Annotated in this window: 45 protein-coding genes and 1 pseudogene; 21 read left to right on the top strand and 25 right to left on the bottom strand. The window is 58.9% G+C overall.

The window, feature by feature from the left end; genetic code table 11:
* Positions 1–174: 174 nt before the first annotated feature.
* Complete coding sequence (gene fabG / locus NW807_RS05910) at positions 175–918, top strand: 3-oxoacyl-[acyl-carrier-protein] reductase (protein WP_414395568.1); 744 nt, start codon at positions 175–177, stop codon at positions 916–918.
* A gap of 44 nt (positions 919–962) precedes the next feature.
* Here the strand turns inward: fabG and NW807_RS05905 are convergent, their stop codons facing one another.
* The 7 genes from NW807_RS05905 to NW807_RS05875 form a co-directional block, all read right to left on the bottom strand.
* A complete protein-coding gene (locus NW807_RS05905; protein WP_414425548.1) occupies positions 963–1,661 on the bottom strand; it encodes an HAD family hydrolase in 699 nt (232 codons plus the stop codon).
* Positions 1,662–1,700: 39 nt separating this feature from the next.
* On the bottom strand, positions 1,701–2,363 hold the full coding sequence (locus NW807_RS05900; RefSeq protein ID WP_414425547.1) for a YqiA/YcfP family alpha/beta fold hydrolase: 663 nt from the start codon (positions 2,361–2,363) through the stop codon (positions 1,701–1,703).
* 5 nt (positions 2,364–2,368) lie between these two features.
* Positions 2,369–2,608, bottom strand: coding sequence for a preprotein translocase subunit SecG (gene secG, locus NW807_RS05895; protein WP_414395434.1), 240 nt, complete (start codon positions 2,606–2,608; stop codon positions 2,369–2,371).
* 78 nt (positions 2,609–2,686) lie between these two features.
* A complete protein-coding gene (locus tag NW807_RS05890; protein ID WP_414405120.1) occupies positions 2,687–2,995 on the bottom strand; it encodes a hypothetical protein in 309 nt (102 codons plus the stop codon).
* 154 nt (positions 2,996–3,149) lie between these two features.
* Complete coding sequence (locus NW807_RS05885; RefSeq protein ID WP_414425546.1) at positions 3,150–3,959, bottom strand: glycerophosphoryl diester phosphodiesterase membrane domain-containing protein; 810 nt, start codon at positions 3,957–3,959, stop codon at positions 3,150–3,152.
* Between the two features lie 110 nt (positions 3,960–4,069).
* Positions 4,070–4,783, bottom strand: a complete 714-nt coding sequence (locus tag NW807_RS05880) for a hypothetical protein (protein WP_414425545.1) — start codon at positions 4,781–4,783, stop codon at positions 4,070–4,072.
* A gap of 45 nt (positions 4,784–4,828) precedes the next feature.
* Positions 4,829–6,154, bottom strand: a complete 1,326-nt coding sequence (locus tag NW807_RS05875; RefSeq protein ID WP_414425544.1) for an FAD-dependent oxidoreductase — start codon at positions 6,152–6,154, stop codon at positions 4,829–4,831.
* 146 nt (positions 6,155–6,300) lie between these two features.
* On the opposite strand from NW807_RS05875, the gene NW807_RS05870 reads away from it, so the two are divergent.
* Positions 6,301–6,654: a DUF6464 family protein gene (locus NW807_RS05870; RefSeq protein ID WP_414395426.1), complete on the top strand. Its 354-nt coding sequence runs from the start codon at positions 6,301–6,303 to the stop codon at positions 6,652–6,654.
* On the opposite strand, the gene NW807_RS05865 is transcribed toward NW807_RS05870, so the two are convergent.
* Complete coding sequence (locus tag NW807_RS05865) at positions 6,651–8,105, bottom strand: BCD family MFS transporter (protein WP_414425543.1); 1,455 nt, start codon at positions 8,103–8,105, stop codon at positions 6,651–6,653. The genes NW807_RS05870 and NW807_RS05865 overlap by 4 nt on opposite strands.
* On the opposite strand from NW807_RS05865, the gene NW807_RS05860 reads away from it, so the two are divergent.
* Both NW807_RS05860 and NW807_RS05855 read left to right on the top strand, forming a co-directional pair.
* Positions 8,104–8,451, top strand: a complete 348-nt coding sequence (locus NW807_RS05860; RefSeq protein ID WP_414425542.1) for a hypothetical protein — start codon at positions 8,104–8,106, stop codon at positions 8,449–8,451. The two genes, NW807_RS05865 and NW807_RS05860, sit on opposite strands and share 2 nt — an antisense overlap.
* Before the next feature lie 253 nt (positions 8,452–8,704).
* The gene (locus tag NW807_RS05855; protein ID WP_414425541.1) at positions 8,705–10,171 is read left to right on the top strand and encodes a hypothetical protein; all 1,467 of its coding nucleotides are present in this window, start codon (positions 8,705–8,707) and stop codon (positions 10,169–10,171) included.
* 96 nt (positions 10,172–10,267) lie between these two features.
* Here the strand turns inward: NW807_RS05855 and NW807_RS05850 are convergent, their stop codons facing one another.
* The 7 genes from NW807_RS05850 to NW807_RS05820 all read right to left on the bottom strand — a co-directional run bounded on the left by NW807_RS05850 (position 10,268) and on the right by NW807_RS05820 (position 16,247).
* Positions 10,268–10,906, bottom strand: a complete 639-nt coding sequence (locus NW807_RS05850) for a class I SAM-dependent methyltransferase (protein WP_414425540.1) — start codon at positions 10,904–10,906, stop codon at positions 10,268–10,270.
* 84 nt (positions 10,907–10,990) lie between these two features.
* A complete protein-coding gene (thyX, locus tag NW807_RS05845; protein WP_414423005.1) occupies positions 10,991–11,722 on the bottom strand; it encodes an FAD-dependent thymidylate synthase in 732 nt (243 codons plus the stop codon).
* A 31-nt stretch (positions 11,723–11,753) separates the two neighbouring features.
* Positions 11,754–12,467, bottom strand: coding sequence for a DUF4397 domain-containing protein (locus tag NW807_RS05840; protein ID WP_414425539.1), 714 nt, complete (start codon positions 12,465–12,467; stop codon positions 11,754–11,756).
* A 176-nt stretch (positions 12,468–12,643) separates the two neighbouring features.
* Positions 12,644–13,909, bottom strand: a complete 1,266-nt coding sequence (locus tag NW807_RS05835; RefSeq protein ID WP_414425538.1) for a bifunctional sterol desaturase/short chain dehydrogenase — start codon at positions 13,907–13,909, stop codon at positions 12,644–12,646.
* A gap of 124 nt (positions 13,910–14,033) precedes the next feature.
* Positions 14,034–14,603, bottom strand: a complete 570-nt coding sequence (locus tag NW807_RS05830; RefSeq protein ID WP_414425537.1) for a DUF192 domain-containing protein — start codon at positions 14,601–14,603, stop codon at positions 14,034–14,036.
* Positions 14,604–14,976: 373 nt separating this feature from the next.
* The gene (locus tag NW807_RS05825) at positions 14,977–15,327 is read right to left on the bottom strand and encodes an FHA domain-containing protein (protein WP_414425536.1); all 351 of its coding nucleotides are present in this window, start codon (positions 15,325–15,327) and stop codon (positions 14,977–14,979) included.
* Between the two features lie 101 nt (positions 15,328–15,428).
* Complete coding sequence (locus tag NW807_RS05820) at positions 15,429–16,247, bottom strand: SDR family oxidoreductase (protein ID WP_414395402.1); 819 nt, start codon at positions 16,245–16,247, stop codon at positions 15,429–15,431.
* A gap of 119 nt (positions 16,248–16,366) precedes the next feature.
* Between NW807_RS05820 and NW807_RS05815 the strand changes: the two genes are divergently transcribed.
* Positions 16,367–16,858, top strand: coding sequence for a YajQ family cyclic di-GMP-binding protein (locus tag NW807_RS05815; RefSeq protein WP_414395400.1), 492 nt, complete (start codon positions 16,367–16,369; stop codon positions 16,856–16,858).
* 133 nt (positions 16,859–16,991) lie between these two features.
* Positions 16,992–17,672 (top strand): DUF3318 domain-containing protein, encoded by a 681-nt coding sequence (locus tag NW807_RS05810; RefSeq protein ID WP_414425535.1) that lies wholly within the window; start codon positions 16,992–16,994, stop codon positions 17,670–17,672.
* A 33-nt stretch (positions 17,673–17,705) separates the two neighbouring features.
* On the opposite strand, the gene NW807_RS05805 is transcribed toward NW807_RS05810, so the two are convergent.
* From NW807_RS05805 to NW807_RS05785, 5 genes and pseudogenes are all read right to left on the bottom strand, one after another.
* Positions 17,706–18,590, bottom strand: a complete 885-nt coding sequence (locus NW807_RS05805) for a hypothetical protein (protein WP_414425551.1) — start codon at positions 18,588–18,590, stop codon at positions 17,706–17,708.
* A gap of 87 nt (positions 18,591–18,677) precedes the next feature.
* A pseudogene (locus NW807_RS05800) lies at positions 18,678–18,941 on the bottom strand (BREX system ATP-binding domain-containing protein); the annotation flags it as partial.
* The gene (locus NW807_RS05795; protein ID WP_414425534.1) at positions 18,938–19,888 is read right to left on the bottom strand and encodes a hypothetical protein; all 951 of its coding nucleotides are present in this window, start codon (positions 19,886–19,888) and stop codon (positions 18,938–18,940) included. The pseudogene NW807_RS05800 and the gene NW807_RS05795, both read right to left, overlap by 4 nt.
* Positions 19,885–20,091, bottom strand: a complete 207-nt coding sequence (locus NW807_RS05790) for a hypothetical protein (RefSeq protein WP_414425533.1) — start codon at positions 20,089–20,091, stop codon at positions 19,885–19,887. The genes NW807_RS05795 and NW807_RS05790 overlap by 4 nt, the downstream gene beginning before the upstream one ends.
* Positions 20,092–20,729: 638 nt before the next feature.
* On the bottom strand, positions 20,730–21,683 hold the full coding sequence (locus tag NW807_RS05785; protein ID WP_414425550.1) for an asparaginase: 954 nt from the start codon (positions 21,681–21,683) through the stop codon (positions 20,730–20,732).
* A gap of 137 nt (positions 21,684–21,820) precedes the next feature.
* Between NW807_RS05785 and NW807_RS05780 the strand changes: the two genes are divergently transcribed.
* The 4 genes from NW807_RS05780 to NW807_RS05765 all read left to right on the top strand — a co-directional run bounded on the left by NW807_RS05780 (position 21,821) and on the right by NW807_RS05765 (position 24,979).
* Complete coding sequence (locus NW807_RS05780) at positions 21,821–22,579, top strand: sirohydrochlorin chelatase (protein ID WP_414425532.1); 759 nt, start codon at positions 21,821–21,823, stop codon at positions 22,577–22,579.
* A gap of 66 nt (positions 22,580–22,645) precedes the next feature.
* Entirely contained in the window at positions 22,646–23,410 is a 765-nt protein-coding gene (gene cobA, locus NW807_RS05775; RefSeq protein ID WP_414425531.1) for a uroporphyrinogen-III C-methyltransferase, read from the top strand.
* Complete coding sequence (locus tag NW807_RS05770; RefSeq protein ID WP_414425530.1) at positions 23,407–24,195, top strand: ABC transporter permease; 789 nt, start codon at positions 23,407–23,409, stop codon at positions 24,193–24,195. Before cobA ends, NW807_RS05770 begins: the two co-directional genes overlap by 4 nt.
* Before the next feature lie 85 nt (positions 24,196–24,280).
* Positions 24,281–24,979, top strand: a complete 699-nt coding sequence (locus NW807_RS05765) for a response regulator transcription factor (RefSeq protein ID WP_414395381.1) — start codon at positions 24,281–24,283, stop codon at positions 24,977–24,979.
* Here the strand turns inward: NW807_RS05765 and NW807_RS05760 are convergent.
* Positions 24,959–25,222, bottom strand: coding sequence for a sulfiredoxin (locus NW807_RS05760; protein ID WP_414395378.1), 264 nt, complete (start codon positions 25,220–25,222; stop codon positions 24,959–24,961). The genes NW807_RS05765 and NW807_RS05760 overlap by 21 nt on opposite strands.
* Before the next feature lie 212 nt (positions 25,223–25,434).
* On the opposite strand from NW807_RS05760, the gene NW807_RS05755 reads away from it, so the two are divergent.
* The 6 genes from NW807_RS05755 to NW807_RS05730 all read left to right on the top strand — a co-directional run bounded on the left by NW807_RS05755 (position 25,435) and on the right by NW807_RS05730 (position 29,921).
* Positions 25,435–25,776, top strand: coding sequence for a hypothetical protein (locus NW807_RS05755; protein ID WP_414425529.1), 342 nt, complete (start codon positions 25,435–25,437; stop codon positions 25,774–25,776).
* A 17-nt stretch (positions 25,777–25,793) separates the two neighbouring features.
* Positions 25,794–26,276, top strand: a complete 483-nt coding sequence (locus NW807_RS05750) for an ABA4-like family protein (RefSeq protein WP_414405100.1) — start codon at positions 25,794–25,796, stop codon at positions 26,274–26,276.
* Between the two features lie 107 nt (positions 26,277–26,383).
* Entirely contained in the window at positions 26,384–27,154 is a 771-nt protein-coding gene (locus tag NW807_RS05745; RefSeq protein WP_414425528.1) for a hypothetical protein, read from the top strand.
* Positions 27,155–27,220: 66 nt separating this feature from the next.
* Positions 27,221–27,643, top strand: a complete 423-nt coding sequence (locus NW807_RS05740; protein ID WP_414425527.1) for an archease — start codon at positions 27,221–27,223, stop codon at positions 27,641–27,643.
* Between the two features lie 13 nt (positions 27,644–27,656).
* The gene (locus tag NW807_RS05735) at positions 27,657–29,087 is read left to right on the top strand and encodes an RtcB family protein (protein WP_414425526.1); all 1,431 of its coding nucleotides are present in this window, start codon (positions 27,657–27,659) and stop codon (positions 29,085–29,087) included.
* Positions 29,088–29,291: 204 nt separating this feature from the next.
* Positions 29,292–29,921 carry a biotin transporter BioY gene (locus NW807_RS05730; RefSeq protein WP_414425525.1) on the top strand — a complete coding sequence of 210 codons (630 nt, stop codon included), beginning with the start codon at positions 29,292–29,294 and terminating at the stop codon, positions 29,919–29,921.
* A gap of 208 nt (positions 29,922–30,129) precedes the next feature.
* On the opposite strand, the gene gshB is transcribed toward NW807_RS05730, so the two are convergent.
* Entirely contained in the window at positions 30,130–31,077 is a 948-nt protein-coding gene (gene gshB, locus NW807_RS05725) for a glutathione synthase (RefSeq protein ID WP_414425524.1), read from the bottom strand.
* 173 nt (positions 31,078–31,250) lie between these two features.
* Between gshB and NW807_RS05720 the strand changes: the two genes are divergently transcribed.
* Positions 31,251–31,979: a pentapeptide repeat-containing protein gene (locus NW807_RS05720; RefSeq protein ID WP_414425523.1), complete on the top strand. Its 729-nt coding sequence runs from the start codon at positions 31,251–31,253 to the stop codon at positions 31,977–31,979.
* Positions 31,980–32,046: 67 nt separating this feature from the next.
* On the opposite strand, the gene rpmB is transcribed toward NW807_RS05720, so the two are convergent.
* Together rpmB and NW807_RS05710 are read right to left on the bottom strand one after the other, a co-directional pair.
* A complete protein-coding gene (gene rpmB / locus NW807_RS05715; protein WP_414395357.1) occupies positions 32,047–32,283 on the bottom strand; it encodes a 50S ribosomal protein L28 in 237 nt (78 codons plus the stop codon).
* A gap of 23 nt (positions 32,284–32,306) precedes the next feature.
* A complete protein-coding gene (locus NW807_RS05710) occupies positions 32,307–32,663 on the bottom strand; it encodes a hypothetical protein (RefSeq protein WP_414405094.1) in 357 nt (118 codons plus the stop codon).
* Positions 32,664–32,842: 179 nt separating this feature from the next.
* Between NW807_RS05710 and NW807_RS05705 the strand changes: the two genes are divergently transcribed.
* From NW807_RS05705 to cobN, 4 genes are all read left to right on the top strand, one after another.
* Complete coding sequence (locus tag NW807_RS05705) at positions 32,843–33,949, top strand: dockerin type I domain-containing protein (protein ID WP_414425522.1); 1,107 nt, start codon at positions 32,843–32,845, stop codon at positions 33,947–33,949.
* Between the two features lie 400 nt (positions 33,950–34,349).
* Positions 34,350–35,501: an SBBP repeat-containing protein gene (locus NW807_RS05700; protein ID WP_414425521.1), complete on the top strand. Its 1,152-nt coding sequence runs from the start codon at positions 34,350–34,352 to the stop codon at positions 35,499–35,501.
* A gap of 39 nt (positions 35,502–35,540) precedes the next feature.
* Positions 35,541–35,951: an SBBP repeat-containing protein gene (locus tag NW807_RS05695; protein ID WP_414425520.1), complete on the top strand. Its 411-nt coding sequence runs from the start codon at positions 35,541–35,543 to the stop codon at positions 35,949–35,951.
* Positions 35,952–36,002: 51 nt separating this feature from the next.
* Complete coding sequence (cobN, locus tag NW807_RS05690) at positions 36,003–38,207, top strand: cobaltochelatase subunit CobN (protein ID WP_414425519.1); 2,205 nt, start codon at positions 36,003–36,005, stop codon at positions 38,205–38,207.
* Between the two features lies 1 nt (position 38,208).
* Here the strand turns inward: cobN and NW807_RS05685 are convergent, their stop codons facing one another.
* On the bottom strand, positions 38,209–40,920 hold the full coding sequence (locus NW807_RS05685; RefSeq protein WP_414425549.1) for a valine--tRNA ligase: 2,712 nt from the start codon (positions 40,918–40,920) through the stop codon (positions 38,209–38,211).
* Positions 40,921–40,924: the final 4 nt, after the last annotated feature.

Here is a 40,924-nt window from a genome sequence, read left to right as displayed (position 1 = left end):
AGCGCTCCGCGCCGCTAGCGCGAACACCCTGGCGAGTAGAGGGCGGGGCTTCCCGGCGGGGCTAGCTAACGGGCCGTGGCCGACGGCAAGGCTCCAAAGGAAGCCAAAGCGTCCTATACTAGTGCGGCTATCGCCCTTGCATGGAGGCTGCTGCCTATGTCTGAACTCCTCCCCTTGCCCTCGCTCCACAACCAGGTGGCCGTGGTTACGGGAGCCAGCCGAGGCATTGGCCGGGCCATTGCCCTGCATCTAGGGGCCATTGGCGCCAAGGTAGTCGTCAACTACGCCCACTCCGCCGCTGAGGCCGAAGCGCTAGTGCAGGAGATTGCCGCCGTGGGAGGGGAGGGGATGGCCCTGGCTGCCGATGTCTCCCAGCCCCTAGAAGTGGAGCGGCTCTTTGAGCAGGTGATGGAGCGGTGGGGCCGGGTGGACGTGCTGGTTAACAATGCTGGCATTACCCGCGATGCCCTCCTGTTGCGCCTAAAGCCGGAAGACTGGCAGGCAGTGCTGGATCTCAACCTTACGGGAGTCTTCCTCTGCCTGAAAGCAGCCGCCAAGATCATGGTCAAGCAGCGGCAGGGACGCATCATCAACATCACCTCAGTGGTGGGCTTGGTGGGCAACGCCGGCCAGGCCAACTACAGCGCTGCCAAAGCGGGGGTAATTGGTCTAACCAAGACAGCAGCCCGCGAGCTGGCCAGCCGCAACATCACCGTCAACGCTGTCGCCCCTGGCTTTATCACTACCCAGATGACGGAAAAGCTGGATCCTGGCCCCATCCTGGCCCAAATTCCTCTGGGGCGACTGGGATCCCCGGCGGAAGTGGCGGGGCTAGTGCGCTTTTTGGCGGCTGACCCGGCGGCGGCCTACATCACCGGCCAAGTCTTTGCCATCGACGGCGGCATGACGATGGGCTAGAGCCTTCCGGTTCTGGAAGACTTGTCCTGACTCCACGATTCTTTCTACTCCAGCTCCAGAAGTTCTGCCAATTCGGCAAAGCTGTCCACCACAGCATCGGCGCCTGCCTGACGCAGCTCTGCTGGTGTAAAAGCAGTGGTGAGGCCCACCGCAAGGCAGCCTGCCCCCTTAGCCGCGCGGATCCCGTGGGCAGAGTCTTCAACCACCAAACACAAGCTAGGATCCAAGCCCACTTTGGCAGCTGTTCTCAAATAGGGCTCGGGGTCGGGCTTGGCTTGCTGGATGTCTTCAGCGGTAATCACGGCGTCAAACCAGCGGCCTAGGTCAAAGCGTTGGAAAATCTGCTCCTGATCCCGACGGGTAGCAGAGGTGGTGAGGGCAAGGGCTGAAAAGCGACGGCGGCTGAGCTCCAGAAACTCCAACACCCCCGGCACCAAGGGCACCTCTTCCAACAGCTCCCCAAAAGCCCTGGCCTTTTCCTCAATCAAGCGCTGCACCAGCAGGGGCCGCTCTGCAGGCGGGGTGTCCGTCAGGTGTTCCACGAGATACTCAAACATGTCCCGGTCAGTGCGCCCCTTAAACTGCAGGGAGACGGGAGCCAGATCTAGAGCAAGCCGGCAGCGCTCCAAGGCAATAGCGCCGGCACGGGCGTGGATTGGCTCCGAATCCACGATGACCCCGTCCATATCCAAAAAGAGGCCGGCAGTTGCCTCAGCGGCACGGAGCACTTTGGGGGGCAGCATGGGGCTGAAGGACGTTGGGGGGCCAAAACGGCAGATAGGCTAGGAGGGCGTTTCCGAAGGCAACTGGGACCAGCCACAGAAGCGGCTGACCACCTCCCAGAGGGTTTCTAGAACATCGGTGAGGGCATGGTCACTCTCCACAGCTACCAGTTGCGCCCAGGGGCGATGGGCGACGTAGTTGCGGCTGGCTTGGATGGGGATGACTTCGTCGCGGGTCCCATGCACAATCAGGGTGGGCACAGGCCGGCGCAGTGCCTCCTCGGGGTAGCGCTGGGCATCGGTAACAAAGCTATAGGCCAAGGGCAGCGGCCGCCCTTCTTGGTGGTGAAAGACCAGCATTTGCCCGCTGCGTTGCCAAGCTTCCACGGCTTCAGCCCCTAGCCGCGGCAGCCAATGTTGCAAGAAGCCAAAGGCCGGTGCCAGCAACACCAGCCGTTCCACGCAAGACTGCTGCTCAGCTACCCAGGCAGCCACTACACCTCCCAGGCTAGAGCCAATCAGGGTAACAGGAGGATGACTCATGGCAGCCAACTGTTCAGAAACTTGCCGGATCTGGCGAGAGAGAGTGAGCTGGGTAAAGTTGCCTTGGTTGAGATCCGGCACCTCCAGAGGGATCCCAAGCCGCTGCAGCCGCTGGCGGAAAAAGGCAGCCTTGGCTGATTGCGGCCCCGAGCCAAAGCCGTGCAAGTAGATGACTGCCACGCTACTTATTGCCCTGCGCCTGTGGAGAGCCAGCCTGCTCCCAGCACCACACTGATGGAGAGAAAAAGGGTAGCCACCGTCCAGGTGAGGCGGTTCAGATTTTGCTCAGCGCTCTTGGGGCTGGCAAACAACTGGGCTTGCCCGCTAATAGCCGCCAGGCCATCTCCCTTGGGGCTATGCAACAGCACCAAGATCACCAGCAAAATAGCCGAGGCAGACCAGAGAAACTCGAAAAAAGCTTCCATTGCAGAGGATCCCACTAGGGCACATTGCTGGAGTTATTATCACTCGGATTCCAACTCTAATGCACCCTGGGCCTTCCCCTAGCTAACTTTAGGGTTGTGCGCTCGACTCAGCTCACAAGGTTGGGGCTGAGCCTCCTCGACTTTGTCGGTCACTAGAGGGGCGCCAAAGCAACCCCTGGCTACTGGGTTGGGCAAGCTTGGCACTTGACGGATGGATCCCTGGCGCAAGCAGGAGTGCAGGCGACGCAGCAGGAAGAAATCCGCCTCGGAACAGCCATCTTGAAATAGCCTCAGGTTCAGCTCGTGTTCTTGAGCAGCGGTAAGCAGACCAGTCCTCATAGCTGCTTGGATGATCTGCTGGATGGCGGTTGCCCTAGCTTCGCTCATAGCAGAGGTGCTCCCGGGGGAGGTCTTTGTCTATTCTCGACAAGAGCTCCTGCTCTGGGCTCCGCTAAATGGCGGATTGAACGTCTGCACTTTGGGTCTGCCCTTGTAAACTCCAGGGTTACGCAAAGCCCCCGGCTTGAGCTGCGAGGCAAAGCTAGGCCGCCTGCCCCTTCAACTGCTGCAGGGATCGGAACAGGAGCACCGTGTAGACATTGAAGATAGGCGTGACTGCCGTGAAAGCGGCAAACCCGACCACAACTGCTAAGAGAGCTACCACAGGCGCCCAAACCAGAAGCGCAAGTCCTATGATGTCGGTATTACCCCCAGTTACAACTGCAGCTAGGGTAGCTCCCAAGATCGCCACAACAAAAGGCAAAAGCAGGATTGAGATGCCGAAGATCAAAACCACGACCAGGAATGCCCAAAACACCCCCCACCAACGGCCCCTGACCAGGTTCCAACTGTAGCCCAACCCTTCTGTGGCACCCTTGTCCTCCAGGGCAATTGCGCAGAGGGTGAAAGCTAGCCTTACCCGGCAATAGATGCCGGGAAACACAAACAGCTGCATCCCTAGTGAGGAAATCAGATTCACCAGGAGGCTGCCGAATATCAGAGGCACTGCCTTAGAGAAAGCCTGATCCAAGCTATTGCCCAGCAAGGGAGTTCGCTGCTTCAAGTGCTGATCCACCAGCCAAAAGGCTGCTCCTGTCAAGATGGGCGCGCCGACTAGGACATAGGCCAGGAGGAGCAAGGAGAGGATCATCCCGAGGGAAGGTGAGGTCAGACCTACAACGAAGAACGCGATATGGCTAGAAGAGGTCAGGATCAGCAGCGGCCAGTAGATGGGACCTACCAACTCAAACGACCGCCGCAAGAGCAGAATCGGGCTGAGGGTGGCGCTTTGCATGGCAGAGGGATCCTCGTGGGCAGCCCAGTCCACCCCCTTCATACCACGGGATCTCACCTAGGACATCTTGGGTTGAGCCGAAATCCCAAAAAGGGATCCCTTCTCATCTCAAAGCTAGGCACGGGGAGCACCCTTTTTGCTATCCCCAATGGGGGCAAAAGCGGAAACTAGGAGGCTGCTTGCCCCTTCAATCGTTGCAGGGATCGGAACAGGAGCACCACATAGACCCAGAAGATGGGCTGAACGGCTGTGGCAGCGGCAGCCGCAACCATCCTCACCCCAAAGTCGCCAACATCAGCCACAACTATGACAAATCCAACTATCAATCCACCCGCAAAACCAAGAATCAAGCCCAGGACCAGAAGGGCCCAAAACACGCCCCACCAACGACCTTTGACGAGATTCCAACTGTAGCGCAGCCCTCCTGTAGTTCCTTGATTTTCTAGAGCAATGGCACAAGGTGTGAGGGCCAGCTTAACCCCTACATAAATGCCTGGAATGATCAGAAAGATGGAGGCAAGGCAAGAGAGGAGTGCTGCTAAGAGGGTGCCCAGAACTAGAGGCACTGCCTTCGAGACAGCTCGGTTGAGGCTGTTGCCCAGCAGGGGAGCTTGCCGCTTCAGGTGCTGATCCACCAGCCACAAGGCTGCTCCGACTAGGATCGGTGCAACAATGCCATAGGCCAGTTGGAGGATCCCCCCGAGAAGTGGGGTCAGCTCCGTGACGATGGCCAGAATAAAGCCTGGAGAGGCCAGGATCAGCAGCGGCCCATAGATAGGGCCTACCAGTTCCAGCGAGCGCTGCAAAAGGGAGAAGGGGTTGAGGGTAACATTCTGCATAACAGAGGGATCCTCGTGGGCGACCAAGTCCACCCCCTTCATACCACGGGATCCCAGCTTTGGTTCCGGGAGTAGAGTTAAGAAAGTCTAAAAGGCCGATTTTTGCAGGATCCAGGCCGCTGCCTGTTCGCCGCTGCGCAGGGATCCCTCGATGCTGCTCTGGTGAGTGTACTCTCCAGCCCAGAGAAGGCCTGGCAGGCCGCTATGGGTGGGAACCAAATGCTGCTGGAAGCCAGGCGGCTGCACAAACTGGGCAAAAGGGATGCGATACACCCGCAGCAGGCGCAACTGTTTCAAGGGGGCTTTGGGAAAATAGACCTGCAGCTCGGCCCGACAGGTTTGGGCCAGCTCCTCGTCGCTCAAGGGGGGATCCCCCAATACCGTCACCGAATAGAGGTGTTGGCCAGGAGGAGCCAGTGCCGGGCTGATGCGGGTGAGCTGAACCCAGTGGTTGATCCAGCCTTGGCCGCTGGCGTTGAGGTACAAGTAGGCGCCGCGGGCTAGAGAAAAGGGAGCGCAGAAGTAGAGGCAGGTAACCGACCGTCCCTGGGTGGGGATGGGCACAGCGGCGTGGGGACAGAGCTCCGCTTGCCAGGACCGCGCCTGAGGGGCCTCGGTGGCGCAGACTACCCACTCGGCAGGGATCTCCTCTCCGCCGGCGGTGCGGATCCCGCGCACTCTTCCTTCCTCGACCAGGATGCGCTCCACCGGGGTTTGGTAGCGGATCTGCTCTGGGGAAAGGTAGCTGGCCAGTTGGCGGGCAAGTTCTCCCATGCCCAGCGCTGGGGTGACAATGGCTCCCTCGGCCATCATCTTGAAATAGAACGCCAAGAGACGGGCACTGCTGGCCAGCTCTGGATCCAGAAGAATGCCGCGGAAAAAGGGGTAGAAGAAGTGCTGGCAGATCTTGGCGGAGAACCCGTACCCCTCTAGGAACTCTCGCACCGAGCCATCGGATCCCCCCAGCCCTTCCTGGAAGACCTGCTCCGGCGTGCGCTGCGCCAGCTCCGCTCGCAACTGCAGCACCTTGAGCTTGTCCCCAAAGCTAGCCAGGGGGTTGAATAGGGAAGAGACGAGGCTGGCTGGATCCCGCAGCGGATCCCCTAACAGCCAGCAGCGACCGGATCGGGCCAGGATAGCTCCCGGACGGTAGGGGCAGGGGTCAAGTCTGCTCAGATCCAGATGCCGCCGCACCTGAGGGTAGGCCGTAAACAGCACCTGAAAGCCGCGATCCAGGCGAAAGCCCTCCACCTCGTCGGTGCGCACCCGGCCCCCAGGGCCGTCGCTTTTTTCCAAAACTAGGACATCCCTCCACCCCGCCTGACTCAGCACCTTGGCGCAGGTTAAGCCGGCCAGCCCCGCCCCGATAACCACTACTTTGCCCATGCTTTGCCGGGGTCCTTTCTCGCCCACGTATTCTAGCTGCCTCCTTCTCTCCCCCGAGCCGTCCAGCCACCCCGGGAAATCCACTACACTGAGTAAAGCTGGTAGTACAAGCCAGCCTGCGTCCATCCCTTCGTTTGCCGAGCTGTTCTCCAGGCTGGCTGCCGCTGTGCCCTATGGCTTCTGTCAACCCAACCTTGCCCATTCAGTGGATCGATGCCGATTCGGGAGAGGTGGTGGACGAATGCCCCTGGGAAACCAGCCCCCATCCGGGCACCTACGTTCAACTAGCCGAGCAGCACTACCTGGTTTTAGAAAAGCGCCACTCCTACCAGTTGCGGCAGGGCAAATATCACCTCTGTGGCATCCGCGCCCTCATTCGCCCAGTGAGCCCACCCCCTGAAGCAGGCCAGTTTTTGGGGGATCCCTCCTGTCGCTTCAATGCCCGCTCGCCCCTGTTGCGCTGCGCCGTTAACCCCAGTGGGCCCTGCCAGGGTTGCCCGCACTACGAGCCGGTGCCACGGCGTTAGCCCTCTAACTCAAGCGCTAGCACTCTGGTGAGAGCGCGGCTGGTGTTTTCCCGAAACTCCGCTACGCTCACCCGGCCCAGCAGATACACTGCCAGCAACATCACCCCTGCCTCCACTCCAAAGACGGTGGCATAGGCCAGCACCGAGGAAGTGGGGAAAAGGAGCCGCCCCAGATCGAGCAAAGCGCCGCCAATGAGGGTAGAAAGCGCCTGCGACATCGCCTGGGCCAAGCCCCACGCGCCGATGAAGGTGCCGGCGGTCTCTGCTGCTGTCAAATCCAACATTAGGCTAATGGCGCCGTTGGTGGTGATCCCCGAGGCTAAGCCGAACAGGATCATACATAGCTGCAGCAGCTGCGGCTTGCCTGTAAACCCTGCGGCAATGGTCAGCCCAAAAGAAAGGGCCACCAGCAGGCAGCCCAAGCGGGCAGTCGTCTGCTTGCCCAGCCTAGGCACGATGAGAAAGCCAGTCACCACAATCCCTACCAAGACGCCTATACTCCAAAAGGCGTTGAGTTGGGTGCTCTGGGCTACCGTCATGCCAAACACCTCGCCGCCATAGGGCTCGAGAACCGGCTGTTGGATGAACAGGCCCATGGTCATCAGGGCCAAAAAGCTGAAGAAGATCAGGGTTTGGCGGCTGGCGGTGAGCACCTTGAGGGCCGTGCCCAGGGTAATCTGATCCTCCCGCCCGGCCAAGGTGGAACGGGATCCATAGCGGGAATAGCGCTTTTCTACCCCCCAGGTAGCAATGACCCCCAGCAGGATCACCACGGCAGGAATGACGATAAAGAGGCGGTTAATCGTACTCTGGAGATTCTCTAGATCCAGGCCGCGCAGCAGCACCGCCGAGCCAATCGCCCCCCCAGCAATGCCCACCATCAACATGGACCAGACGATCCCCACCAACTGGGAGCGGTTGTGCTCATCGGAAACGTCCACCAGCAGCGCCGCAAAGGGCGTGGAGCAGGCACTGAGGCAAAGCCCGTAAAGAGCAAACATGAAGGCGGCCAGAGCAATCCAGCCATAGGTGGCCAGCGACCAGCCACTTCTAGCAAAGCTCTGCCCCAAACCCCACACCACCTGCACCGCCAAAAAGATGCACAGGGCAAAGAGCACCGATCCCAGGCGTACATAGCCGCTGCGGTGCGTCCCAAACAAAGGCTTGGCATCGGAAAGCTGCCCAAACCAGACGCGGGCCGGAGACACCAACTGGTGCATGGCCAGGGATCCCCCTGCTACCGTGGCCGGGATGGCCAAGAGATTGGGGTCAATCATGACCCGGTTGAGCACCCCCAGCGTCAGCAGCGACATCATCCCCAAGCCCATCTGAAATAGGCCCAAGCGAAACATGACGTGCAACGGCAAGGAGGGGATCGCCGGCTGGGGGTTTTGGGCAAGAGCCGAAGCAGCCGACAAGTTGACCTCAGGATCCCGTTGAAGATTGGCCATGATCTGGGAAAGTTGGCAGGAGCGCTACAATTTCTATATGGTAGCCCAGGTGGCTTGGGATCCCGGCAGAGGCATGGGGTTGCTAAAAGTGAAACCGCTAGGTCGGGTCACGATCCAGTTCTACAAAGCCACCGACAATGGCGTGGTCTCTGCTGAAGACATGGCCCAAATCCACCATCAAATTGCCCGCGTCTACCGAGAGGCCGACTCCGTGGGCAGCTTGGCGATCCAGCCAGAGACGGGCCGCCCAACCGAGTACAACCGCGACGCAGAGACAGAGCGCCCCTTTCCCTTTCCTTGGTTTCCTTGGCGGCTTCCTTGGTTTCCTTGGTGGCCGCGACGCTAGGGCCTGCTGCGCATTTTTCCCACAACCTGCCGCCAGGTGGCAACATCTTCTCGCGCCTGGGTTTCTCCACTACCCTGGGTTTCTCCACTACACTGACTACTGACCTGACGCCAAGGGGAATGGGTGTCGGCCCGATATCCTCGGCAAGGTCAGGGTCTGCAGAGACAGTTGCCAAGGTCTCATTTCTTGAGGCCATGGTGCTTGTCTGTGCCAGCTCTTGCCCAAGGCAGTGGGGATCTTTTCCGGCAACCCTATGGCTGAGGCAGTTCCCGTTCGGCGCTACGACCTGTTTGTGCAAGCTTCACGGCTACTGCAGCGCTACCGGCAGTTGACGCCGGAACTGCGTCCAGTAGGGCTGGAGGTGGCCCTGGCCATCCAGTATCACCGCGCCCAGGCCGGCTCGCGATCCCTTCTGCCGCCGGTGGGGTCTCCCCATGGCCTGCCCCTGGAGCAGGTGGCCCAGCGCATTTGTGACCCGTTTTACACCAAAACCCACCCTCTCTTACCCACGCTGCCAGAGACAGGGGATCCCCTGGTGTGGCCGCTGTTTAACCAAGGGGAAAATGGCCTTGTTCGGCCTCTGGCGCCAAGCAAAGTGGGGGGCAAATTGGTCGAACGCCGCTGGCTCAAAGCCTGCAACAGCCAGGAAGGCATTGGCTGTCATGCCCTGGCCGCCCACTTGTGGCAGGACGAGCGTTTTTTAGCAGCAGACCGGGATCTGTGTCCCTTTCGCCTCTACGACGGGCGCTACCCCCTAAGCGTGGATCAAGGGCGGCAAACCTGTGGCTTCGACGACCATCCCTGTGGTTGGCAGCCCGGCCACCCCAAAATGCTGCAGGTGGTGGGCAAAGGCAGACAGGCCGAGATCCTGCTTCCCCACTGGACTGACGCGATGTGGGCCATGCTTATCCCACCCCATCGCCCTCTACCCATCTATCCTCTTCTGGTGATGCTCTACTTTGGCCAGGAGACTCTGCAAAAGGGGCGGGATCGCCTTTCTGTGGAACAGTTTCGTTTAGATTTTCAGTTTAGCCACTCCCAACTCAAGCTGTTGTTTGACACCCACCCGGAACACCCTCTCAACCGCCCTCTGCTTGCCCTGGCTGCGCAGCCGGAGGTGGAGTGGGGAGCCGTCGAGCTGTTGCCCTCTATGCCACCCCTCTTGCACCAACCTGCAGGGGGTAGGGTGGTTTTAGATCCCGACGAGCCGCCCCAGTTTTGCAGCAGTGGTATCCCTTCCTCTGCCGGGACAGACCCGCTGATGGCAGAGCGCCGCCGCCGGCGTCAGTTGGAGCGCAGCGAGCGCCACAACGAAATCTTGCACCAGTTTCGCCGCTGGTTCCGTCTGGCTGGCTTGGAAGTGCGCGAAGACCAGCACACCTTTGACTTCTTAGCGGTTGCAGACGGGCAGCTGCTTTTGGCCGAGGTGAAATTGCTACACCACAAAGATGCAGCAGAGGTCATGCAGGAGGTGGTGGGGCAGTTGCTCTACTACGAGCGCTTTGCCCTCACGCCTTGGCTAGAACAGGGATTTTCCGTCCAAAAAGCCGCCGTTTTTGACGGGCCGCCGCCGGATCCTTACATCCGCTTCCTTGAGGACCTGGGCATTGCCACCTACTGGATCAACGAGCAGCAGATGATCGATGGGCCGGAAAGCTCGCTGCGGCTGCTGCGCCAGATGGAAGTGCGGGTACGGCCGGATCCCGAGTTGGGAGACTAAGCCAACGCATCTTTCCTAGGACTAGCTACTGCCAACAGAGACAGGCCAAAGGGCAGGGGGAACTTGGGGATCAAATAGGCTTCTGCAGCAAAGATCTCAGCTAAAAGCCAGTTGACCCAGGGCAAGGGCATCTTCAGATTCTGGCTCTCCCTGAGGCGTAGGCCCTTTTGGGCTAGGCGGATCCCTGCTGCCAATGGAAAGAGAAAGCTGTTGAAAAAGGTAATAAGTTTCCAAGCCGACGCTTTTAAGTAGGGAGCGAAGTTGTTCCGGCGTGTAGCGTCTCTTGTGGTGATTGAGTTCGTCGTGGGTACTCCACAGCCAGGGGTAGGCCGGTACCGTAATCACCATGTAGCCAGGGGGCTTTAGCCTCTTGGTAAGGGCTTCCAGAGCCGCTTTGTCTTCCTCCAAATGCTCTAGGACATCCAGCAGAGCAATCAAATCAAATTGTTGAGAACCAAAAGGGATCCGATGCGGCAATTCCCCTTCGGCCACAACTCCGATTCCACGGGCCCGGGCAATAGGCAATGCTATCTCGCTTCTTTCCACTGCGAAGACCTGGCCAAATTGAGACAACATTTCCAGGTTGCCACCGCTGCCACAGCCGACTTCCAAAATACAAGCTGCGGGAGGAAGAGGGATCCTTGCAATAACCCGGCGGAGAATGCGACGGCGGCCCAGAAACCACCAATGCCGATCTTCTAGGCTCGCCACTTGTTCATAAGCTTTGGGATCCATAAACCCCTAGCCAAAAGGCGAGGTTAAAGCTTAGGGAATTCTAAGCCTTGACCCTAGGCTTTGTAGGGCGTTCTCATCCAATTTCTAAGGAGATAGCCTAGCCTTGCCCCAGCGGTTTTTGCGGTACCACGCCGCAATGTGCGGGCACCACGCTTCAAAGTGGGGCCAAATCAGGTCGCACAACTCCCGAATTTCGCGCTGCGCATCTGCCTTGGCACGTAGATCCAAAAAATGCATCAAACTACGGCAGTTAAAACTCACCACGAAGTGCTGCCGAATGCCGTAGCCTAAAACGCAGCGAGCATCCTCAGGTGGTACACCGCACTCGGTTACCAAGCGGCGGTAGGCGGCCACTTGGCTGCGGTATTGCTCTAGCACAATGCCCAGCGCTTCTGGGGAGATGGGGCAAACTCCCTCGCGGGTCTTGGCCTGCCCCTCCTTGATGTTGGCGGGGACATAGAACACCTGCTCCAGTTGGTCAGGGCTGGGATCGGATCCCAGTTCCAGAAGCTGCTTCCCAGTGTACCGAAACGACTGCACATCGAACGACACCCCAATACGGTGCGTGCGCGCCTGCTGCACCACTAAGTGCGGAAAATACCCCACAGCAAACGTAATCTGCGGATGCTCCAAAGGCCCATAATGCCCACGGTCACCCTCCAATAGGTGCCGCACCACCGCCTCACCGTAATTGGCCGGGACGCGACTGGCAGCCGCGACGTACTCCGCACTGTAGTCCTGGTGCATCGCCAGCCAGATCACCCGCTCGGGATCTGGGGTTTGGCTGAGCACCTCCACCCGGAATAGGGTATCCACTGTTACTTCCCGAAGTGTAGGGGGAAGACACCTAGAGAAGGCGACGAGCCCGCGTTTCTTCCGCTAGCACCCCACTCAAGCTTGGATTGCTACGCAGCAACCCTGCCACATAAAGGGTATAGACTTTGCCTGCCTCCAATTGCAGGTCAAAGCGTTGCAGGGGGATCCTGGGAGCGACGGTGAACACCTGGACTTGGGTAAAGCCGGGGCGCATCGCCTGAAAGGTAGAAGCCTGCCCAAAGGCCAACTGGGGTATCAGCACTCGTCCCCGCTCCCCTTGCCATTGCAGAGGGGGCGCGTCGGGAGCAGCGTGGACAAACCGCACCAGGGCCTGATCGAACAGGGGGTTAATATTGTCTTCTAGTACCAAGGCCGTCACGCGATTGGGCTCGTCAGCGGCCACCACTGAGAATACTCCCCCACCTCTAAAGTTGGCCACCGTTTTGGCCACCACCTGAGAAGCCGAGGACGTCTCGGGCGTTGCAAGCAACAGGATGTCGTACTCTCCTGTCGGCAAGCGGGTATACTCGCTCACCAAGCCATAGGCTACACTGCGCGCTACCTTGACGCCCCCCACTTCCAAGTCAAGGGGAGGGGTATTGGGGGCCACATGTACCAGGCGCACCTGAACCTCGGCGACCCCTGCAGCGGCTATGGGAATGGCACAGCCGGACAAAAGCCCCGGCATCCAGGCGCCACCCACTAGGCAAAGCACTGCGCGCGCCCACTGTTGCGCAATTTTCATCGCTCACTCCTACTCCTCACACCCAACGTTCATTTGGAGAGCGAGCTGCTGAATTCTCCAAAAGGGCATTTTCGCTCCCCGAAGGGATCCCATCCTGCTGACGCCAAAGAACCTGCTTTTGTCTTACTCCACCTTGGCGCCCAATGCCATAAGCTGGCTAGGACTTGCCCGACTCCCTAGATTGGGATCCCAGCGCTGGGATCGGGGACGGCTAGTGGAGAAGAGCGGCGGCTGAAGAGCCGGAAATAGGTGCTGACGGCCAACTCTTTCAGCGGGAAAAGTAGGTAGGTGAGGGGGTTGATGGTGACGATGATGTTGCGGCAGTCGCGTTTGGCCTGGGCCAGGATTTGGGCGGCCACCCAATCCCCCGACATAACTCCAATCGGGTTGAGCTGGCTCTTGAAAGGGCCAAGGATAAGCTTGCGCACCACGCAGGGAGCATCGAGACGGCGCAGGGTCACCAGGTCGCCCAGGGCCCGTTTGGAGAGCTCGTAGAGGGGGCTAAAAGCAGGGCTGGCCTCGGCTTCGGAGGTGTTCACCCAGACCTCTTTGGTGGCCATTTCCCGATTGCTGCGCACCGTCTGGAAAAATAGCTCCATCAGGCGCCATGCCGAGAAGGTGTTGACGGCATAGGACTGGCGAACCGATTCGGGATCCCGTTGCCTATGGACGTTTAGGCCGTGGTTGATGACCAGGATATCGACCTCCTCCAGGAGCTCGGCCAGGGATCCCTCCTGCCCCACCTGCCAGCGAACAGTCGGCACCGGCTGAAGTTGTCCCTCCACTTCGATGGAAACCGAATCCGCATGGGAGCTGAGGGCGATGACTTGGGCCCCATGGCGGGAAAAGTGCTTCAAGAGGGCCCGGCCCAGGGTGCCAGAGGCGCCAGTGATGGCCACGCGCTTGCCTTTAAAGGAGAGACTGCTGCCCATGATCCGATCCAGCAAGGTTAGGGTGCCGCAGAAGTAGGCGTTGGTGTCGTCGAAGTGGTGCCGCCAGTGGTAGGCGCGGTTGACATGCCACTGGCTGGGAGGAGCAGGGAAAGGCCCTGGCTGGTGGGTAATATCCGTTTGCAGAGCTAGCCCGCAGCCCCGCAGCAGGCCAGCAGCCAAGAAACTGGCCGAGTAGACCACTCCCACCGCCGCCGCCAGGCCGTACAGCCAGGATCCCTGTCCCAACAGCACCACCCAGGGGATCCCAGCCAGAAGCATCGTCGCCGCTTCCGGGACGTCGTGGTGCCACTGGGATTCCCGGTATAACTTTGGGTCTACCACGCTGAGATCGGGGCGAAACAGGCGGTGGTGCAAAGTGTGTTTGGGCATCAGCCAGGGCCACTGGTGAGCTAGCCAATGGCGCACATCCCGCACAATCTCGGCCCAAAGCACAGAAGCCAGGGCCACAGCCCCGACCCCCAGCCACTGGGCTACGCTGCTAACCTCCATAGGGCTTTGCTGGCAGTAGCCGAACCATCCTGAGCTCGCCGTCGCCTCTTTGCATCAGCGACCCCTAGGAAGAATCATCGCAAAGAGGCCATCCCAATCGCAATCAAGACGGCAGACGGGATCCTCAAGGGGTTCTGGGCGAGAGCTCGCGGATCTCAACCGTATCTCCAACTTGCAAGCCCAAGGCCGCTGCCGTCCCGCCACGGAACTCCAGCACGCTGTCCACTAGCTGGCTGGGGGGAGGCCCATAGGCGGGGCAGGGCAGGGCGGGACAGCCGGGCACATTGGCGGCGATGTACACCACCCGGCCTTGGTGGAGAAAGATAATGTCCAGGTTCAGCGGTGTGTTGAACATCCAGAAGGCAACCGGCTGGGGTGGGTCGAAGGGGAACCACATGCCGCGATTGGGCGGCAAATCGGTGCGGAACATCAGGCCCAGCCGCTGTTGCTCAGGGGTGCGAGCCACCTCCAGCTCAAAGCGCCGACCGGCAAGGGTTACTTCTGCTTCCACGGGCAGGTGCTGGGGCTCTCCTTTAGCGGGGGCAGCGTTGGCAACAGCTGCCGTCCCCTGGGCTTCCAAGGATGAGGATCCCCCAGCGGCACATCCCAGCAGCAGCAGAGCCAAGCCTAAGGCAATCCCGCCCACGGGGACAACCTGGTAGGAGCGCCGACCCCTCTGTGACTGCCAACTCATCCGCTCTGAGAGACCTACGAAACGCTAACAAACACTCCCATGATCCATGACTGGTAGCAGGCTCAACGCCTACCGCGCCGCCAGAGGGATCTCCACAGCCCTCACCTCCCGTCGAGCTGACAGTGGTTGCTCCTTGCCCTGGATAGAGCCCACAGGCTAGAGACGGAGCCAACTTTAGCCCAGGCAAAATGCCTAGAAAAAAGGCACCTGCCAGCTTACTAGCTTAGCTAGTCCACGTCAAGGCAGAAGGTGCGTTGGCGAGATTGCACATTGTGCCACAAGGTAGCGAATTGTCCGGCAACTCCGCACCGCTGTCGCGAACGAGGACTAGAGAAAAACCCTCAAGAAGAAGGCAAACCCAATAAAGGTCAAGCTAGGGGTTCTTGACGATGTAGGTAGCCTTGGCGTCTGGACCAAAGCTGATGACATCTCCCGACTTAAGCTGGTGGGTAGAGACTTTCTGGCCGTTGATCAACAGGCCGTTGGTGCTGGGCCGGCCCTCCAGATCCCCGTCCAGTATGCGATAGGAGTATTCTCCCTCCTTTTCAGCAGGGATGCGCAACAGCATGGCATGGTGGCGGGAGGCGTACTGAGAGTTAAGACAGATATCGTTGGCCAGGTCGCGACCGATGAAGTACTTTGCAGCCGTCAGCACCTGCGTGCGGCGTCCATCTCGATCTTCCACGATGAGAAGATGCTGCTGAGCACTTGGAGGGGAAGGCACGGGGTCTACCATAGATCCTCAGGATCCTTCCGCTGCAACTGGGAGGGCCTACCATGCCTACCATAATACCCGCCTCTGAACTGGCGAAGTTGAGCCTAGGATCAGTCGGGCAAACTTTGCAGCAACGGACCAACCCAGCCAGGGAAGAGAGTGTAGGCTGCTACTGCCCACTGGGCCATGCCGACGACCACTTCTGACTTGGAGTGGCAGACAGCCTCCCAGATGGCTGCGGCCACATCTTCCGGCTGGCTAACCCAAAAGCTCTCCAGGGCCTGCTGCATTCGCTGCCGTGCCCTGCTTGGGTGGGTCAAGTTGTCCTCTCCCGGCTCCTCGAGAAAAATGGCCCGCTTGAGAAAGTTGCTGTTGACCAGGCCCGGATGGACACCGATGACCTGGATGCCGTGGGGTTGCAGCTCTAGACGCAGCGCCTCCGTCAGCCCGCTAACTGCATACTTGCTGGCACAATAGGCAGCCATCTGAGGCAGGGGCATTTTGCCACCTATAGAGCCGACGTTGACAATCTGGCCTCTTTTACGCTTCAGCATGTCGGGGAGCACTGCCCGGATGGTGTGCAAATAGCCCCAGAAGTTAACTGCCATCAGCGCCTGCCAGTGTTCCAACGTCGTCTGCAGGAAAGGGCCACTCAGACAGATGCCGGCGTTGTTGATCAGGCAGTCGATGCGACCATAGCGCTCCAGGGTAGCCTCGACCAGCTTTTGCACCTGATCCGGCTGCGTCACATCGGTAGGGACGGCCAATACTTCCGCATTGAGGCTTTGCTCCAGCTCGATAGCTGTTTGCTTCAGAGTTTCGGCCGTGCGGGCAGCCAGCGCCAGGCGGTAGCCACCGCGGGCAAAGGTAAAGGCAGTTGCCCTGCCGATACCCTCGGAAGCGCCTGTAATTAAGACAACGTCGCCCATCCTGCTGCTTTGCTAACTAGAGGAGGAGCGCGAGTCTCCCTTCCTCTGTTGTAGCCTCTCCCGCACCTGCGAAGCCCTTGATAGGCTTAAACTACGGAACGCCAGTGAAGAGGAGGGCTATGGCCTCCACCCACTCGTTTGATATTGTCAGCGACTTCAACCGGCAGGAGTTGGTGAATGCGCTAGACCAAGTTCAGCGGGAAGTTAAGCAGCGCTACGACCTCAAGGATACCCAGACGGAAATTAAGCTGGAGGAGGGATCCCTGACCATCACCACCGCCAGCGAGATGGCTCTCAACTCCATTCGGGATCTTCTCCTAGCCAAAGCAGCTAAGCGGGGCCTCTCCCTGAAGATCTTCGACTTTCAAGCTCCGGAAAGTGCCGCTGGCAACCGGGTGCGTCAGGTAGTTCGCCTCAAAAGAGGCATTGACCCGGCGTTGGCCAAGCAGATTGCCAAGCAAATCCGCGACAACTTCAAGAAGGTGCAGCCTTCGATTCAGGGAGATCTGGTGCGGGTTTTCGGCAAAGACAAAGATGAGCTGCAGGCGGTAATTCAAATGCTCAAGCAGCAGGATTACCCGGTGGCACTGCAGTTTGTCAATTACCGGTAGCAGGGCAACAGTCCCAGTTCGCGTAGCCCCTTGGCTCTAGGCTTTTTGGGAGCTAGCCCCCAGAGAAGACCAGAATCCTTTACCATAGGTAGGTAGTGATCTCCATCTCCAACTGCAGCTCTACCGCGCCGGTATGTACACCATTTCTGAGTTCGATCGCCTGATCCAGTTTCTCCCGGTGGAGATCCGACCTGAGGTGCAGATCGAGATTGGATCCCCTGACCAGTCTCGGGTTGTGCAGCCGCTCTGGCGCTTCCCCTGGCAGAAGTACACCCGCTTTGCCATCGACCTTAGCCGTTGGCAGAAGCTGAGCCCCGATCAACAGAAGATCTACTTTTTGCGGGAAGCCGTGATGGCCACCGAGCTGGCCTTGGGAGACAACTGGTCGGCGCTGTTGCTGTACCCTGCTCTCATTGGAGCGGGCACAATGGGCCTCCTGGTGGAGCTGCAGATGGGGGACAACCTTGGCGTGGCTCTGGCCGCTGGTTTGGCGGCGTCAGCGGTGTTCCTTTTGCGCAAAGCGGAGAAAGGCCAGAAGGCCCAGGTGGCAGCCGACGAGTTTGCCGTGCGCTATGCCTCCCAGAATGGCTACACGTCCGAACAGGCAGCTTCCATTTTGCTAAGTGCGCTGCAGCAGGTGGCTATTCTAGAAGATCGCGTTAAAACTGACTACGACACCACCATGCGCCACCGCAACCTGGAGTTTTTGGCGCAGCGAGGCCTGGGAGCTGGCACCCTGACCATCAACCCCAAGTACCGCAACAGAAGGCAAAGCTCCAGCCCGAATCCTTTCCAAAACCCTTTCCAGCGCTGAGGCCTCTCAAAGCTAGTTAGGGATTGACTGGGCTTATTCTTCGTCCTCTTCCAACTCTGGAAGCTCCTCAGTTGGGGTAGACTTGATCGCCTCATCTTCTACAATCCCAATTTCTGTATCGGGGCTGTAATACCGACGCACATCCCACTCCGTAATCCAGCGGCGAATAATTGACCGCACAGTGGTTGTGCTGTAGAGCTCAGGAAGCTGTGGCGGCGATGGGCGTACCCAATCGGGATAAGCTTTCTGGTAGAGATCCGCTACCCTATGCCACATGGATTGAATGGCCTCGCGGGCTTCTAAGCAGGAACGGAGAGGGGTAGCTTGGCTAATAGCCTCCATGCCGGCCTTTACGACTTCCTCAGACATATGCTTCTGGAGAGCTATCTTAGGTGCTTTCTCCCAATCTCCTTTTTCTTGTAGAATGACCCTCTCGAAATCGCGGGTTACTGCTCCTACGAAAACCAGCGGAGCTTTCTTTATTTCTTCAGGCAGGGTTGTTGTACCAAACAAGTGCCCAAGAACGCGGTACGACTTGACCCGCTGAAGAAGACTGTACTGGGCAATAAGCTCAATCTCCTCCACCAAAACCACCAAGCCCCCAAACCCTATGGCCCGACATAGCTGGGCACAGAAGGCCAGGCGCTGCCAGTGTAGGCTTTCTGCAGGGGGTAGCTTGCCAATGGGATAAGCACCTGCCAAGCCGTGATCCCGTAGGCTTCGCCTTACCTCTGAGGACTTCAGAGTGGGCTCACCAGCCCAAAAGCGGACAATGGCGTCTAGCTTCTCGTCATCGCCTCCTAACCTTTGGTACAGAGCCAAGGTGGCCGGCCACCAGCCTGACCCAAACTGCCACTGGTTAACCCAAAGCTGGAACTTCTGGAAAGAAGGCGAGGAGTACTGTAGCCGGGCTGCCATGCCTTGGATCCCACGCTCAACCATGTCAGGGAGCTCGACCTGGGCAAGGAGGCGGGGAATCAGGCGATTGGGGTTACCGAGGGGCAACTCTTTGGAGACGACAACTAGGGAGGTGGCAAAATTATTCTTCCTTGCTCGCTCCTGCAGGGTTAGTAGAAGATGGGACTTGCCTGTCCCAAAATCCCCCTTTATCAGCATTCCTGCAGGGCCTGAACTAGCACCCTTGCACAGCTCTTGAAAACGCTCCTCAATCTGAGACTGCCAAGAGCCAAGTTCTGCAACTGCGAACCGGTTAGGAACGCCATTTCGTAGGGCTTCAATGGCCCGCCTAGCTGCAATCGCTACATTCATAGAAGCTGCACCATAGCTGTGCATGGATTAGGCTTTTGAAGAGAAGAAACCTCATTCTCAATTCGAGTTTGCAAAGCTCGATATCTATGATAAGACAGACGCTCAGATTCAATAAACTCTGGAGGAGCTAAGAAAATTAACACAGTTTTTTCTAGTTCACTCTCCGCATCGATAAACTCACGCAAAGTCTCGTAGAGCTCAAGGATTTGTCGACTGGTAAAGTTAGGGCGTCCACTGGGGGTCCGCTCGTAGTAGTGAAGCGAGCTGACAAGGACTGCTACTAAGCCGGATCGTCGTGTAAATAGTCTTAAGAAAGAAAGTAGAATCTCTCGAGCATTTGTCCTGTCAATCTTTCGAAAAATAGCCGCTTCACGCACTCGGCTGATAGAGCTCAGCGTACCTTTAAGCCACTCTTGAATTGCAGAGCATAGACCTTCCAGAGTGCCTGGGCTTTGAAGGGGTTCGTAGACAAGTCGGACTATGGCTTTGCGAAAGTCAAGGGCTAGTGAGTAATCCAGAAAAATACCTCTCTTAATTTCCCGCTGAAACTCTAGTTTGATCTCACGGGCTTCAATCTGATAGAATTCGGCCAACTGCTCTAAAGTGCAGTCCTGCAGATCTAGCCTGGGAGGGTATCCAATTTTTTGGAGAATGTTGAAGCGCAGATCTTTGGCAAAAGTCTCCCAATCTACTCTCTGAGAAAGGGCAAACCAAAGCTGTTCGACTGAATGCAGCTTTAAGCACTCCTCTGTCAAATCAAAAATATGAAAGGAATACTGGTTAAGCTTTTCCAGCAGCGCTTTCCGCACCCAAGAGTAGGAATCTTTCGGAACAACGGCCAGCTTGACAGTGGCACCACCTTCAGGGATAAAAGAACGCAAGTAGTCTTCTTCCAGACAGCGCAGCCACAAATCAGGCTCTAGCCGACCCTGGCCCTCTTCGCTCATAGCTTCTCAAACTCCAAAAGATAGTAGGCGTGCTCCACCCCAGCTTCGTCTCGAATGCGGTAGTAGCGACCCGAGCGCGTGCCTGTAGACGCGGAGAAGATCAAGCGGTAGCCCTCCACATGGTTGGTGCCATTTCGATCCAAGAGGTAAAGATGCCGCGTAAACTCCACTTCGGTGTAGTCTGGGTTGTTGAGGTGGAGCACCTCGAAGACATCGCGAGCAGGTACTTGAAGAGTAACGAGGCAGCTCTGCGCTTGACTTTCTCAAGTAACCCGCTGCAATTTTTGCCGCTTTCCAGATGCGTTCAAGAACTACCTCTGGATTAGTTTCTTTCCCTTTGGTCATTCTTGCTCGGAGAATCTTCTCTGCAATGGCACTGGGCCGTTGAGAGCGTAGAAGCTTGCGATCTATGCGCACTCCCTCCCTGGAAAAGCGCACTAAGGCGGGGAAAGCTACAAAGACATGGGGGCTTTCCGTAGGCAGCCAAGGCTGGCCGACTCGTTCTCCTACCTCGCTAGCAAGTTCTTCAAGAGAAGTTCTCTCCAAAACCTGCTGGGTTTGTTCAAGGGCTTGTCTTACCGTCTCCACCTGGGAAAGAGCCTCGCTGAGGACAGAGCTACAGCCTTGTAGCTGGCGGCTCAGGGCTGGAACTTGCCCTCCTTTACAAGCGACTTGGGCTTTCCCTGCGGTCTCCTTTGCTTTCTTAGTCAGGGCAAATAGCTTGCCTAGCTCGTCGTCAAGAGTCTTGAAGAGGGCTTCAATCATTAGTTTTTGGGCCTTTTCTTCGAGAAAACTAGCATCACCAAGAGTTTGGGTGCAAGGCCTTCCCACCTCCGGCTCTTCAAGGCATACGCAGTTCCCCTTCCGCCTCAAGGCGGGTGTAGGGACCAATGGAGAGGAAGCGCTCCCCTAGCATTTCAGCAGCAGCAGGCTGAATCCAGCCCATACGCTGCAGCAGGTGCAAAGCCAAGGCATATTTGGCCCGCGCTGCTCCATCCTGGACCTTGATGGCCAGGCCCATCCCCTCTCCGACGCGTCCAATGCACTGGATCCCTTCGGCGCCGGACTTGCTGACCAGCTCGCCTTGGGTAGCTCGCATCAACTCGGTGTCGAAACATCCCTCGCCCGCCACCATTTCCGGACAGTGGGTCATGGCGCGGACAATGGCTTCCAGCTCAGGCCGCTCTCCTGCAGTTAGTTGAGCATACAGGTAAGCTAGCTGGTTAAGTTGCAACTGGTAGGTGGGCACGCCGCAGTCATCGCGGGCAAATAAAAACTCTTCCGAGGGCATTTGCAACAAATCGGCCAACTTAGCCCGCACCAGAGCCTGAACGGGGTGTTGCCGCTGGGCGTAGTCCTGCAAAGTCCAGTTCTGGGCGCGGCTTGCTAGCAGCATGCCAGCGTGCTTGCCGGAGCAGTTGTGGCACAGTGGGCTAGGCTTGCCAGGTGGGGTGGGGCAGACCAGCAGCTCGGGGGAAAGATCGGCGCGCCAGAGCATGCTGAACACTTGCCGCGCATGGGCCGTAGTGCCCTGATGGGAGGCGCACATGATGGCGATGTCTTTCTCGCCAAGCCGATAGCGCTCGCGGATGCCCGTGGAGAGCATGGCCAGTGCCTGAAAGGGCTTGAGGGCAGAGCGGGCAAAGACGGGTGTGGTGCTTTTGCCGGCTACGGCCAGGGAGCGCCCGCGGCTATCGGCCACCACGGCTTGGCAATAATGGGTAGATTCGGTCAAGCCTTCCCGCAAAACGTGGATCAGCAGTTCGGGGGCAGTGGAGCGGTTCTCAAATGACATGAAACCCTGGGAAAGGGCCGGCGAGTCTAGAAAAATGGGCGTGTACATTATCTCAAATCATACGTCCAGATCTGGCGCGAAACCTTGCCAGTAGGGAGCAAAATGGAACAAGTGCGTCTGGATCCCTAAGCTCTGTCATGTCTTCACCTCCCCTGGTGTTTTTGGTCTGTCACGGCAGCCGGGATCCGGAATACCAGCAGGCGGCAGCGGACTTGCTGGCGAGGGTGCGGCAGCAGCTAGCTCCTCAAGTGGTGGAGCTGGTTCAGTTGGAAGGCAAGTCCCTGGGCCTGGCGGAGCAGATTCACAGGTACTTGGCGGCTCGGCTGCCCAGGTGCGACAACCCAGTGGTGTTGGTATCGCTCTTCATGGGGAGGGGAGCCCATGTGGAGGAGGATCTGCCAGCGGTGCTGGAGGAGCTTCGGGCTCGCTGGCCCTGCCTAAAGCTGCTGTTGACACCGCCGATTGGCCAGCATCCAGCCCTGCTTGATCTGGTGGCAGCGCGCGTAGCAGCGGCGCAGCAGTTGGGGGAGTTGATCCACGCCTGGATCCTGTTCGGCCATGGCAGCCGTCTGCCGGGGTTTGCCGCCCAGCTGCAAGCTGAGATCCAAGCTTTAAAACAGCACCTGCTTGGGATCCCGATTCACCTGGCTTTTGCCGCCCAGCCTCCTACGCTAGAGACCACCGTCGTTCACTGCTTGCGCCTTAGCCAGTACCGCCTGCGGGTGCTGCCCTTTTTCCTCTTCCCGGGCAGCTTGCTGCGCTCCTTACAAGACCAGGTTCAGCGGTTGCGGCGGCAGTGGCCCTTGTTGCAGCTTGAGCTGGAGCCACCCCTCTGGCGGGATCCTCAACTGCTGCAGGCCATTGTTGAGACGGTGCGGACGGCCTGTTCTCGCTAGATGGGCTGGTCAAAGCCGTCTTGCTTAAGCAAGATGGATCTTTCCAAGAGGCTGTTGGGAGACAGGATGGGCAAAGTGTATCTGGTGGGGGCAGGGCCCGGAGATCCAGGACTGCTGACGGTTAAGGGCAAGACCCTGCTTGCCCATGCGGATGTAGTCATCTACGATGCCCTGGTGGGATCCCCCATCCTGGATCTGATCCCCCCCACAGCAGAGCGCATCTATGCTGGCAAACAGCGGGGGGCTCACACCTTGCCCCAGGAGCAGATCACGGCCCTGCTGATTGAGAAAGCGCAGACACGAGCTGTGGTGGTGCGGCTCAAGGGCGGGGATCCCTTCATCTTCGGCCGGGGGGGCGAGGAGATGCTGGCCCTAGTCCAGGCGGGGATCCCCGTGGAAGTGGTGCCCGGGGTTACTGCAGGCATTGCCGCCAGCGCCTATGCCGGGATCCCTCTCACCCATCGGGAGTTCAGCTCCTCAGTTGCCTTTGTTACCGGCCATGAGGCGGCAGGGAAATACCGCCCCCGAGTCAACTGGCGCGCCTTGGCAGGAGCGGTGGAAACGCTGGTGATCTACATGGGCATCCACAACCTCCGTCATATTGCCGCTGAACTGTTGGCTGGAGGGAAAGCTCCCGATACGCCGGTGGCCTTGATTCGCTGGGGTACCACCCCAGAGCAGGAGGTTCACCTGCTGCGTTTGGACAGCCTGGTTGTGCAGCCGCCGCCGGTGTTGCCCCCGGCCATTGTGGTTGTCGGAGCGGTAGTTACTCTTGCCAACTTCTTGCCTGCCTTGCGTCCACTAGATCCCTTGCCAGCAGGGTCTTCATGAAGGCTTTTTTGCGCAAACTGGCTGCCCTCTGCTCCGCCTACTACGCCTATATGCTGGAGTACCGGGCGGAACTCCTTTTGTGGGCGCTGGCTGGATCTCTGCCTCTGATCATGATGGGGCTCTGGAGCGAGGCTGCTCGCGCAGGGAACTTCTCGCTCTCTTCCCTGGAGTTCATCCGCTATTTCCTAGCGGTGTTCCTGGTGCGCCAGTTTAGCATCATCTGGGTCATCTGGGACTTTGAGCAGGAGGTGGTCGAGGGCAAGTTGTCTCCCCGCCTACTACAGCCTCTGGATCCCGCCTGGCGCCACGTGGCCAGCCACCTGATGGAACGCCTCGCCCGCCTCCCCTTTACTGTGGCTTTAATTGCCCTCTTTTTCCTACTCTATCCCCGCGCTTTTTGGATCCCCTCTTGGCAACAAGTGGCGCTGGGATCCTTGGCTATTCTCTTGGCTTTTGCCCTGCGTTTTCTTATGCAGTACACGCTGGCGCTGCTGGCCTTTTGGGTAGAGAGGATATCAGCCCTGGAGCAATTTCACTTTTTGGTGTACTTGTTCCTCTCGGGGGTGATCGCCCCCTTAGAAGTGTTTCCGCCAGCGGTGCGCCAGGTCTTAGGCTGGACGCCCTTTCCCTACTTGGTGCATTTTCCCGCCAGTCTCTGGGTAGGGCTCCCCCAGGACATCCTGCGCGGCTTTGCCATGGGCCTGGCCTGGCTGGGGCTATTTTGGCTGGTCAACCGTTGGCTCTGGTGGAAGGGTCTGCAGCGCTACTCGGGAATGGGGGCTTAAGAACTGCCTTGAGCCGCCGCAGCTATTATCATGGGCTAGGGATCTCCAGCTTGGCTGCCAGTCTTCGGCTCCCCCTCAGGTCATCATGAAGCGCGTCCTAGTCGTAGATGACGATCCCATTTCCCTCAAGGTTCTGAGCCGCCATCTCAGCCAGCATGGCTATCGGGTTCGCACAGCCACTTCCGGCAGAGAAGGATTGCGCCTGTTTGCTGAAGAGCAGCCGGATGTGGTGGTCTCAGATGTGGTGATGCCGGAAATGAATGGTTTCGAGTTCTGCCGGCAGCTACGCCAACAGCGAGGCGGCGAGCTTGTTCCTTTTATCTTTCTCTCTTCCCGTGGCGAACTGGGCGACCGCATTCAGGGGTATGAGTGGGGAGCCGACGACTACATCATCAAGCCCTTTGAGCCCCTGGAATTGGTGGCCAAGATTGAGGCGCAGATTGAACGATCCCGCCGCACGCAATTGGAAATCCTCCGTCTCATCCGGCAGCAGAACTCCGCTAAGGCTGATGTTGCCCCTCGCCCCCGCTTGGAGGAGCTCAACCTAACCCCTGCCGAAGAGCGGGTGTTCCGGGAGGTTATCCAGGGCTACACCAACAAGCAGATTGGCGAAAGGCTATGCATTAGCCCGCGCACTGTCCAGACCCACTTGACCAATATTCTCAGCAAGCTTTCTCTGGAAAACCGCTCCCAGCTGGTGCGCTTTGCCTATGAGCAGGGCTACGTTTCTCGAGAGGAAGGAGGCAACAAAAGGATCCCTCCCTCAGGCCAAATGAAGTCTTAAAACAGCAGGCGTGGCCCTACGCACTCGACACGGGATCCGATCCCTGCCCAGGCGGACAAAGGCCTCGTAGCGGTGGCAGCCCGAGAAGCTGTAGTACTTTCCCTCCACCTCTAAAACCTCAATTGGCTCCTGCAGGCCTATTTCCTGGATGGAAGCCATCAGCGCCTGCACCTTCCCCGGATCCGTCTGCCGCGGCAGCGGACGGCGAATCTGAGCCAGGGGAATCTCGCGAATCTCCACCATGGTGGGTCTCTTCTCAGTTCGGCTTCTTCATCATACTCGTTATGAGTTTATCTTGTCAGCCCCTGGCGGAGGGATAGACTCTGAGAGCAAGGCATGGCAGGATAGCACCAGCCTGGACTTATGAGTTGCGCTGAAAGCCAAGCCATATGTGGCAACTCCTCAAAGTTCTGTGGGGAAAGGTTGCGGGTCAACTTCCCTCTGCCCCATCCAAGATGCCGGCAGATCCGCTTGGCAAAGTGCCGGTTCAGCAGCCTTCTCCCCAGAAGGCCCCTGCTGCGGAGACTACCCCCAAGCCCACCTGGGAAGCTGCTGCCCCCAAGGTCATGGCAGCCCAGCGGGTTGAGGAACCCGGGGAGTTGCTGAGATCCCCCGACGCGGAGGCAGGAGAATCCGGCATCGGCCCAGCTCAACCTACCTCCACGGCCAAAAGCATCAGCAATCTCTGGGCCATGGGCGATAGCGGATCCCGGATTTCCCGCATTGCTGCTGCCAGCGACAATAGCCTTGCTGTCAGCTCTATTGCCAGAGCTGCTGGGCCGATAATAGACAGGTAATGCTGGGGGTTCCAAGCATGCTGGAGATAGTCTTTAACGCAGCCAACTGGTTTGCGCTACCTTTCTGGGCCCTGATGATCCTGTTGCCGGGTTGGAAAGTAACCCGCAGGGTGATGGAATCGCTCTTGCCCATTGCCCTTTTGGCAGCAGTCTATCTCTACCTTCTGCTTAGCGGGTTTAGCGCAGCGACTCTTAGAGAGTTTTTCAATCCCCAGCTATCTCTGGGCAATCTAACAGCTCTATTCAGCCAGCCCTCGGTGATGGCGACGGGGTGGGTTCACTACATCGTCATGGATTTGTTTGTAGGACGATGGATCTTCCTGGAGGGGTGGGAAAAGCGGGTTTGGACAACCCATTCCCTGCTGCTGTGCTTGTTTGCCGGGCCAGTGGGCTTGCTCTCCCATTTGCTTACGGTGGCAGTTGTCCAGGCACGCCGGCAAAACCAGGCGCAAGGAAGGACTCAAGAGACAGGAGTGCCGCAAGAGTTGGCTAACCCCTAGGGATAGGCTCCATCGAAAGGGATCCAGGCTCGCATAGCAGGAGGAAGTCCTAAGAGGCTAGGATCAGGGGTAGGAGCCCTCGGCCTTGAGGCCAGAGGAACTGTTTGATGAGGAGTGGAGGCATAGCTTGGTTTTTGCGTCCTCAGCGGTGGCTGTGGAGCGGCCTTGGAGCAGCAGCCCTTGTGGCCCTCACGGCTGGGGCTGGTTGGGCACGGCTTTTGTTGGAAGTGCGCATGACCATGGGCCTGCCCATTAGCCCTAACTACTGGTACATGGTGGCCCTTAGCCGAGCTGGTAGCCCTGGCCCCACCGCCAACCTGGTAGATCCCAATGTCCGGGTTGGGCCCAACGAGTACACCTTTGTGCGCGACTGGGACTACCTGATTCGGGTTACCCCCCTCAACGAGGAGGCCGTTTTGCAAGCTACCATCCAGCGCTTTGGTGAGCAGGAGCGAGAGTTTGCCGTTGGCTTTAACCAAGTGCGGGTGGAGCGCGTTAACCGAGACCGCGACACCCTTAGGTTTCGGATTGACCTTTCGGAGCTCCAAGGTCTGGACGGGCAAAACCAGGATATCCAGGTGGCTTTGCTCACTGCCCGCGCTCCTTTTCGCGTGGCTCCTGAAGAGACCAATCTGGCCATTGATGCCACCCGCGGCGAACTGCCCAACTACTATCGCCTTAGTCTCTCCAACCAGCGGCAGGTGGTTGTCGACAATCCCCAGCGCCAAGAGACCATGCGCCGCAGCCGTGAGTTACTCCAGCAAAGTGGATCTGGAAGCGGCCTCACCCGCGAGCTCATTGAGGGAGGAGCCCTGGAGATTTTGGCTGCCAACATCCTCACCTTTGAGCTACGCCTTCTTTCCTCCTCCAGTTTCTAGAGAGAAACTTTAATCTATCCAGGTGGCCTCTGGCTTTGGCCTGAGAATGAGAGCAGGGGGACTGCCGTGGTGCAGGCAAGATGGGAGCACTTTGAACACATGGCCGACATTGGTGTGCGCGGCTATGGGGCAACGCCGGAGGAAGCCTTTGCCCAGGCAGCTTTGGCCCTGACTGCGGTGGTCACTAGCGTGGATGAAGTAGCTCCCAGAGAACACCTAGAGATCGAGCTAGGAAATGCAGGCGATCTGGAACTGTTGTTGGTGGATTTCCTGAACGCAGTGATCTACGAGATGGCCGTCAGAGGCATGCTCTTTGGAAAAGTCGAAGTGCACCTGGCAAAAGAGCATCTCAAGGCCAGCCTGTGGGGGGAAAGAGTTGACCCTGCCAGACACCGACCGGCGGTAGAAGTTAAGGGGGCAACTTACACGGAACTCAAGGTAGCCCGAGAGGGTGAGCTTTGGGTGGCCCAGTGCGTGGTGGACGTGTAAGGGGAGGCAACCTATGGATATCAAGAAACTCGAGCGTGTAGATGAGACAGTCTGGCGCATTCCTCCAAAAGGCAGAATGCGTGTCCCGGTCTTGATCTTTGCCGACGAGGAGTTAATCCGGGAAATGGACGACAAAGTGGCCGAGCAGGCCAGCAACGTGACCACCTTGCCAGGGATCGTTGGAGCCTGCTACGTGATGCCAGACGCCCACTGGGGTTATGGCTTTCCCATCGGTGGGGTGGCGGCCTTTGATGCGGAAGCAGGGGGGGTGATTTCCGCCGGCGGCGTGGGATTTGACATCTCCTGCGGCGTGAGAACCTTGCGAACCGGGCTAAAGCGCGAGGAAGTGGAGGAGATGGCAGAGCCCCTAGCCAATGCCCTGTACGCGAGCGTACCGGTAGGGCTCGGCAGCCGCAGCAAGATCTCGTTGAGCGACAAAGAGATGGAAGCTATGCTCGAAGGCGGAGCAGAATGGGCTGTTGCTCAGGGCTACGGCAAGAAAGAGGATCTGGAGCGCATCGAAGAACATGGCCGCATGCGCGGAGCAATGCCGAGCGAAGTCTCCGCCTACGCCCGTGAGCGCCAGCGGCGCGAGATGGGAACCCTCGGTTCGGGTAACCACTACCTCGAAGTCCAAGTTGTGGACGAGATCTACGATCCCGAGATTGCCAAAGGCTTTGGCCTTAAGTCGGGGGAAGTGGTGATTACTATCCACTGCGGCTCCCGTGGCTTGGGTCACCAGATCGGCACTGAGTACTTGAAGAAGATGCAACAGGCGGCTAAAGAACACGGCATAGAGCTACCTGATCGCGAGCTGGCCTGTGCGCCCTTGAAGTCCAAAGTGGGGCAAAGCTACCTGGGAGCGATGCGGGCGGCAACCAACTGCGCTTTGGCTAACCGCCAGATCATCACCCACTGGGTGCGCGAGGTGTTCGCTGAGCTTTTCCCCAAAGCTGAACTCGACCTTATTTACGACGTCTCCCACAACACCTGTAAGGAGGAAACCCACGAGATAGAGGGGAAAAAGCGCCGCCTGTTCGTTCACCGCAAAGGGGCAACGCGCGCTTTTGGGCCTGGCCACCCAGAGCTTCCTCAAGCTTTTCGCTCTATCGGTCAGCCCGTCATCATCGGTGGCTCCATGGGCACGGCTTCCTACATTCTGGTCGGCACCGCGCAAGGGGAGGCCCTTTCCCTCTCCTCAGCCTGCCACGGCGCTGGGAGGGCGATGAGTCGCAACCAGGCCCTCAAAGCCTGGACAGGGCAGGAGATTATCGAACAACTGAGACGGCGCGGCGTCATCGTGCGCAGTCCCTCTTTGCGGGGGGTAGCTGAAGAAGCGCCCCAGGCCTACAAAAACGTCGACAAAGTGGTGCGCGCTGCCGATCAAGCCAAGATTGCGAAACTTGTAGCGCGCTTAAAGCCAATTCTGTGTATCAAAGGCTAGCTATTTGCTGAAAGGGGAAGCTATTTTTAGGGGCTTAATGCCCTTTTTTTGTTGCTTCCAAGTGATGCTTTGCCGCGTTTGTGAGTTATTCCCCAAGCTGTGCTTGCCCAAGCGCGAATGCCTTAGGAAAGGGTTAGTGTGTACTTGCCCTCTTCTTTGCATTTCCCTATACTGACCTTTAGGTCTCGACACTCCAGGTGCTCTATGACTGCGAGTTACCTACCCTTGGCCCAGACTTTTCTGCCCCGTTCTTCTCGCATTCGCGATCTGCTGCTGGTGGTGGGAGGGAGTCTATTCGTAGCAGCTCTGGCGCAGGTGAGGATCCCTCTGCCTTTTACACCGGTGCCCATCACTGGACAAACCTTTGGGGTAATGCTGGTGGGAGCAGGCTTTGGGGCCAGGCTGGGCTTTCTCGCCTTGCTGCTGTACCTGCTGGAGGGGCTCTTGGGATTGCCCTTCTTCAGCGGCGGCGGCTCTGGGCTCAGCCACCTAGCGGGGGCAACAGGAGGCTACCTGCTGGCTTTTCCCTTGGCTGCAGGGCTGATGGGCTGGTTTGTGGAGCGCTGGGGGGTAGATCGCAGTCCCTGGAAGATGGCCGCGGCAATGCTCTCCTGCTCGGCTTTGATCTACGCTCTGGGAGCTACCTGGCTGGGGGTGTGGCTGAACGAGAATGTTGGACCTACCTCCGCCTTGGCGGTGCTCAGCAAGGGGGTGTTTCCCTTCATTCCCGGGGATTTACTGAAGTGTGCGCTGGCCGCAGCCCTGCTGCCCACTACTTGGCGCTGGCTAGGGCGGGGGAAGTCGGCAGCCGATCCCGAGTCATCCTCCCCCTAGGAGCAGAATCTAAAAAAAAGGTGATGTTTGCTGGGACCGAGTTTTTTTTCTGGGATCCTAGTACTTGATCAAAGCGGTGTTCAAAGCCACCCATTAATGGAGCGCGTCTTTATATTGCTCTAGAGCTTTGTAGGTCGCTGGCCGGTCGCGACATGCCCCCCTTGGGGGCCCTTTTTATTGGCCCTACAACGTTGAAGGGCACGCTAGCTTAGGTTTTAACAGGTACCTTTTTCTCCAGCCACTCGGCCACTTGGTTAGCCAGATCAACTCCCTGCAACTGACTGATCTCCCGCAACATGGTTGGGCTAGTAACGTTAACCTCCGTCAGCCGCTCGCCAATCACGTCAATGCCTACAAAATAGAGTTTCTCCTGGCGCAGTACTGGCGCCAAGGCTGCGCAGAGAGCCCGTTCCTTTTCGGTAATCTCAGTTTTCTCCACCCGACCCCCAGCAGCCACATTGCCCCGGAAATCTCCCTCGCTGGGGACGCGGTTGACTGCACCTAAAGGTTCTCCCTCCAGCAACAAAATGCGCTTATCTCCCGCTGCTGCCTGGGGCAGATACTCTTGCACCATCACGGGCAGCTGGCCAAATTGAGTGCTCAGCTCGATGAGGGAATTGAGGTTGGGATCCCCGGCAGTGAGCCGTAGGATCCCTTCTCCCCCTTTGCCGCCCAGAGGCTTAAGCACTGCCTGCCCCACCTGCTCGACAAATTGGCGGAGCAAGGCCTTATTGCTGCTAACACAGGTGCGCGGGATCCACTCCTTAAATTGCAGGGCGTAGAGCTTTTCGTTGGCCGAGCGGATGCCAGCGGGATGGTTGAGCACTAGGGTACGGCTGGGAGGGAGGTGATCCAAGAGGTAGGTGGCGTAGAGATAGGCCGTATCCACCGGCGGATCCTTGCGCATCCATACCGCCTGCATATGACTCAAGGGCACCAGGCGCCGTTCTTTGACCTCATACCAGGGATCCGCCTTTAGATCCAGCACGATTTCGGATACCGACCCCCACGTTTCCCCTTGATCCCAGTAGAGATCGCCCAATTCCAGACAGAAAACGCGGTGTCCTCGTCGCTGGAGCGCCTCCATCAGGGCAATGCTGGTGTCGTGGTTTACCTGCAACTGGGACAGCGGATCGACGATAAAGGCTACCTGCATGGGTGGTTAGGGTTCGCAAACAAAAGGCTGCCCCGAGTATGCAATAAATCTGAGCGAATTCAGCAGGGCTGGCTTTATTAACATCCTCTTAACCTCAGCAAGCGGCGCAAACGCTAGCTTGGTAATTAGCCCTCCGTCCTCAGCTAGGTTAGTTGGTGAGGAACGTCCCACCCGTGAATGCTCCTTCTTCTCAACCCTTGGAGCCGGTTCGCATTGAAACTACGCGGGATCTGCTGGAAGCCCTGCGGCAGGGACGTTCCCTTGTGGGTGCCAACCTCGAAGGCGCTTACCTTTCGCGGGGCCTGTTCGACCGCATTCGGATGCCTAAGGCCAACTTGACGCGGGCCAACCTGCGCTCGCTCAGCATGCAGCAGGCGGATCTGCGGCTGTGCAACTTTCGCCGCACCGAGATGGAGCGGGCCAATTTTGCCGCCTCAGATCTGCGGGGCTCCAGCTTTAGCCAGGCTCTGGGGGACTATAGCAACTTCACCGCTGCCAAGCTGGACAAAAGTAGCTTTCAGGAGGGCCATTTCAGCCACTCCATCTTTCGCGAGGCCAGCTTGGTGGCTGCCAACCTAACGGGAGGCAACTTTTTTGCCGCTGACTTTCGCCAAGCCAACCTATTTCGCTGCAACCTCTCGCAGGCAGTCCTAGCTTGTTGTCAGTTGCAACAGGCTAACTTCGACCAAGCCCTCTTGGTGGGAGCCAACCTGCAAGAAGCCCAAATCGAAGGGGCCAGCTTTGTCGGCGCCGACTTTACCGACGCCAAGCTCTCCGAGGAAATGCGCAAGTTCTTGATTGAGCACGCCAGCGGCACCAACGAGCTGACTCAGCGGGACACTCTCACCACGCTGCTGGCAGGGCTAAGACCTAAGTCGCGCAAGCTGTTTGGGCTGCTGTAGGCTGTTGCCGGTACAAATCCTAGGTCGGCCTAGGGGCCTAGTTCTGTAGAGGTCGGAATCCCAAGCCTTAAAATTGGTTGAGGTCGATGCCAGCCTCGCGGGCCATAGCTCCTAGCCCTTTGGTCTTAAGGGTTTTCAGGGCCTTGGTGGAGACACGCAGACGAACGAACCGCTTACCTTCTTCCCACCAGATGCGCTTCCACTGCAGGTTTACTTCCTGCAAGCGCTTGGTGCGTCGGTGAGAGTGGGAGATGGCAAAGGCGTTGTTGCGCTTTTTGTTGGTCAGTTGGCAGCGACGTGCCATAGGAGGCAAGCAACTCAGCGCCGCTATTGTATAGCGCCTTTCCGCTGGGCAGCAAGTTGGGCTTGCAACTGGGCTAGCTCTGCCCTCAATTGGGCAAAGGTTTGTTGGCAGTGGTTGACGCTTCTCAAGGGCAGCTCTTCGTTTTTGGCAATGCAAGTTATCTGAACAGGCCCGTCGGGGCCTTGGCCGGTGCGATCCACCAACACTTCCACGGTTACCAGCTTGGTGTAGGGGTTTTTTCCGGGGGGCTCGCCAGCCACCCAGTAGTCAGGACTGTGGTGGAGGATGGTGAGCTGGCAACGCTCCAAAAGGGCGCGGATGGCTTCGCTCAACTGCTCGGCCGAGCCCGTAAGCTGGGCAGTGCAAGAATATCGAGCCATAGGACAGCAAGTCACCACGGCTATCTTACCATCAAGTTTTTGGCTCCTGCAGCCAAAGGCAAGCAAAATTGGGCTCGAGAGTACTCTGCTCCGGCTCTGCCAGTTCTAACTGGGAGAAAATGAACTGGGCTAAAAAAACATAAGGAGCCCCTTCCAGAGCTCTCGCCGGGGAAGTTGCGATGTCTAGGATTTCCCCTCTAGCCCCTTCTCTCTTGCTGCTGGGATCCCTTGCTCTAGCTTGGATAGGCGTGGCTTCTGCCCAAGCGCGGCCTTTTCAACCGGGCGATCTGGATGGGGATGGCCGTTTGACGGTGCAGGATCGTAACCTGTTGGGGGCCTATTTGCGGGGGGAGCAGGGGTTGACCGACAACCAGATCCTGGCTGCCGATGTCGATCAGGACGGGCGGATTACGGAAGCCGATTGGCAGGTTCTGCAGCAGCGCCTTCAGACAGCTACGGAAGCTCCCACCGGACAGGTGCAGTTGGATTCTGCCTACTCTGGGCAGGTGGTGGACCGCCTCACAGGGCAGCCCTTGGCTGGGGTGGAGGTAGCCATCCCAGGGGCAGGGATTGCAGTGCGCACCGATGCCCAGGGGCGGTTTCGCCTGCCAGGGCCGCTGCCGGCAGAAGAGATTTTGGTGGCGCGGCTGGAGAACTATTTGCCCTATTCCCAGAGCACAGGCAACGGACAGATCGGCCGGGATCGACCTCTGCAGTTGCAGTTGGAGCGCTGGGATCCCAACACTACGCTGGTGCTGGAGGCCAATGTCATTCGCCTCGGCGATAACCGGTATTCGCCCGAGTCGGCGGCTGCCAGCCAGTTTCTAGGGCCTGCCCAAGCGGTAGAGATGACCCGCTCCTTCACCTTGGAACGCCTGCCGCCTCGCCCACCGGTTTTGCGGATTGGATCCCTGATTGGGTTGGATACTGCCGCTGCCTATCGGGCTGGTCAATCCCGGATCCCTAGCGCCAACATGTCCCCTCTACAAGTCCTTCTGAATGGGGTGGAAGTTGAGCAAGTTCAGCTAGGAGGAGACGACCTGCGCATCCCCCTGCCGCTGCAGCACTTGCGCCTAGGTTCAAACACCGTAACGCTGCGCACTGGCAAAACTTGGGTTCAGACAGGCGGGATCGTCAGCGGCCCCCGTGTCAGTATCCCTCTTTTTGGTGGATCCCTGCAAATTCTACTGCCGCTAGGAGGTAACCCCCTCAGCCAGCAGGGTGGAGCGTGGGTGGATTACGACGATGTGCAGTTAGCCAACGTCACGATTGAGCTCCGCAACTAACCTAACTTGCGCTGGCTAGGGATCCTGGCCAAAGCCCTTCCGAAAGGGCAGATGGCCTGCTGTTACCTCTGCCCCAGCACCTACGGAGAGGATTCCCAACATTTGCGGGTGCGTTATGTCAGCGTCGAAGGGGATGCTTCGAGGACGTGTCTGCAGGTCGCAAGCTCATTCGCCACAGCTTCATCCGCCCCGCCCGCCCATCGAACGTGAAACCCACCCTTGGGCCGTGACCGTACGGCGGCATCCGGAGTTCACCTGCCCCAGCTTGCCCAGACAGGCCACGGCTGTTGCGGGGAGAGAGGCGGATAGCTACCCTATCGAGAGGACAGGTTCCTTTGCCGACGGCCAGCCTGGGCCTATGGACAGGAAGCAAGCGCTGAGTAGGGTAGTTCTCTCTGGTGTGGCTCTTGCCAGCTCAGCGCTTCTAGCTGCCTGTGGCCGAGATCCTGGCCCTTGGCTCCACCAGTTTGGCACCCCTTCCTCCGACGAGGCGCGCGCCCTTGCTGAGGACGGGCAGGGGAATGTCTGGGTGGCAGGGATCACCGAAGGAAGCCTTCCCGGCCAAAGTTCTGCGGGGGGCAGTGACGTTTTCTTGCGCAAGTACAACGCCCAGGGCCGAGAGCTCTGGACGCGGCAGTTTGGTACCCCTGCTTCGGACGAGGTTGTTGCCCTGGCAGTGGACAGGAGGGGGAATGCCTGGGTGGCAGGGATGACCCACGGTGCCTTCCCTGGCTACAGCAATGCCGGCGAAGAAGACATCTTCCTGCGCAAGTACGATCCCCAAGGCAGAGAGCTCTGGACGCAGCAGTTGGGTAGCGCTGGGCCTGACCAAGTCGTTGCCATCGCTGTGGATGGCAAGAGCAACGTCTGGGTTGCAGGAACAGGGGCAGGCAAGAGCTTTGTGCGCCAGTACAACGCCGACGGCAAGCCGCTTTGGGTCCGCGAGTTGGGAGCCCACCAGCAGGTCGCTGCCCTGGCTGCCGATGGGGCAGGAAACCTCTGGATAGCCGGATTCGTCCACGACCGCGCAAGAGCCGGTGGCTTTGTCTGCAAGCACGATCCCAGTGGCAACCAGGTTTGGATGCGCCAGTTTTCCCACCGAGGAGGCGACGGCGCTCTTTCCGTGGCCGTGGGAGGGGAGGGGAAGGTTTGGGTGGCAGGCTACGCCCAGGGCAAGAATCCGTCCAAGGCCTATGAGGTCTTCGCCCATCAGTACGATCTGTACGGCAACGAGCTCTGGAGCCGCCAATTTGCAGGTGGGCAAGGGGAGCGCGTCCTAGCCATTGCTGTGGATGGGAGTGGAAGGATTTGGGTAGCAGGCCACACGCAGGGGTCTTCCTCGAGGCGCAGCGACGCCTTTGTCCGACTTTACGAGACCAACGGCGGCGAGCTCTGGCGCCATCAGTTTGGCAGCGCCGACTTCGACTGGATCCAGGCCATTGCTGTAGGCCAAGAGGGCAACCTCGTGGTGGCAGGCGTAACCTGGGGATCCCTTGCCGACCAGTCCCATGCTGGGATGAAGGATGTCTTTGTGCGCAAGTACGGTCGTTAGTCCGGGGTCATTTTCCTGGAGCAGGATCCGGCTCCCCTTGTGGTTCTTTCGGCAGCCGATACAGATCTCACAGCTAAACAGGTGTCAGTTGCAGAAAGCTACGCCGTGCTAGGCTCTAGGCGTGCGGCTTTGGTTGCAAGGGGAGAACTTGAGAGAGAAAAAAGGGTGTCTAGGATAGCTCTTTTAGGAGCCTTAACTTCTTTTGCTGGTTCAACTTTCTGGGGAGCCTGCAGTTTCTTTCCAATCGATTTAGGTTTAGCCAGCCGTTCAACCGATTTGGGTTCAACCGAGTGGATCCGCCAGTTCGGAACCCCTGCGGATGAGGGGGCTGAGTCTGTTGCTGTCGATGGGCAGGGGAACGTTTGGGTAGCGGGATACACTGAGGGAGCCCTTCCCGGCCAGTCGAGCGCTGGCGGTCAAGATGCCTTTGTGCTCAAGTACAGTCGCTAGTCAGGACGTACCTTGAGAAAGGTTTCATGAGGGTCACCTAGCGCCAGGGTCATGCACCGAATAGCAGCTTTACCCGGAGGATGGGATCCCACCCAGTCCGGGGTTATTTTTCTGGAGCAGGATCCGGCTCCCCTTGTGGTTCTTTCGGCAGCCGATACGGATCTCACCGCTTTGAGCGCAGCTCTTTCGCTCTTGCCCCAAGACTTCCCGGAGGTGCGGGCTGCCAATCTCTTGCACTTGCAGCAGCCCCTGAGCATCGACGACTACGCCGAGAAGGTATTGCAGCAAGCTCAAGTTATCCTCATTCGCCTGCTGGGGGGAAGGGCCTACTGGAGCTACGGCCTAGAGGTGGCCAAACAGGTGGCAGCCGACGCGGGATCCACCCTAATCGTCATTCCCGGCGATGACCGCCCTGATTGGGATCTGGTGAGCCATTCCACTGTGCCTCTAGGGGTGGCGGATCGGGTGTGGCGGTACTGGCTGGAGGGGGGAGCGGAGAATGTGGCGGCCTGTCTGCTGTTTCTAGCCAGGGAATTTTTGGGGCGCCAATATCCCGTGCCGGATCCTCAAGTGTTGCCTCGCCTGGGGGTCTACCACCCTCCTGTCGCTCTGCCGGCCCCTTCCCCAGCTCCCAAGGTGGGGATTTTGCTCTACCGGGCCCATGTTTTAGCGGGAAACACCCAGCCCATCGATGCTTTGGCCAGAGCCCTGCTGGAGCGAGGGTTGCAGCCCTTTTGCCTTTACACCTATAGCCTTCAAGATCCGGACTTGCCTCAAGCCCTTCGGGATCACTTTGGCGGCCAGATTGAGGTGTTGCTCAATACCACCAGTTTTTCGCTAGCGCGCTTGGACAGCCAGCAGCCCGATGTGAAACTATGGCAGGAGTTGGATGTCCCCGTTTTGCAGGTCATCCTCAGCAGTGGACCCCGGCAGAGCTGGCAGGACTCGACGCGGGGCTTGGGGCCGAGGGATCTGGCCATGAATGTGGCTTTGCCCGAGGTGGATGGGCGCATTATTAGCCGCGCCATTTCCTTTAAAGCCGTTCAACAGCGGGATCCCCGCTTGCAAACGGAAGTCGTGGCCTATGAGGCGGTGCCGGATCGGGTGGAGTTTGTAGCCGATCTAGCAGCCAACTGGGTAAAACTGCGGCGCACTCCCCCTCCCCAGCGGCGACTGGCTTTGGTTTTGGCCAACTACCCTAGCCGGGATGGACGCCTGGCCAATGGAGTTGGGTTGGATACGCCAGCTAGCTGTGTCGAGATCCTCAAGGCCCTGAAAGACAACGGCTACCAAGTGGGCCCCCTGCCCCAGAGCGGCGATGAGTTGATTGGCTGGCTAACCCAAAGCCAGACCTATGACCCGCTGGGATCCCTGCGGCCGGCTCGGCAATGCCTTTCCGCTGACCTTTACCGCGAGTGGTTTGCCCGCTTGCCGGAGCCCATCCAAACCGACCTCGTCCGGCAATGGGGGGATCCGCCCTCTCAGGATATTCCCGTGGTGGGACTGCAGCTAGGGCACGTTTTTGTCGGCATCCAGCCGCCGCGGGGCTACGACCGGGATCCTTCTTTGAACTACCACGCCCCAGATCTGGTGCCCCCGCATGAGTACCTAGCCTTTTACCTGTGGCTGCGGCAGGTCTTTGGCGTGCAGGCGGTGGTGCATGTGGGCAAGCACGGCAACTTAGAATGGCTGCCCGGCAAGGGATCCGCCCTTTCCTCTACCTGCTACCCGGAGATTGCCCTGGGGCCCCTGCCCCACTTTTACCCTTTTATCGTCAACGATCCAGGGGAAGGATCCCAGGCCAAGCGGCGAGCCCAAGCCGTGATTATCGACCACCTCACCCCGCCCCTCACCCGCGCCGAGCTGTACGGCCCCTTGGCGGAGTTGGAACGGCTAATGGATGAGTACGTGCAGGCCCAACAGTTGGATCCCAGCCGCTGCCCCCTCATTCGCGCCCAGATTGAGGAGCTGGTCCGCTCAGAGCACCTGGATCCTCTGTTCAATCTGGAAAAAGAGGAAGATTGGAACCGCCTGGATGGCTATCTCTGCGAGCTCAAAGAATCCCAAATCCGGGACGGGCTGCACATCTTTGGCCGCATGCCCAGCGGCGAGCAACTGGTAGATCTTCTGGTGTCCCTAGCCCGCTACCCCGGCCATGGACAGCTGGGCCTCACCCAAGCCATTGCCCGCGACTGGGGATGGGACTGGGATCCCTTGACCGCCGACCTGACGGATCCCTGGCCGGACAAGCCATAGCCTAGCCCAGCTTCTCCAAGCGGGCCTGCAAGAGCTGCATCTGGGCCTCCAGCTCCGCCAGTTGCTTGCGGCTAGCCTGCACCACTTCGGGGTTGGCGCGGCTCAAGAAGTTGGGGTTTTCCAGGCGAGTGCGGATCCCTTGGGCTTCTTTTTCCAGTTTGGCTAGGTCTTTCTGCAGCTTGGCCCGCAGCGCCTCCACGTCCACCAGCCCTGCCAGGGGCACCAGCACCTGCACCGTGCCCACCACGGCCGCCGCCACCTGCCTGGGCTCCGTGGCCAGGGATCCTGCAATCTCCAGCGACTCAACCTTGGCCAGCTCGCGGATATAGGCCTGGGCGGCGGTGAGAATCCGCTGCTCTTCAGGATCCTCGGTAACCAGCAGGGCAGTGATGGTCTGATGGGGCTTGAGGCCAGCTTCCGCTCGCAGGTTGCGCAGGCTGGTGATGACTTGGGTGACCAAGCCAAACTCCCGCTCCAGTTGGGGGTTAACCCAGCTAGGGTCAGGGGTGGGATAGGGCTGCACCGAGATGGAAGTAGTCTGGTTAGCCTGGGTAAGCAGTTGCCAGACTTCTTCGGTGACGTGGGGCATCCAGGGGTGGAGCAGCCGGAGGATGGTCTCTAGCACCTTGGCCAACACCTGCTGCACCGTGCGCTTGGAAGCGAGGTCTTCTCCCCGCAGCCGAGGTTTAGCCAGCTCGATGTACCAGTCACAAAAGTCGTCCCAAATTAGGGAATACAGAAGCCGCGCCCCCTCGCCCAGGCCGTAGGCTTCCAGCTCCTCGATCACTTGGGTGGCTGTGGAGTGCAGCCGGGAGAGGATCCAGCGATCGGCCAGCTCCAGCGCTTCCGGGGCAGGGGATCCCAGTTGGGCGGGGGTCTGTCCCTCCAAGTTCATCAACACAAAGCGGGAGGCGTTCCAGATCTTGTTGGCAAAGTTGCGGGCTGCCTCCACGCTGGCGCTCTCGCCGGTTTTGCGGTCGTAAGCCAAGCGGATATCCTGCCCAGCCCCCACCACTTCCCTGACCAGAGCGTAGCGCAGGGCATCGGTGCCGTACTTGTCCAAGAGCTCGATGGGATCGATGCCGTTGCCCTTGGACTTGGACATCTTCGCCCCGTGCTCGTCCCGCACCAGGCCGTTGATGTAGACATCTTTGAAGGGGATCTGGCCGGTAAACTGCACCCCCATCATGGCCATGCGGGCCACCCAGAAAAAGATGATGTCGAAGCCCGTCGACATCAGGGAGGTGGGGTAGTAGCGCTTGAAGTCCTCTGTCTCGTCTGGCCAGCCCAGCGTGGAAAAGGGCCACAGAGCCGAGCTAAACCAGGTGTCCAAAACATCGGGATCCCGCTCCAGCCGCTCAACTTCTGGACCAAACTTCTCCCGCGCCTTGGTCCAGGCTTCCTCCTCATTGCGGGCCACCACAAAAACCTGGGGATCCTCAGGGAGCTGGCCGTTGATGACCGGATACCAGGCTGGGATCTGGTGCCCCCACCACAGTTGTCGCGAGATGCACCAGGGGCGCAGCTTCTCCAGCCAGCCCGTGTAAACCTTGGTCCAGCGCTCCGGAATAAAGCGGGGGTTGTGGTGTTCCCGCTCCTCCTGCAAGCAACGAGCGGCCATCCCCGAGACATCGCAAAACCACTGGATGGAGAGCAAAGGCTCAATGGGCACACCCCCCCGGTCGCTATAGGGCACGGTGTGGGTGTACTCTTCCACCTTCTCCAGCAGGCCGTGCTCGGCAAACCACTGCACCACCTTCTCGCGGGCCACAAAGCGATCCAGGCCAGTGAAGGGATCCCCGTTCTCGTTGAGGGTGCCGTCCTTGTTGAGGATGTTGATCAAGGGCAACTGGTGGCGCTGGCCCATCTCAAAGTCGTTGGGGTCGTGGGCTGGGGTAACCTTGACGCATCCAGACCCAAAGGTGGGATCCACATACTCGTCGGCAATGATGGGGATAAGGCGATCCTTGATGGGCAGCCGAATGAACTGGCCGATGAGATGGCGGTAGCGCTCGTCTTGGGGGTTGACCGCCACGGCTGTATCCCCCAGCATTGTCTCAGGGCGGGTGGTGGCCACCACCAGGTACTGGCTGGGGTCGGCGGCCAAGGGGTAGCGGAAATGCCAGAGGTGGCCCTTGACCTCTTTGTTGTCCACCTCGATGTCGGAGACCGCCGACTGGGTGGCCGGACACCAGTTGACCAGATACTCGCCCCGATAGATGAGCCCTGCTTCGTAGAGGCGGACAAAGGCTTCTGTAACGGCTCGGCTCAGCCCCTCATCGAGAGTAAAGCGATCCCGTGTCCAGTCCAGCGACAAGCCCAGCCGCCGCAGTTGGCTTTTGATGGTGCCCTGCGACTCCTCCTTCCAAGCCCAGGCCCGCTCTAGAAAAGCCTCGCGGCCCAGGTCAAAGCGGCTCTTGCCCTCCTGGCGCAGTTGGTTTTCCAGAATGGTGTGCACGGCAATGCTGGCATGATCCGTGCCCGGCAGCCAGAGGACGTTGTAGCCGCGCATGCGCTTGTAGCGCACCACCACATCTGGCAGGGTAAAGGCAAAGGCATGGCCCATGTGCAGGCTGCCCGTAACATTGGGCGGGGGCAGCACCATGCTGAAGGCTTCCCCCGGCGCCTTGGGATCCGCCACGTAAAACCCCTTTTCCTCCCAAAAGCGCTGCCACTTGGGCTCGGTCTCAAAGGGGTTGTACTGGCTGGGCAGGTTG

It is taken from the genome of Synechococcus sp. R70.1, from assembly GCF_047461675.1.
In the GTDB taxonomy this organism is placed as follows: domain Bacteria; phylum Cyanobacteriota; class Cyanobacteriia; order Thermostichales; family Thermostichaceae; genus Thermostichus.
Note: the sequence above shows the minus strand (reverse complement) of the source record. Positions and strands in the feature narration are given on the sequence as shown.

Excerpts from the sequence above, each read along its gene's own strand:
- NW807_RS05905 (WP_414425548.1), bottom strand. The coding sequence starts at position 1,661 with ATGCTGCCCCCCAAAGTGCTCCGTGCCGCTGAGGCAACTGCCGGCCTC.
- secG (WP_414395434.1), bottom strand. The coding sequence starts at position 2,608 with ATGGAAGCTTTTTTCGAGTTTCTCTGGTCTGCCTCGGCTATTTTGCTG.
- NW807_RS05890 (WP_414405120.1), bottom strand. The coding sequence starts at position 2,995 with ATGAGCGAAGCTAGGGCAACCGCCATCCAGCAGATCATCCAAGCAGCT.
- NW807_RS05880 (WP_414425545.1), bottom strand. The coding sequence starts at position 4,783 with ATGAAGGGGGTGGACTTGGTCGCCCACGAGGATCCCTCTGTTATGCAG.
- NW807_RS05870 (WP_414395426.1), top strand. The coding sequence starts at position 6,301 with ATGGCTTCTGTCAACCCAACCTTGCCCATTCAGTGGATCGATGCCGAT.
- NW807_RS05860 (WP_414425542.1), top strand. The coding sequence starts at position 8,104 with ATGATCTGGGAAAGTTGGCAGGAGCGCTACAATTTCTATATGGTAGCC.
- NW807_RS05865 (WP_414425543.1), bottom strand. The coding sequence starts at position 8,105 with ATGGCCAATCTTCAACGGGATCCTGAGGTCAACTTGTCGGCTGCTTCG.
- NW807_RS05855 (WP_414425541.1), top strand. The coding sequence starts at position 8,705 with ATGGCTGAGGCAGTTCCCGTTCGGCGCTACGACCTGTTTGTGCAAGCT.
- NW807_RS05850 (WP_414425540.1), bottom strand. The coding sequence starts at position 10,906 with ATGGATCCCAAAGCTTATGAACAAGTGGCGAGCCTAGAAGATCGGCAT.
- NW807_RS05840 (WP_414425539.1), bottom strand. The coding sequence starts at position 12,467 with ATGAAAATTGCGCAACAGTGGGCGCGCGCAGTGCTTTGCCTAGTGGGT.
- NW807_RS05835 (WP_414425538.1), bottom strand. The coding sequence starts at position 13,909 with ATGGAGGTTAGCAGCGTAGCCCAGTGGCTGGGGGTCGGGGCTGTGGCC.
- NW807_RS05830 (WP_414425537.1), bottom strand. The coding sequence starts at position 14,603 with ATGAGTTGGCAGTCACAGAGGGGTCGGCGCTCCTACCAGGTTGTCCCC.
- NW807_RS05820 (WP_414395402.1), bottom strand. The coding sequence starts at position 16,247 with ATGGGCGACGTTGTCTTAATTACAGGCGCTTCCGAGGGTATCGGCAGG.
- NW807_RS05815 (WP_414395400.1), top strand. The coding sequence starts at position 16,367 with ATGGCCTCCACCCACTCGTTTGATATTGTCAGCGACTTCAACCGGCAG.
- NW807_RS05810 (WP_414425535.1), top strand. The coding sequence starts at position 16,992 with ATGTACACCATTTCTGAGTTCGATCGCCTGATCCAGTTTCTCCCGGTG.
- NW807_RS05805 (WP_414425551.1), bottom strand. The coding sequence starts at position 18,590 with ATGGCAGCCCGGCTACAGTACTCCTCGCCTTCTTTCCAGAAGTTCCAG.
- NW807_RS05795 (WP_414425534.1), bottom strand. The coding sequence starts at position 19,888 with ATGAGCGAAGAGGGCCAGGGTCGGCTAGAGCCTGATTTGTGGCTGCGC.
- NW807_RS05785 (WP_414425550.1), bottom strand. The coding sequence starts at position 21,683 with ATGTCATTTGAGAACCGCTCCACTGCCCCCGAACTGCTGATCCACGTT.
- NW807_RS05780 (WP_414425532.1), top strand. The coding sequence starts at position 21,821 with ATGTCTTCACCTCCCCTGGTGTTTTTGGTCTGTCACGGCAGCCGGGAT.
- cobA (WP_414425531.1), top strand. The coding sequence starts at position 22,646 with ATGGGCAAAGTGTATCTGGTGGGGGCAGGGCCCGGAGATCCAGGACTG.
- NW807_RS05770 (WP_414425530.1), top strand. The coding sequence starts at position 23,407 with ATGAAGGCTTTTTTGCGCAAACTGGCTGCCCTCTGCTCCGCCTACTAC.
- NW807_RS05765 (WP_414395381.1), top strand. The coding sequence starts at position 24,281 with ATGAAGCGCGTCCTAGTCGTAGATGACGATCCCATTTCCCTCAAGGTT.
- NW807_RS05760 (WP_414395378.1), bottom strand. The coding sequence starts at position 25,222 with ATGGTGGAGATTCGCGAGATTCCCCTGGCTCAGATTCGCCGTCCGCTG.
- NW807_RS05755 (WP_414425529.1), top strand. The coding sequence starts at position 25,435 with ATGCCGGCAGATCCGCTTGGCAAAGTGCCGGTTCAGCAGCCTTCTCCC.
- NW807_RS05750 (WP_414405100.1), top strand. The coding sequence starts at position 25,794 with ATGCTGGAGATAGTCTTTAACGCAGCCAACTGGTTTGCGCTACCTTTC.
- NW807_RS05745 (WP_414425528.1), top strand. The coding sequence starts at position 26,384 with ATGAGGAGTGGAGGCATAGCTTGGTTTTTGCGTCCTCAGCGGTGGCTG.
- NW807_RS05735 (WP_414425526.1), top strand. The coding sequence starts at position 27,657 with ATGGATATCAAGAAACTCGAGCGTGTAGATGAGACAGTCTGGCGCATT.
- NW807_RS05730 (WP_414425525.1), top strand. The coding sequence starts at position 29,292 with ATGACTGCGAGTTACCTACCCTTGGCCCAGACTTTTCTGCCCCGTTCT.
- gshB (WP_414425524.1), bottom strand. The coding sequence starts at position 31,077 with ATGCAGGTAGCCTTTATCGTCGATCCGCTGTCCCAGTTGCAGGTAAAC.
- rpmB (WP_414395357.1), bottom strand. The coding sequence starts at position 32,283 with ATGGCACGTCGCTGCCAACTGACCAACAAAAAGCGCAACAACGCCTTT.
- NW807_RS05710 (WP_414405094.1), bottom strand. The coding sequence starts at position 32,663 with ATGGCTCGATATTCTTGCACTGCCCAGCTTACGGGCTCGGCCGAGCAG.
- NW807_RS05705 (WP_414425522.1), top strand. The coding sequence starts at position 32,843 with ATGTCTAGGATTTCCCCTCTAGCCCCTTCTCTCTTGCTGCTGGGATCC.
- cobN (WP_414425519.1), top strand. The coding sequence starts at position 36,003 with ATGCACCGAATAGCAGCTTTACCCGGAGGATGGGATCCCACCCAGTCC.